This window comes from Heyndrickxia sp. FSL W8-0423, from assembly GCF_038009395.1.
Taxonomy (GTDB): domain Bacteria; phylum Bacillota; class Bacilli; order Bacillales; family Bacillaceae_C; genus Heyndrickxia; species Heyndrickxia sporothermodurans.
Genome location: NZ_JBBPBE010000002.1, coordinates 1 through 42,210 on the forward strand (window position 1 = coordinate 1; position 42,210 = coordinate 42,210).

Genomic DNA, 42,210 nt, shown 5'->3' on the forward strand with positions numbered 1-42,210 from the left:
TGAATAGCCGACAATGAATACCGAAAAAACAATGAAATTAAAAACGCCAATCTATTCTGACGTTATCACCATCAATGTATATTTCATCTATTAGCGTTTGTACTATAGCTTGTTTATCTTTAAAATCAAGTTCTCTTAGATCGCTTTGGATATATTTTAGCATTTCGTCTGAAAGTATCTCATTTGGTTCAACTTGACTTTGCTTTTTGGAAATTAATTTTTCCTTTTCATTATTTAACTCGGACAATTTTTCTTCAAAAATATCTTTACTAAATAAAGTTGAGTTTCCATCATCTTTCAAATAAACATCTAATAATCGTTTAATTTTTTGATCTACTTCTTTAATCAGTTTTTCAAAATTAATTTTTTGCTGTTTTTTATTGGTTCTTGTTAAATTGAATGAAATATTCTCAATTTCATTTATAATAATATCTTCTAGTTTTTTTCGATTCCAAGTTTTATTTTCACATCTTTTTTCATACTCACTTGGGAATCTTCGTGCTCTACAAATATAATAATAATATTTTTTCTTTTTTGTCACCGATATTCCTGTGCTATAAGAAACATATCGCTCCCCACACTCCTTACATCGAATAAGACCTGATAATAGGCTTTCTTTAGCTTTATGAGCATTATTCCCTTTGTGACGCTCTAGGAGCCCTTGTACGCGGTCAAATTGCTTTCGGCTAATGATTGCATCATGTTGTCCTTCGTAAAGCTTTCCGGCAAAACTGACTTGTCCTACGTATAAATGATTTGAAAGTATATCCCTGTATCTTCTAAATCTCCAAACTGGATAGCCTTCTTCTTTTAATCTTTCTTGAACTTTTGTAATAGAATGATATTGTTCGTACAAATCATAAGCTCTTTTGATATGTTTAGCTTCATCATCTTTTATTACTAATTGACCATCAACTCTAGAATAACCGGCAGGATCGTAGTCACCACCCATACCTCTCAAGCCATTTTCTGCACGTTTAATATGACCCATTCTCATTCGTTCAGCAATCGTTTCTCGTTCTAGTTGAGCGAATACAGAAAGGATACCTATCATTGCTTTTCCAAAAGGTGTAGATGTATCTAGAGTTTCAGTAATAGAAACAAAATCAACATTGTTTTTCAAAAAGTGTTCTTCAATTAATTCCAATGTACCTTTTTGAGATCGGGACAATCTATCTAATTTATAGACTACAACAGTATTTATATTTTTTAATTCTTTAAGCATTCTTTGTAAATCAGGTCGATCGAGAGTTGCACCTGAATAACCACCATCAATATATATATTGTATATGTCCCAGTTTTTAGCTTTACAATAAGCTTCTAATCGTTCTTTTTGTACTTCAATACTATAATTTTCAATCTGATCTTGTGTACTTACTCGAATATACAAAGCTGCCTTTGTCATTAAAAAGACACCTGCCTTAAAATCTAATATCTAAAGGAGCCATGAACCACACGAACTTACCTTTAATTGATATAGGATTAAATTCTTGATCATTTTTACTATAAAATTGTGTTTTGTGTTCAGGATTATAACTTTCAGGTTCAAGAGTAATTCCATCTTGAAACTTATAAAATCTTTTTAGGGTAGCATCATATCCATTGACTGCAACAGCAGCAATATCTCCATTTTTTACTTCTTCTTCCGGATCTATTAAGGCTAAAGCATTTGGAGGAACTATCTTATTCATGCTGTCTCCTGAAACTTTTACTAAGAATGCATTAGGAAACCTTTCAGCTACTTCTCTTGGTACATTTACCATTTCTAAAACAGGAACCATTTCTAAAGGTATTCCAGCTGCAATTGTCCCTAACAACGGAACTGGACGTGAATCACCATTAACTGTTACGCCCGGTTTAATTGGTTGTACTTTTTGATCTTCAATAATATCACTTTTTAAAATTCCAAAATGATCAGCAATTTTTTGTATGGATCCCATTCGAGGAGTTTTTAAATCATTTTCCCAAGTTGATACTGCTTTGTCAGAAACTCCTGCAATTTCTGCTAGTTCTTCTTGCGATAAATTATGTTGTTCTCTCAACCTCTTAATGTTTTTCCCTATACTCACTTTTATTTACCTCCGGTCTGTTTATAAGGTCATCATAAACTAAAAGTAGATATATTTCAACATAAAAGCGAAAAAAATCTACTTTTATTTAAGGTAGGTCAATTTAAAGTAGTTAATTTTATTATTTAAGTAGTTGACATTCTACTTTAAGTAGATTATTATGTGTTTAAGCGATAAGGAAAGCGAGGTGATAACGGTGGTTTTCACTCTTAAGCAAGCAAGATTAATCAAAGGGTTAACTCAACGAGAAATGGCCTTAAAGCTTGGTGTTCATGTGCAAACTTACAGGAAAATGGAAAGGGAGCCTGATGAAGTAACTGTTAAGGAAGCAAAAAAAATTAGTGAAATACTTGGAATTGATTACGATCATATTTTTTTTAATGTTAACTCTACTTTAAGTAGAGATTCGAAAATAATTGTTTCTTCTTAAAGTAGAGGAGTTTTGGTATGAAAGTATCAGAAGACCTTATTATTACTTCCATGACTTTAGATGGTAATGATGTGAGGGTTCCTCAAGGATTATCACAATTACTAAATGATGCTGGAGCATGGAAGTATGTTGGTAAGGAAAATAAAAATGAAAACAAAAATTTAGAAAAGTACGACCGTAAAGTTTCATTTGAAGATGGGAAGTTAAGAACATATCTTACTTGCAAAGTGACTTCCCAAAAGGGAAAGGCATCTTAAATTAATTGAAAGGTGATGACCAAATGGACTTTTTTCCACTGTATCTAATAACTTTGTTCATCGTGTTTTTCGCCATCATGATTTACGGAGTGATTAAGGATAAGGGGTGAGTAGTAGACCCAAAATGCGTAATAAGGAGGAAAAAGTATGAAAGCGAATATTAGCCTTGAAATCGGTAAAGAAGATTTGGAATATGAGTTGCAGAACCTAGTTTCTCAAATTGCATCAGAAGAAATAGAGAGAATGGTCAAACAACAAGCACAAGAAATGGTCAAAGAAGAAGTAAAGAAAATTATATCTCCAATCGTTGATGACTATTTAAAAACAGTAATTGTCGGTGAAGAATATCAATCTTATCACAGTAGCAAACCACCAAGGTTAGAAGTTGATAAGTACATCAAAAGGGTATTGCAAGATTATTTGGATGAACCTTGCTATAAATTCTCTAGGGATTCAAGTAAGTTGTCTGAGAAATACAGACCTTCTTCAAGTGGTGGAGATAGGACTACAAGAGCTGAACACTGGATTAACGATAAAGTGAAGCAATACGTCGACAAAGAGTTATTTCAGAAAATAGAAAATCGAATTGAAGAAACCGTAAAGGCAGTAACTCCGAACGAAGAGGAAATTCAGGAAATCATCAAAAGAGAAATCCAAGCAAAATTTAATGCGTAGTTCGAAGATTATCTTCAACAAGCCTAACCAGGCTTTCTTTTTAGACACTTGGCGAAATTTGAGGAACGTTTTTAAGAATACTTGAAGGGAGGTGAGCATAGTGGAATTCGAACCTAAAAAAAGAAATGATCTAATCGGTCAAACAGGAGTAATTACAAGAAGTTTTAAAATTATTGAAGCACTTGAGTATCCAGCAGGTGTATCTGTCCGTGTAGCAGATAGCATGGGTGAAGAATACTGGACAGATTTAGAAGATCTAGAGTTACAAAAATAAGACCCGTTGCTGCAACAACGAGTCCAAATCTCAAATAGTTATCTTCAGTTTATGAGAAATACAATAAAAAATCAACTGGAGGATTAAAAATGCCATATTTCGATACAAAAGATAGAACAGTCTATAGTCCTGTTAATCCAAAATTGGAGCCACTATATAGTTTTCTAGAACAATATCAAAAAACTTTTAGTGGAAGTAATTTTTTTGAAGAGTTACTCGATACTTATGAATACTTAGATCAAGTTTTTAAGGAGGAAAAGCAATGAAAGTTTATGTCGTAATGGCTGATAAAGAATTAATGTCGGTATGCAAAGATCAACAAACTGCCGAATGGGAAAGAAATTTATGCGAAAAGGAAGGTCATAAGAATGTTGAAATAAAGGAATGTGGTGTAGTTTCTTACGATAAAGAATTTTATGAAAGAAACATGGATGCGATAATCCATAATAAATTTCCGTTAATAAGAGAATTTGCCAAAGCATTTTTAAAGGAGGAAAAATAAATGAACGCATTACAACAGTATGAACTAATGGAAGTTGAGGATATTCAATCACTGGATACTACGGAACATCGTTTTGAAATTACAGATTTAGATAGTCTTAACTGGGCATTTCGTAAACTATCTGCTTTGAAGTCTAAAGAAAAGGAAATCAAGCAATTAGCAAATGTGGAACGTGATCGTATCAACCAATGGGAAAAAGGAGAGCTATCCACAATTGAAAATAGTACAAGCTTTTTTGAAAGTTTGATTCAACAATACCATGCTAAAAAACTTGCAGAGGATCCAAAGGCAAAAACGATTTCTACTCCATATGGGAAATCGAAAACTCGTAAAAGCAAAGAAGCACCTGAAAAGGAAAATGAAGAACAGCTTTTAGATTATGTTCTTCAAAATGAAATGGTTGATTATATCAAAAATAGCGTGAAATGGTCTGATTTAAAGAAGACCCTCAAAATTGTAGAAATCAGTGGTGAAAAAGTAGTTGTGGATGAAAACGGTCAATTAGTAAAAGGTGTGACTGTTAAGCCTGAATCAATCTCTTACAGTGTGGAGGTATAAAAGTGGATGTAGATCAATTTAAAGAATTATTTAAAGAAATGTTAGAAAGTGGTGATGTGGAATAGGTTTGGGAATAGAATTTTCATCACAATATCAGTGGATATAGATGGGGAAAATGTATATACAACCACTTATTAACTGTTCTGATTAAGAAGGGGTGTACTAATGAGTTTTCAAATCAAATTGGCTCAACGTGAAAAATTGAAAGCCTGTATTGCCTTATTTGGTGCGAGTGGTGGAGGTAAAACGTTAACTTCCCTAATTCTTGCATACGGAATGATGAAAGAAGCTTATCCAGATATTCCAGAAGAAGAATTGTGGAAGAAGATTGGTGTTATTGATACCGAGCATAAAAGGGCACTACTTTATGCTAACAATACAGTTAAGGGTTATAAGATTGGCCGTTTTAAACATATAGAGTTCGATGCTCCGTACTCAACTGTGAGATACCACGAAGCTATTGAACTATTAAAAAAAGATGGTTGTGAAGTAGTGATTGTGGATAGCCTTTCACATGCTTGGGAAGGTATTGGAGGAATCCTAGATCAGCAGCAAGACTTAGGAGGTCGTTTTCAAGATTGGAAAACGATGAAGCCAATTATTAAGGATTTTATTAAATCCCTTACAGAAAATGATGTTCATATTATTTCTACACTTCGAACTAAACAAGAATATCAAGCTGAAAGGGATGATAATGATAAGCTTCAAATTCGTAAATTAGGACTTAAACCAATCCAAAAAGATGATCTAGAATATGAATTTATGATTGTTCTAAGGATGGAGCAAAACCATACAGCTACACCTACAAAAGATAACTCCAATCTAATAAATGAAAATGGCGAACTTATTAAGCCAGAACATGGGGCAACTATTTACAAATGGCTTGAACTTGGTATTGATGTTAAAGCTGAACAAGCCAAGGAAAAGAACAAGCTTATTCATCAAATTAAAGAAATTGTTAAATCTAGTGATGATGCAGCTAAATTACTATCTGAAATTGAATTTAAATCAAATCAAAAATTAGATGAATTTAATCTGAAATATTTAAATGCTGCATTAGATAGATTACAAATTTTCAAAACTAAGGAGGAAAAATAATGTTTACAGTAGATCATGAACAAGCAAAAGGATTTGAGGAAATTAAACCAGGAGAATATGAGGTAACAGTTGTTAATTATGAACAAACGACTTCATCAAACGGTAATCCCCGTATTGTTGTAGATTATGAAATTCGTAGTGATGTAGATCAACCATGCCAAGGTCAAAAAATCTTATATGACAACTTTGTAGTAACTGAAAAATCAATGTGGAGATTTCATGCAGCATCTAAAGCAGCTGGTTTCCCAAGTGGAATGCAATTCAAAAATTATAAAGAGTGGGCAGATGCATTTTTAAATAAACCTCTAAGAGTTGTTGTGGGAGAACGTGAATACAACGGAAAGAAATATGCTCAAGTAAATGGTTTTAAAGTTTCTGAGGTATCAGCACCAGCTCCAATTAATATTTCAGATGATGACGTTCCATTTTGATTTAAAAATAAATAGATTCATTGAATAGGAGGGGGCAATTATTGCTCCCTTTCAACAAAGGGAGTAAATCAAAATGACATATAAATTCAATCAAATACCAACGGAACTTAAAAATACTCCTCATTGGATCTTATGGCGGCAAGAAGAACGAAATGGAAAAATGACTAAGGTTCCGTATCAGTTTAATGGAGAAATGGCCTTATCAAATGAAAAAAGAACATGGTCAACGTTTCCTACAATTATTAAATATTTCAATGAAGGTGATTATGACGGAATTGGATTCATGTTTTCAAAGGATGATCCATTCATAGGGATAGACATTGATCATTGTGTCAGTGAAGGAGCATTAAGTCAACTAGCAGAGGATGTCATTGAAACAATTCAAAGCTATACAGAATACAGTCCAAGTGGTGAAGGAATCCACATTATTGCTAAAGGTAAACTTCCACTTAAAGGACCAGGAACTGGTCGGAAAAATTCAACTCTAGGGTTAGAAGTTTATAGGCATGGACGTTACTTCACTTTTACTGGGAATTGCTTAGATCAAATACCAGTAGAAGAAAGAACGGAAGAATTCAAGGTTTTATTTAGTAAGTATCTTGAAGAGAAAACTAAACCAATATCAAATAACAATCCTAGAAAAGATCGTTATGATATTAGCGGTCTTTCAACTTCAGAATTGTGGAAGAAAATGTTTGATAGCAAAAACGGACCAAGTATTGAATCACTTTTCCGAGGTGAATTAATCAATGGTGATCATTCTTCAACTGATATGGCTTTATGTAATCATCTAGCCTTCTGGACTGATAAAGACGCAGCTAAAATGGACTCGATGTTTCGTGAGTCAGCATTAATTCGCGATAAATGGGATAAGCCACATTCTAGTGATGGCCGAACCTATGGACAAATGACAATTGACACAGCTATCATGTCTACTCCTTCAACAATATCTGATTTTGAACCGCCACAAGAAAAACATTATGAAATCTATATATCAGATGAATCACATGAGATAGAGGATACAGATGAAATAGTCGATAAACCTCCAGCTTTTCATTTAACCGAGTTAGGAAACGCTGAAAGGATTGTCTACTATCACGGGGATAATATTCGGTATTGTAATGAACTTGAATGGCTTATATGGAACGGAAAACAGTGGCAGGAAGATAGCAAAAGAAAAATAGAAGCTATGGCAGCACAAACGCTTAGGGGACTATATGCTGAATCAAAGGAAGAAGAAGACAAATATAGATCAAAGCAATTGTATGAATGGGCAAAGAAATGTGAAAGAAGATCCATCCGAATTAATAGCATATTGGATGTAAGACCGATGGTTTCAGTTAGAAAAAAGGACTTTGATTCTCATAAATATTTGTTTAATTGCGATAACGGTGTAATTGATTTAAAAACAGGTGAATTACTTCCACATAATCGTGAATTATTACTTACAAAAATATCACCAATTCCATATATAAAAGGTGCTGAATGTCCTAACTGGATTGCATTTCTTGAAAGTATTTTTATATGTTCAGATGGTAAACCAGATTATGAATTAATTGAATTTCTTCAAAAAGCAATTGGCTATTCATTGACTGGGATAACAAAGGAACAAGTTATGTTTTTCTTATTTGGGAATGGCCGTAATGGTAAATCAACTTTTATTAATACTATTCAGGATCTACTTGGTGAATATGGAAGGCAAACAAACAGTGATACTTTCCTAAAAAAGAAAAATGATTCAGGGATCAATAACGATGTGGCCAGATTAGATGGTGCGAGGTTTGTGTCAGCCGTTGAGAGTGAGGAAGGGCAGCAATTATCAGAAGCATTGGTAAAACAAATCACTGGTGGAGAAAAAATGTCAGCTAGATTCCTTCGTCAAGAATACTTTGAGTTTACACCGGAGTTTAAAATCTTCTTTACAACGAACCATAAGCCAATTGTAAAAGGTGGGGACAACGGGATTTGGCGCAGAATTAAATTGATTCCTTTTACTGTAACTATTCCAGAAGAAAAAGTGGATGCTGATCTACCGGAGAAATTAAAAAATGAAATGCCTGGTATTTTAAATTGGGCGGTGGAAGGTTGCTTGAAGTGGCAGAGAGAGGGATTAAAAGATCCTAAAACAGTTAAAGAAGCAACAGATGATTATCGTGAGGATATGGATATCCTTGGACCATTTATTGCAGAAAATTGTGTTGTTAATCCTAACGGAAAAATTGAAGCCAAATCTTTATATGAAAACTACACGAAATGGTGTTATTCAAATCATGAAATCGAATTAAAAAGCAGACAATTTTATCGTCAGCTAGAAGTAAGAGGTTTTAAGAAAGAAAACGGAGCTAAGAATAAGGTTTTCTTTCATGGAATAACCCTTAATGAATATGCAGGTAGTAATTTATTCTCTTCTCAAAATGCAGAAGAAGATAAAAGTAAAATTACTCCAATTAATAGAAAGAAAATATAAAAGGGTTAACGAGGGTTAATAAGGAGATTTCGTCATTAACCCATTCAAACCATTGGTATATCAATATTAATTGATGGTGGGTTAATGAGGGTTAATGTTTTTTCTATAACACCCTTTGTGAAAAATAAATAAAAAAATAAATATATATATAGTATATAGGGCTTTAATACAAAATCCGTTAACCTCGTTAACCCATTAACCTAAAAATGTATAAAAAACCTTGGTATATCAACGTTTATAGGGGGTTAACGAGAAAAAATGTCATTAACCCGTTATTAACCCTTTTGATCGAGGTGATAGAATTTGCACCCAAAACAAATTGTAAGTGATTTCCAATCAATGGGCTCTTCTTTAGTTCTTGATAGTGACGATTTATACATAGAACATCCTGAGAATATCTATCCAGAACTTGAGGAAATAGCGAAACAATATAAAACAAGAATAGTAGCTTATTTGAAAAATGATTATTCGGATCAGGAACATAACATTTTTCAAACGATGGACAAGATATTAAATTTCTATGTTGGTATCGAACAGGATATGAATAAAAAAATTAATGATTGGTTGAATCATGATGATACGGCAACCAAATTAATCATGAAATTATGTGTAGAACTATCAAATAACGGTTGGAAGAATCCAAAGGAACCAACTTGTAATTATGAAGATATAAATACATTCAAATTTTCAAAAGAGATTTATGAAAGGGCAATGGCTTATTTTAAGAAAGGAGCATGAGAATGAAGTTTCGTGTTTGGGATAAAACAAAAAAATGTTGGCTTGATTATGATGAAATATTTATTGATCAAGAAGGAGAAGTTTTTCTAATCGAAGAACGAAATTGGGCTTATCAATCACTTATGCATAAAGAAAATATAACCGATAAGGTTGAAGTCGTTCAATACACAGGTCTTAAAGATAAAAACGATAAAGAGATTTATGAAGGGGATGTATTGCTATTTAATAACGATTATCCGAATGCTCAAAAGATGGATTGGAAGTGTGTAGTTAAATATCGAAAAGGTAGCTTTGTGTGCGAGTATCCAAAAGATGGGGTATACAACCATTTCGATTCGTGGAATGTACCAAAAGTAACATGGGAAGTCATCGGAAACATTTACGAAAACCCTTCTCTATTGGAGGTCTAACATGAACGCTTTACAATATCGTTTCACGGATAAAGAATTAAAAACTATTTTAGATAGTTTAATAATCACAGTAGATACTAGAGAACAGAAAAATCAGCATGTACTTGATTATTTTCGTAAGAAAGATGTTCAATTTCGAATTAGGACAATGAAAACTGGTGATTATTCAGCAATGATTCCAGCTAATCCAGAGTTAGGGATTACACGTGATCTTTATCTTAATGCTTTACTGGAAAGAAAAAATGGAGTGGACGAGCTTGTGGAATCTATCAAGGATAGGACACGTTTTGAAAATGAATTGATAAGAGCATCTAAACATCCATTTGTGTTGATTGTGGAAGACCTAGAAGGATATCAGAAAATCCTTAAAGGTGAGTATAGGAGTAAATATAAGCCTGAATCCTTGCTGGGCAGCTTGAAAACATTTGAAGCAAGATACAATTTTTCAACAGTGTTTGTGGCACCTGCTACAACTGGAAATTACATTTACCATCATTTTTTATATAGAGCAAGAGAACAATTGAAAGGTTGATTTTATGGAACAAACATTATTGGATTTATCAAAGCATGCTGTTTCAGATAAAACACTGGAACAACTTAAAGAGGTAATGTACAAACAAGATGAGTTCGGAATAAGTAAATACGGTACTGCTTTAGATCATTCACTTAATTATGATTGGGATGCTATGGCTGATGAAGAAATTGCTGATTTCTTAAAATACCGCCAATGTGCGAAAGAACGGAAAGAATATATTATCAATCTATTAAAAGCTGGATTACGTTCAGATGAACCTAAAACCTTCATAGAGGTAGCCCTTGAATTATTAACGATTAGAGGTACTGGAAAATGAATTTTACTAAGGAGGAGAAGCTTGAATGACACTTTTTCTATATGATCCTCGAACCAATATTTTATCTGAAACATCCTATCAGTATCTCACTGAATTAAGCGGCCATTCATATGAATCATTAGCATCGATGAAATCGAGAAAAAGGAAAATCAGAAGTATTAACTGTTATTTGGCTGATGATAAAACAACTATTGCCCAGCGCAAAGAATGGTATGAAAAAGAGATTTATCATAACGAATTGTGGAAACAAGTACATGGATCAGATGGGGCTTTTTTAATCTCAAATTACGGTCGATTTAAAAGAGTCTATCTAAAACATACTGGATTTTTACTACCATTTCTACACAAGAAATCAGGACATTTGCACATTAAAGTGATGTTTAACGGAATATACAAAGCTTATAAAGTTAGTCAATTAGTCGCTTTTCATTATGTAGGAATGCCAAAGCCTGGACAAGTTTTACATCATAAAAATGAGATTATTACAGATGATTATTTCGCAAATCTTGAATATATCGATAAATCAAAACTCGGTAAAAAAACAGGGTATAAATCGAAAAGTAAGCCCGTTGTCCAATTGGATTTAAAAACATTAGAAGTAATTGATGAATTCCGTTCAGCCCGTGAAGCTGGGCGGAAATGCTTCCTATCTTATCAAGCCATTTTAGATAATTGCAATCACAAAACTAAAACTAGTGGTGGGTATATCTTTATGTTTTTAGATGAATACGAGGAAATAGACATTGTGGAGGGCATATTGGCATGAATATCTCGAACGCAACAAATGCACAATTATGGACCATTATTTCTTATGACCAAGATTGCCCAAAACATTTATTAGAACAAGTCGTATCGGAGGGTTTTAATCGAAATCTTTTCGACCATCTTATTAAACACTTAATCAATAAAATGTTTGATCGATGGCATCCAGAAAGAAGATATAGCTTTTATGATTTGTATCAAATCGGTTATATCGGCATTATGGTAGCCATTAAGAATTACCAGCCGGGCAAAGGATCATTTAAGACTTTTGCATATATGAACATTAAAAGTGAATTTTCCCATCATATTGAGAAAATAAATAGTGAAAAAAGAAAAATCTATAATGATATTTCTTCACTTGATGCACAGCGACAAACTGACAATGAAGAAACATTTAAGGATTCGGTTATTGATGAAACGGAAAATGTTGAGAAAAAGGTTATTAAAAAATTGTACTGGGAAGAACAATTTGAAAAGTTGTCTCAACGAGAAAAAGAAGTATTGATGTATTTTGCAGAAGGTTACTCGTTACATGAAATGGCGAAGATATACGGACTAAAATCGGTTGTATCATTACATCGGCAATTGCACAGAGCCTTTTATAAAATCAATCCAAATAGAGAGAAAATTAATCTCAAACACAGTGGAATGATGACAAGAACTAAAGGAGCCTAAAAATGGAATGGAAACACTAAAATTAGTTGGCGATGATTTTGTTGAAAAGTATAGGGGGATTGTCCTTAGTATTGCTAAACGGTACTTTGCCTATAGAGAAAGTATTGAAGCTAATGGAGGTCATACAACGGAGGATTTAATACAATATGGCATGTTAGGTCTAGTAAAAGCAAAGGCAAGCTATGATCCAACAAAAGGTACTAGTTTTTCAACATATTTGTATCCGAAAGTAAAATGGGAAATACAATCAGCAGTAACGGAAAATACGCTAGTAAAAATGCCAAGAGCCATTGCATTAAAGAATCCAGCAACCTATGTCTCTATAAACTTAAAACTAAAAGATGAACCTGACCAGGAAACGGAAATTCAAGATACTTTGCATAATCACTTTAACCTTGAAAGAACCGTGATAAATAACATGATTTTACGTCAATTTTTAAGCACATTGAACGAACTGGAAAAGTTACTTTGGTTTAAGGTATATGATGAAAAAATTGAACAATCTGTTCTTGCTGATCAATTAGGGTTGTCTCGTGTGAAAGTAAATAGAATTCTATCCGGAATAAAAAAGAAAGCGAAAGTTTTCGGAGAAAGTATTTACGCAACAAACTAGATTTAGTGTTTAGTTGACTAAAATTATGACGAAAGGAGTGAAATTACATGGGGCAAGAAATCATTATTAAAAGAAGTGATTACCGAACTGTTACAGAAGATGAAGATATTTCAAAACTAGAAATAGATTATATCAATACACATTTTAGCACATACGATACTTTTAGAAACTATCTGCATATCCAAGTTGGTGATTATGACAATTTTAATTTTTATCTTGAAATGTCACCAAGAGAAGCAGAGGAATTTTTCTTAAAATGTGCGGAAAAAGCAAGGAAAAAGTATTTAGGTTTTTAAATCAAATTCCGAAGATATAACGTAACAAAATTTCAAATAAAAGGAGCTAATACAATGACAAAAGTACAATTAAATCAAAAGGAACAACATTACGCAGATACACGTGAAGAAGCAGAGGAAATTGTTTCAGCAGCTAAAGAAAATGATAATCTTCAAATGCACAAAATTACAGAGAAACATAATAAGTACGGTCAGTATTACTTAATTGATTTAACTTACTCTTCTGTGGATGGAAAAGGGAATGTGGAAGTTTCAGATGGTCAACTAGAATTAGTAAAATAATTTTCTCTTCGCTTAAGCTTAGAGTATTCCTGAGAAATGGGGGAATAAAATGGGGTTTGAATTACCAGAATTAGATAGAACAGCAACCCAAGCAGCTGTAGAAGCACATTTAGAAACATATCGTTTATATAAATACTTATTATTTGACGAAAGAGAAGCATCTATTACAAGTAGTAGTGAAATAAGATATCACGGTCCAACAAATGAAACTAGTGATCAAACTGGTAATATTGCAATCTATAATGTAGATCAGCAAAGATATCGTAAAGAATTTTGCGAAAGAACTGAATGGGCTGTGAAGAAACTTCCTAGCATGGAACGCTTCCTTATAGAAGAAAGATATATGTCAAAAGATAGTGAATATATTAATGATATGAATGTTTATTGCTTTAAATTTCAACCACCAATTAGCCATGTAAAGTATGCAAAGATTCGCTGGAAAGCTTTCTACAGATTGGCATTAACATTAAATCTTGCTATCACAGTGAAAAATTAGTTTAAAAAAACTTTCAAAAAATATTAAAAAGAATTTAGAAAAATTTTCATATTAACTTAAACCATTTGGTTTTTAACATGATAAATTTGTATCATAGGAAAATTGATAAGGCGGCATTCATTACTTTAAGTGGTGGGTGTCGTTTTTTGTGTCATTATCTTTAAATCTAAAGGCTAATAAAGTTTGTTAATGTAAATGTCTATGAAACTATTTAAAACATTATACAAGCAAATCTGAAAAGAATTAGAACCATGTACGAGGTGAACTCATGAAATTTGCTGATCATTTAAGTAAAGATTCTATTCGTAAGTTCAACCAACTAAGACGTGCAGCTAGGAATAAAAAAGAAAAGCCTAAACAAAAGAAAGAGAAATTAAGTTTCAGAGATGTTACTAATCTTATGGGAACAAATCGAGACACATTTAAACGTGTAGGAGGAAGGGTGAGGAGGAAATGAAACCATCATTAACAATAGATGTTAATTCAAAGATAATGTCTGCTAAATTGAAAGCTATCGCTAAGCATACTCAAGCTTTAGCTGATGAGTTAGAACAGATAGATAAATCTATTTGTCCATCTTGTGGTGAATTATTAGATACAAATGATTTCTATGCAGATAGTAAACTCATTCATACTATGAAAGATTGTCCGTCATGTGGTTACTCGTTGAGGCGATAGGTAATGGCTGAATATAAAACCCGTGAACAGAAACGAAAGTTCTATGACGGCAAAGCATGGAAACAATTACGTGAAGAAGTAAAGCAGCGTGATCACTATGAATGCCAGGAATGTAAACGGCAAGGAAGAGTAACCATTGATACCAATGAGTACAGTGAGAGTGCTAAGCGTAAGAAGATTCAGCTGGTTGTCGACCATATCAAAGAGCTTGAAGATCATCCTGAATTAGCATTAGACATGGAGAACCTTGAGACTCTTTGCGTTAACTGTCATAACAAAAAGCATGGACGATATGTTGATTATTCGTTGTGGAGAAAGAAAAATAAGTGGGCTGATGATGAAAGGTGGTAAGTAAATGATTACAGTAACGATGCCAATCAGTGAGTATGAACAAATGAAAAAGCGTATTGATAGGTTACAACGGGAAAGTATTTATAATTACATCAAGAGGGAATACAGCGATTTAGAAAGAAATGAATATGAAATAAAGGTGGATTTCAGACCAATAATAAAAACTCTTGAAAAAGAAAACAAACCTATTGAAATTAAAAGAATATAGATACCCCCCCGGGTCAAAAACTTTAGTCGAATAAAGGATTGGGGCACCGGTAAGGGGGGACTCAACTCTCTAAAAATATTTAAAAATAAGACCTTCACATTAGGGGTGATAGGGGGGAGGGGTAATATGAAAAAAGTAAATTTCGATGAATTAAAAAAACAATTATTAGCACGTATTGATACCGAAGATTTGCTAGAAGTAAAAAAAGTAAATGATTTAATTCGCCTGCATGAATTAGATGCGGAATGTGATAAAGTGATTGATCGTGACGGTGTCAGCATTACTATTGAAAATGGTTCACAAAAATTTATTAAGAGTCATCCTAGTATGAATGAAAAAATGAAAATCAATGCTCAAAAAATTGCGCTAGAAAAATCGATCAAGTTTAAATTAAATGCAACCCCTGCCCCTGCATCAGAAACTGTGGAAGGCAAACCGAAGCGTGGTAGTTTAATTTGATTAGTTATAGCTATATCGATGAATATATTCGTCAGTGGCGGGATGGCGAAATCATTTTAAATAAAGAGCGGATTATGCTCATCGAATGGTTAGAGCAAGATATATTGACGATGCAGGATATTTATTTTGAAAGTGAACAGATTGAAAACTTCATTCAGTTTGCTGACAAATGGTACTTCCCTTTACAGCCATTCCAGAAGTTTTTAACGTGTTTTATTTTTTTGCGTTACAAAGATTCGGATGATTTAGTGTTTGATGAATTTCTTATTTACATGGCCCGTGGTGCAGGTAAAAATGGTTTTATTTCAGCACTAGTAAATTATTTAATTAGTGAACTTCATGGAATTGATTTTTATAATGTATCAATCGTAGCCAACAGTGAAAAACAAGCTAAAACGTCATTTACAGAAGTTTATAATGCGATTGATATGAATGATGATTTGAAAGCATACTTCAAACATCAGAAGGCTATTATCGAATCAATAGATACCAAATCAATTTTTCAGTTTCATACTTCAAATGCCAGTACAAAAGATGGTTTGCGTGATGGTTGTGTTATTTACGATGAAGTGCATGAATATGAAAATAATGAAGTAGTAGACGTATTCTCGGGAGGTCTTGGTAAGGTCAAAGACAGCCGGGAATTTTTTATTGGTACAGATGGATTTGTGCGTGACGGATTCATTGACCGATTGAAAGATAGGGCAATGAGTATTTTAAAACGTGAAGTATCAGTAAAAGAAGATTCATTATTTCCGTTTATGTGCTGCATCGATGATGAAAATGAAATGCACGATATGAAGATGTGGCAAAAAGCCAATCCGATGTTTCACCTACCGTTATCTGATTATGCAAAAACATTGTACAAAAAGGTTTTAAAACAGTATCGCAAACTTCAAAACGATTCATCGGGTTATGAAAATTTCATTACAAAGCGAATGAATTTACCAAAAGTCGATTTAGAAAAGTCGGTAACGTCCTGGGAGAAAATCGAAGCGACAAATCAAGAGTACGATTTGGATAAATTGAGAAAACGTGAATGTATAGGTTGTGTTGATTACGCTTCTATCCGGGACTTTGTAGCGAATGGGTTGTTGTTTGTGGAAGGTGATAAGTTTATCTTACCGGTTGAATTAACACATTCTTTTGTGTGTAAACCATTTGCTGATAAGCACTATGCTTATAGTGGCAATAAAGCGGAAGGGAACAATAAAAAGGACCATCGTAAATTCGCACCAATCAAGGAATGGGAACAGCAAGGATTTTTAACCGTCCTCCACAAGGATACGATGGATCCTCATTTAATTGTTAAATGGTTTGTTGATAAGAGGAAAGAGGGTTGGAACATTAAAAAAATTGTAGGAGATAATTTCCGAATGGAGATTTTAAGGCCGTTATTTGAAACAGAAGGCTTTGAGGTTGAAGACATACGAAATCCAGATGCAGCAAGTGCGTTGTTAGCACCAAAGATTGAATTAGCATTTGATAACCATAATGTTATTTTCGGAAACAATCCAGTAATGCGATGGTACACAAATAATGTATTGGTTGTTATCGATAGTAAAGGCAATAAGTTATATCGTAAAAAAGAGCCAGTCAAACGTAAAACGGATGGTTTTATGATGTTTTTATATGGAGTATGGGCATCGCGGGATTTAGATGACTACGATCCTTCAGACACTTTAGATGTATTAGATGCCTTGAACTTTTAGGGAGGGGGTGATCATGTAAATGGGATTTTTGGATAACGTTTTAAGACGTAATAAGGAACTCGAATCGCTGTTTGATCTTGACTTGTTTTCTGAAAAGGTTCCGCATCGAGCATACTTAAAAAAGATGGCATTGGAAACGTGTATAAATTTTATCGGCCGCACGATTAGTCAATCAGATTTTAGACTCATGAAGAATGGGAAACGTCAACTTGATGATTGGCATTATCTATTAAACGTCCGACCGAATACAGATCAATCGGCAGCAGATTTTTGGCAAAAATTTATTTATGAATTGATAAACGAAAATGAAGTATTAGTGATTTTAACTGATACAAATGATCTCCTAATTGCTGATAGTTTCACTAGGGATGAATATGCAGTTTATCCGGACGTTTTTCGCGATGTAACTGTAAAAGATTATACCTTTCAACGTACATTTAAAATGGACGAGGTTATTTATATAACCTACAACAATGAGAAACTCTCAAAGTTTATGGAAGGAATGTTTGATGATTTTGGCGATTTATTTAGTAGGATGATTGAAGTTGGCCATATAGAAAATCAAATCCGCGGAACTGTTGGGGTAGAGACTACACAACCACTTACGGAAGAAAATCAGAAGAAGTTACAGGATTTTATCAACAGGCTATTTAACTCTTTTAGAAAAAATTTGATTGCCTTAGTTCCAAAGTTAAAAGGATATGAATACAACGAGGTTTCTAGCGGAGAAAATAAAAATAATGGGCAGACCATAGAAAAATTAACAAAACTTAAAAAATCTTTAATTGATGATGTGGCAAATATACTAGGGATTCCTAATGCATTAATACATGGAGAATTGGCGGATTATGAAACTAGTATTAAAGCCTATATAAAATTCTGTATTGGCCCGTTGATGAAAAAAATCAGTGATGAATTAAATGCGAAATTGATAGACAAAAAAGATTACTTAAATGGCCAAAAAATCGAAATACGTGGAATAGCAGAAATGAACCCACTGGAAGTAGCTGCTGCTGTCGATAAACTTATCTCCAGTATGGCATATACACCAAATGAAGTTCGCGTAAAACTTGGGGACGAGCCATCACCGGACCCACGACTAGACAAGCATTACTTTACAAAAAACTATCAATCTGCTGAAGAAGTTGAAGGAGGTGAGATAGAGTGAGAATGTTGACGAAAGAAGATTTTTTTAAACAATTCAAGAATCAGTCATATGTTGAACAACTTAAGCAAATTCCTCAAAAATTTAATGTTGTACACGATGAAGAAACAAAGACTACCAATATCACTATTTACGGAGTAATCGGAGATGCATGGTTTTCCGATTCTTTTTCAGCCAGCGATATTGATCAGGCGTTGAATGCTGCGGGAACAAATGATATTGTCATTAACTTGAACAGCCCAGGGGGCGATGCATTTGATGGAATATCTATTTTTAATCGACTAAAGCGACATAATGGCAAAGTAACTATACACGTTGATGGATATGCTTGTTCGGCAGCGTCGGTCATTGCTATGGCTGCAGATGAATTGGTAATGGAACTTGGATCAATGCTCATGATCCATGAGGCAGGAAGTTTGGTCTGGGGAAGTAAGCGCGATATGAGAAAAGAAGCGGACGTGCTTGAGGAACTAGAAGAAGGTATTATTGATATTTACATGACGAAGGCTAAAGTAAGTCGCGAGGAGATTCGCGAAAAGGTAGATAGCGAAACTTGGTTCAGCGCTAAAAAGGCTGTAGAAATTGGATTTGCTAATAAAGCGGAAGGTTCAGAAGATGACGAATTAGAAGAACCTAACAACATAGTTAATTCCGTATTAGACCTTGAACAGAAAAAGAACATTATCAATGAATTGAAAAACACTTTAAAACCAAATAATCAAAAACAAGAACCATCCCCTACTTCCACAACAACTGTGGAAAACAAAGGAAATGGTTCTTTTAATTTACTTAAAAAATGGAGGTAACAAATTATGCCAATGAAACTAAAAGGTAAAATGGAAAATTTCGAAGCGAAAAAGCAAGCTTATATGAATGTGATGAAAGCGGAGGATTCAACTCCCGAGCAGTTAGAAAATGCATTTAGTGAAATGTTTACTGCCCTACAAACTGATTTAACAGAACAAATCACAAATGAAGCACGTAATGAGGTTCACGATGCACAAATTTTAGCTGCACGCGGTCAAAATGTATTAACTTCCACAGAGAGAAAATTCTTTAATGAGGTCATTGAGTTCGGGGGTTTTAACGAAGACTCTATCCTTCCTGTTACAACTCAAGAACGTATTTTTGAGGATTTAACAACTGAACATCCTTTACTTAGTGCTATTGGATTACAAGATTTAGGTGCCGTCACTCGTTTTATTAAATCAGACCCTACTAAAGCATATGCTTGGGGTGCACTATTTGGGGAAATTAAAGGTCAAATCGGTGCAGCATTTAGCGAAGAACAAATTGGCCAATTGAAACTAACTGCTTTTGCAGTAATTCCAAAAGATATGCTAGACCTCGGACCAGAATGGGTTGAACGCTATGTTCGTACTCTATTAGTTGAGTCTTATTCTGTTGGTTTAGAATATGGACTTGTAAACGGTCGAGGACCATCTAAAAATGAACCAATCGGATTAATGAAAAATGTTGCTGAAAATGGTGCGGTAACAGATAAAACATCTAGCGGTACTTTAACATTTGCTCCTTCCCAATTTGGCGAAGTGGTTGCTGGTGAATTACATGATGTTATTAAGGCTTTATCAACAGACTCCAAAAATAAAGCTCGTAAAGTGCTAAACAAAGTGGCCATGGTGGTAAACCCTATAGACGCTATTAGTGTACAGGCCCGCAATACTATTCAAACAAGCACAGGCCAGTGGGTGACTTCTCTACCTTATAATATTCAAGTGATTGAGTCGGAAGAAATCCCTGAAAAGAAAGCATTATTCTTTGTAAAAGGGAAATATCTTGCAGCAGTAGCTGGAGGTTACAAGACTAATAAGTTTGACCAAACTCTTGCAATTGAAGATGCTATGCTTTATACAATTAAGCAATTTGCTAATGGTAAGCCAGAAGATAATAAAACGGCTCTACTATACGATTTGGATATTAAATTCAGCACATCCGTTTCCGAACCAGAAGGAGCCTAAGAGAGGTGATCTAATTGATCACAGATGAATTGTTAAAAGAATTTAAAGACCGTATGCATATTTCTCACAATGAGGACAGCAATTTAAAACAATTGTTGTCCTTTTCTATTACTGCCATTAAAGCTAGTTGTGGTAATTTTGATATTTACGGTGAAAAGGATACGGATATACGAGCAAAAGAGTTAGTATTCGAACGTACTCGGTACGCTTATAATGATGCCCTTGAATACTTCGAGGACAATTTCCTTAGTGATATTACAAGTTTAGGATTATCGCTAATGCCGGAGGTTAAAGACGATGGATCCATTTAAATATAAACCACCGCGGGTTAATTCGGGTGATTTACGTACTCCTGTCACTTTTTATGAATTTGCGCCTAATGAAGGACCGGAACCGGGGGAAGTTGAAAAGAAAGTTTTGTATGAAGCCTGGGCGAAGATTGATAGTGTGTGGATGAAGGATTTGGAGACTGCCAAAGCAAATGGAACCTTAACTGATTTAACCATAACGATTAGGGATCCACAAATGGATTATATTCCTACAAACAAACACTATTTATCTATCGATCATCCGTTGTATAAAAATCATAGATATAATGTCAAAGGTGTTCAACCTGATTTACAAAATAAAGATTTTATAAGAATCATAGCGGAGTTAAAAGAATGAGTGTCAAGATAACTGGGCAAGAAAAACTTTTGAAAGAACTCGAAAAACGCTTTGATAAAGCTAAAATACAACGAATTAGTGATAAAGCTTTATTATCTGGTGCGAAGGTTTTTGTTAAAGAACTGAGAAGTCAATTCGAATCGTTTAAAGACACAGGAGCATCAATTGAGGAAATTACCATATCAGAACCAATGTGGATTGCTGGAGTACGAACAATTAAAGTACATTGGCGCGGCCCTAAAGGAAGGTATCGCATTATTCACTTGAACGAATGGGGAACAATAAATAATCCAAATCCACCAGGTAAGGGTGCGGTGGCAAGAGCATTGAAAAATGCAGAAAAGGCTTATCGTAGCGCCATTAAAAATGCAATTAAGGAGGGATTATAATGGATATTTTAAGTCTTATTTATAATGCCTTAATTGCTGATCAATATATTAAAGACCAAGCATATGGCAGGATTAAATATTACGAGTATCCCGAAACAGGAGACGTTAAGGCACCGTTTATTATTATTGATCTATTAGATGCTCCATCCCCTTCGGATTTTGCAGATGATACATGGTTGTCATACGATTGTCTTTTTCAAATCGAAGTTTGGTCTCCTAATAGAGTAGTGACTAATACCATCGCGGACAAGATTCGTAACGTCATGTGGAACCAATTTGGTTTTAAACAGCAGAGTGGACCACAAGAGTATAAAGAAGGTGTCTTTCGTGACGCCAGGCGTTACCGAGGAACAATATATAGAAACGATTTAGACGGCTTATAAGCTGTCTTTTTTTATTATTTTAAAGGAGTGATTAATTTGGCAGAAGAGAAAGTATATCGTGCTTCAACAGGTGTGGATGAATTTTTCTACGGTGAAATAGGAGAAGGAACCACTGCAGCTTATATTGAACGTGTGAAGTTTTTACAAAATATTAATGTTGAAATGCCCCAAGAAATTGTTCGTGCGTTTGGTGATAATAAGACGGCTGAATTAGCTGTATCAAGTGGTAACATATCGGTGTCATCACAATTTCACAAAATACCAATCCAGGATAAAGAAAAATTGTTAGGGTGGGAAACGGTTGATGGACTTACTGCTGCAGGTAGTGAGGATAACCCTCCATATGTTGCCGTAGTATTTGCAAAAACTTATGAAGATGGATCCCGAGAATACGTCGGCTTACCAAAGGGAATGTTTACTCGCCCGAATGTCACTGGACAGACAAAAGGAGAAAACACTGAATTTAGTTCAGAAGAAATTGCAGCACAATTCATGGATCGTAAGGTCGATGGTTTTTCTAAAGATAAATCAGTGATCTTTGGTTATGATCCAGCTGGACAAACGAAAAATAGAGACGCTTTATTTATGAAGGTTTTTGGAAAAGCTTATCCAACTGATACAGTTCCGGAGGGGGCATAAAATATGAGTAAAGAAAATAAGCAAACTCCTAAAAAAGAAAAAAAGTATGTAGTCGTTCATGATTTCAAAGATTTACAGGATAATAACAGGATTTATATAAAGGACGACGTTTATCCAGCAGAAGGAGCACCGAAACCTACTGCAGCACGAATCAAAGAGTTGTCGTCCACAAAAAATAAGCAGAATCAAGTACTAATTAAAGAGCAGGCATAACGCTTGCTCTTTTTTAGTTATCTAAATTAGAAAGGATGTTTATAAATGGCTAATTTAAAACGAAATATGATTGAGCTTGTAAAAGAAGTAAAAGAAGGGGAAGTAGTTACAGAAAAATATCTCACCCCTGTATTTATCCCACTTTCTGTTGTTTATGAAGCACTTGATTTAGTAGAGACAATTGATAAGAGCCTATCAGGTGAAATAGATGCTAATGAGGAAATAGATTTAATGGACCAATTATTGAATTTCGTTTCTTCGAAATTATATGGTAATCAATTTACAAAAGATGAGTTGTTTAATGGTTTACATGGACCCGATGCAATCGAAACCCTCCAAGAACAAATACTATTTATTGCGCGAGGACGGCAATCGGATGAAACAAAAAAGTATTTAGCGGAGAAGAATCGCTAACAGATGCGGATTTTACTCCGCAAAAACAAAAGGAATATTTAGATAAACTTATTCTCGACTTTATGGAACAAGGTAAGGATATCAATGAAATTTTAGCCATGCCCTATCATTTTCTAATTGAGATATTACTTGAACGGAATAAACCTAAACAGACAAAATCTTTAATCTCTGCATTCGGGGGTTAAGGATTTTTTATTTTTTTGAAGAAAGGAGGGTGAATGTGTGGAAAAAATCGAAGGGCTTTCGATAGGCTTAGATTTAAATACATTAAAAATAGACAGCGGTCTAAAAGACTTAAAATCCAAGCTAAGTTTGGTTAACAGTGAAATGAAGGCCAATCTATCTGTCTTTGATCGTGCTGATAAATCTATTAATAAATACGAATCCCGTATAAGTGGATTAAATAAAAAGATTGAAGTGCAAAAAGCAATCGTTGACAAAGCTCAAAAAAGCTATGAAAAGATGGTAAAAGAGCATGGAGAAGGCTCGACAGAAGCAGAAAAAGCGGCTCGTGCATACAACAATGAAGCAGCAAAGCTAAACAGCCTAGAACGCTATATTAAAAATGTCACAGAAGAAATGAAGGAATTTCAGCGGCAACAAAAAATACAAAACTCCACTCTTTTTAAAGCTGGCGACTCTCTCATTAAATTTGGCAACGGTTTGAAATCTATTTCCGACAAAACAAAAGAACTTGGACAAAATTTAACCAATAAAATCACTAAGCCCGCCGTTGGGGCAGCGTCCGCATTAGCGGGTATAGCGTTGGTCAAAGGGTTTGGTCGTCTAGTTGGTATAGATACAGCTAGAGCAAAGTTAAAAGGTCTTGGCCATGATGCTAAAAGTGTTGATCTGATTATGACTTCAGCGCTTGATTCGGTGAAAGGTACATCTTATGGAATGGACGAGGCGGCAACGACAGCGGCGAGCGCAGTAGCTGCTGGCATTAAACCAGGTAAAGAGTTAACTAGATACTTATCGCTTACTGGTGATGCGGCTGCCATTGCAGGAGCATCCATGAGTGAAATGGGAAGTATTATCAACCAAGTACAAACATCACAGGTAGCCTATACGGACAACCTAAACCAATTGGCTGATAGAGGTATACCAATTTATCAATGGTTAGGTGAAGAAGCTGGTGTGGCTGCAGCTGACGTTAAAAAAATGGCATCCGATGGGAAAATTTCATCCCAAATGTTCTTAAAAGCCATCGAAAAAAATATTGGTGGCGCGGCTAAGAAAATGGGTAAGGAATCATTTACTGCTAGCATATCAAACATGTGGGCGGCTGTCGGTCGTTTAGGCGCTTCTTTTCTAGATGCAGGTGGTAAAGGCGGTGGCTTCTTTTCACAATTAAAACCGATGATTAACGACTTTACAGGTCGCCTCGATGACATGGGTGATATTGCTCAAGAAGCTGGTGTTAAATTTGGAAAAATGTTCGTTGGTTTTGTTGAGAAAATAAAATCTATAAAAGCAAGTTATGATAACTTATCCCCAACAATGAAAGATTTTATAAAAAATTCTGCAATAGCAGGAACGGCATTAGCTGTTGGAATCGGACCGTCTCTTAAAGTATTAGGAACGTTTGGCGGATTTATAGCCACAATTTCTGTTAATGTTGGTAAGTTTTCAAAAACTATCGCCGAAGCTGGCGGATTTTTAAAATGGCTAAGGTTAGGCTTGACCGCATTAACAGGTCCAGTAGGATTGACTACACTAGGTATCGCGGGTCTAGCAGCAGGATTTGTTGTGCTTGATAAGAAAATGGACAAACCTATTATTAAGAGTGATATTTTTAAAGGTAAAATATCCGATGCAACTAAAGCGGCAGTCGGATCATACATGAAATTGGATGAGGATGCAACTGCTGAATTAAATAGTTTAGCGTATTCTTCTCAAACGATTACTGATGGAATGGCAAAACGTATGGTTTCTAAATATCAAGAAATGGGCGATAAAATTCTTCAGGCGATGAAGGAGAATCATGCTAAACAATTGCAAGAACAACAAAGTTTATTTGATCAAAGTTCTGTTTTAACTGAACAGGAGGAAGCTAAAAGGCTTGCTAAACTAAAGGCTGATCAATTGAAAGAAGAAGAAGCTCATACCAAAAGTCAAGCAAGGATAAAGGAAATTTGGACAACTGCAGCTAATCAAAAACGCGGTATAACTGACGCTGAAGCAAAAGAGATTGCAAGATTGCAAGAACAAATGAGAACCAAAGCTGTACAAGAAATGTCTGCAAGTCAAAAAGAGCAAGAAACCATTTTAACAAATTTAAAAAATAATAAAAGTATTATTGAAGCCGAGACAGCAGCAAATACGGTGAAAAAGTCTTTAGAGACGAAAAATAAGGTAGTTAAAGAAGCGAATAAACAATATAACGATACTGTCGCTTATGCTACATCCGCACGTGATGAATTAGGTATTATTTCAGCCGAAGAAGCCAAGAAAATAATCCAAGAAGCTAAAAATAAGAGGAACAAGGTTGTATCAAAAGCAGAGGACATGCATATCAAAGTTATCAAATCAGCAAAATCCCAAGCCGGTGAACATGTGGATCAAGTAAACTGGGAAACCGGAGAAGTATTATCAAAGTGGGATAATTTGTACAATGGCGTTCTTAGTGCAGCTAACTGGATTCGCGGTTTATTTGGAAAAGAACCAATAGCTAAAAAAGGAAGCATCAAAGAAAACGGTAGACAAAAAATAAAACGGCAAAACGCAGTTTTAAAACCTGCCACAAAATCTTATGATGAATATGCAAAAGGAACACCTTCCACAGGTCACCCCGGCGGTCCTGCTATTGTGGGAGAAGAAGGTAGAGAGTTGGCTCATATTCCGGGGCAAGGGTTAACATTATTAGGAGCAAGCGGTCCAGAATTATTTAGTAATTTACCTCGAGGTACATCTGTATTACCAAACAAGCAAACTGAAAAATTATTAAAATCTTATGGGTTCCCTGGTTATGCTGATGGTATTGGAGATTTTTTCGATTTGTTTTTAAAAGGTGCTGACTCTGTTTGGAATTTTGCAACAGATAAATTTGGTTTAAATAAAATTGCTTTACCATCAATAATGAATAATCTTACTGGTAACCCTTTAAAATCAATTGGAGAAATGGCTACAAGTTGGATTAAGGATTTATGGGGTAATTGGTTTGGTGGTATTGGCGGCTCAGCTGGTGCAGGAGTGCAAAGATGGGCAGGTATAGCATCCAAAGCATTAGCGATGACAGGACAATTTACTAAGGCTAACTTAGATAGATTACTCTATCAAATGCAAACTGAGTCGGGAGGGAATCCGAAGGCTATTAACCTATGGGATATTAATGCCTTAAGAGGAACTCCTTCGAAAGGTCTTATGCAGGTTATTGATCCCACATTTAAGGCTTATGCAATGCCGGGTTATAATACAAATATTTGGGATCCATTATCAAACATTTTGGCATCTATTAGATACGCTTTAGCACGTTATGGCTCCCTTTCAAAAGCATATAGAGGTGTTGGATATAAGACAGGTGGATTAATCAATGATGAGGGGCTGTATCGCCTTGCTGAAGGTGGTTGGCCAGAATTTGTTATACCTACTGATCCAAGCAGGAGAACCGATGCTATGAAGTTATTGGCATTGGCTGGAAAACAAATTCAAGGAAATAAACGACCTAATCAATTACCAAATGTCAGTACCAACTCTAATAGTGATTATAAAGAATTTGTTAGTCGACAAGATCAACAAATCTCTTTAATGCAAAAGCAAATCGAATTATTAACTCAAATGGTATTAAAAGATTCTAATGTATATATTGGAACAAAAGATATTTATGAAGCCAATAAGAAAGAAAAAGATAGGCGAGAACAAACAAGAAATATTTTTAAGGGGGTAGCACCAATTTAATGAGTACAACATTTAATTTTTGTGGTGTGGATTCAAAACAGGATTTGGATATCATTGTAAATGAAATAAAAAAACCGGTTACCCCCGAAATAACCGAAAATGTCCAAGATGTACCGGGTATGGTCGGAAAGATTTTTATGGGTAACAGTTATGGTCAAAAGATCTGGGAAATTTTAATAACAATAACGGCAAAATCTGAACAAGAAAGAGTACAAAAAATTGATCAACTTACCGAATTAGTTATGACATTTGATGCTGGGGAATACCCAATGATTTTTAGTACAGAATCTGATTATACCTATTATGGTCATTTTAGTGGAATAACAACTCCGGAACGTGTAGAAAAAACACATTGGGCTACATGCACCCTTACTTTTTCGTGTTCGGATCCTAAAGGGTATGGGGAATACCAAAACAAGGATATTACTAAAAATCCAATAACAATTTTACCAGATGGCTCTGCAGAGTGTTATCCAATTTTTACTTGTATTCCTAAGAAAGACTTAACGAGTCTATCTGTTACAGATCAAGATGGGAATTATGTATTTATCGGTGAAAATGTAGACCCTGATACAGGTAATTTACCCATAGATAAGGAACCCCTTGTATTTCACGATACTTGCGGAACGCTTGCGACATGGACGACAATCACTAAAGATACCTTAACCTTTACCCCTGAAAATGGTGTGGTCGGTGGAGCAATGCGAAGTTCTGGTGATGCGTTAAGAGTAGGAGTAGATGGTACTGGATATTCTAACTTTGGTCCCTTTGTTAAAAACAAGTGGCATGGTCCAATCGTGCAGCAGTGGTTAAATGGTCAATATAAAGACTATCGTGTACGTTGTTGGCTCTGGAACAATCAATATTATGCACGTGCTCATGGTAAAGTTGAACTCTATCTTTTAGACAATAACGGAAATGCAATCGGTAAAATTAGCTTAAAAGACAATGGTCAAAGTAAGAAAGCAATTGTTCAAGTGCAAGTAATGAATTCAAGTAAATTTTATAATATCCATTATGGTCAAGGTAACATTTACTCTAAAAAGAAGGATACTGTCACGATAAAGGTAAAAAACGGTACAAAGAAAGTAAAGGTCAAAGGAAAGACGAAAACCGAGCAATTATGGAAAACAGTTACTCTTCCGGAGGACCCAACGACGAATACTTATTCTAACTTTTACGGCTATATCGAATTACAAAAGATTGGTAATAAATTTCGTGTGGAGATTATGAAATGTAACAGCAAACACAATCCCGTTTGGGATAAACCCGTTGTTACAAAATGGACAGATAGTAAGAATATATATAATCAATCCTTGGCAGGTGTAGCTGTTTATGTAGCAAAATGGGATATCGAAGAAGATACGGCAAATCCGCAAGTGAAATATACGAATAACGGAATGGCTTTAAGTGATGTGAAAGTATGGAATATTATCGATGGTGGTAATGGTTCTCCATCTGTACCGACCGTCATTATACGTAAAGGTGATGAAGTGAAAATTAATTGTGAAGATCGCACCGTTTACAAGAATGGTGCTATTTTTATGAAGAATTTTTATATAGGCAGTCAATTTCCTACATTAAAAGGCGGGGTTCCAAAAACATTTGCCTACGACCCAGATCTAAAAGACGCCGAATGGTATTACGAATACAGACCAACTAAGAATTAGAGGTGATAGCTTGTATACGATTTTGGATCCTAATTTGGATGTCTGCGGTGTTCTTGATTTACAAGGAAAAGGATGTAAGTTTTACAACGATTTACGCAGTACAAAAATCGCAGATGATCAGGGCAAGATATGGTCTGACACTTTAGAAATAAGTGTTCCATATGGGTATCGAGAAACAGCATTTATGACACAAGGCTATCACCTTCTTAAGAAAGGGAATGATGGTCTTTTTTACTGTTATCGGATTTATGATTGGGTTGATGACACAGTTGGTCCTACCCATGTAAAAAAAGCACAAGCATTAAATTTATTGGCATGGGATTTAACGCATAAAATTGTTCCAGCGAAGGCGATGCCTAACGCTAATAGTGAAGATGCTTTCGGTTATATCCTTCAAAGATCTGGTTGGGAAATTGGTAATAATGATTTTTTTGGCGGTGTTAAATCACTAGAATTTAGTGCAGGGAGCAACGCTCAATATTGGCTAGATCAATTAACACAACAATTTTCCGTAGAAATTAAAGCTTATGTAGAAGTTTACAACGGGAAGATCATTCGTAAATTAGTAGATATTGTGGAGAAATTAGGAGAGTCAGAGGGAAAAAGGTTAGACTACTCCCATGATTTATTAGGGATTACTAGAACCGGTAACGATTCACAGCTTTATACAAAACTATATGTTTATGGTGGAACGGATTCAAAAGGAAATATAGTATCAATCGCTAGTGTGAATGGCGGCAGGGATTACATTGTCGATGATGATGCCAACGATTTATATAACAATAGTGGCGATTATTTAGAAGGTTATGTTGTAAATGATTCCATCTTAAACAAAAATGGTTTACTCAGTTGGGGAAAAGAACAATTGGAAAAATTGAATCATCCAAAATACAATTACAATGTAGATGTAGCTTATCTTGGATATAAGCCAAATCTAGGTGATCACTACCAAGTTACAGACTTTTCTATGCAGCCAGAACTTACTATATCAGCTAGGGTCATTCAATTGGATGAATCCGAAGCAAATCCATTCAATAATAAAGTAATTATAGGTGAATTCGTCGAAATTAAGGTTGTTACACCCGAAATTATTCAAGAATTACAGGCTAAGGCGAAGGCAGCACAAGAAGCCGCAGAACAAGCTAAAAACTATAACATCCAATACTTTGCCCCGGACGGGTTAGACTTTTCAGAGGGAACTGCACAAAAAAGAATTATCATTCGGGTTTATCTAGGAAAGGATGAAGTCACATCCACTCTCGACATATCTCAATTTGTATGGCAGAAAATCAATGCGGATGGTACTTACGATGATGCTTGGTCAGATGCTCATAAAAATATTGGAAATGTGATTACAGTCGGAAGTGAAGTAGTAGGATGTGTGATTCGTTGTAAAATAGATGACGGTAATTTACCAAGTGTAGCTATATACTTTAAAAATGGAATCGATTTTGTTTTGGATGAATTGTCTCAAGTACAAACTGATAATACTTTATCCGTTATTTTTATCACAGACACACATTATGCAACTAACAGCACAAACGGAAATAACCTTAAAAGCAGAAGTACCTTGCATATGCAGAATGTAGCATATTTAACCAACCAAGCAAAAATTGATTTAGTTGTCCATGGTGGTGACTTAATCGATGGTCATGAGCAAAAGAAATTAATGATGACAGATCTACAAGATGCAGCTGACTCACTAGCATCTTTTATTAATGCCCCATTATTATTTTTGTTTGGCAATCATGATGATAATAGTTGGTATGCTCACGACAAGGATAATAATTTGATGAGGTCGGTTATTCAGCCATCGGAACGTTATAATGTATTAAAAAAATATCTTGATTCTGGGGTTGTTCAAAATGTAAGTGATAAGGAAAGTCTCTATTATTATAAGGATTTTCCTACTCAAAAAATTAGGGCTATCTGCCTAAATAGTTTTGACAATCCGTACATTACACAGGCAGATGGCACAAATAAATACCCAGCCATGTGGCAGTCGGCATTTCGTAATGCGCAATTAAATTGGCTCGCTAATACGGCACTTAAACTTCCTGATAATTCTTGGGGAGTTTTAATTTTTACTCATGCGCCATTACAAGGTTCATTCAATTCTGATCCACAGATTAATAGCGACATAATGTATGGTATTTTGAACGCTTTTAAAAATGGTACTTCCTATACTGGAAACGGAACTACAACAGGCTATACATGTAATGTTTCTTGTAATTTTACAAGTCAAGGAAAAGGGGAAGTTATTGCTGTCATAAGTGGACATATTCATTACGATAGCAGCATGACGAAAAATGGAATGCTCCTTATTCAGACATTGGATTCTTTAGCAAGAAATGATTTTGCAGGAAAAATGCCTGATCGTCCACTTATATCACTAGAAGAAGATGCGTGGGATGTTTTTACGATTGATAGATCAAAGAGAAAAATATATGCTACACGTTTTGGTGCGGGCAACAGTCGAGAATTCAGCTATTAAAGGAGGTGAGGAAAATGGCGGTCCGCGGAAGTGTAGATATTCCTTTTACTAATTCAACTCAAATTGCAAATCATGCAGTTGATATCGCAAACAGTAAACCAGATATATTCTACGGTCAAGATGAGCCAATTAATCCGAAAGAAGGTGATCTATGGAATCAAACAAATAATATTGATGATTCTGTATCTGTTCACCAATATATCGATGGTGCTTGGGTACCTGTTCAGGGACTACAAGGACCAAAGGGAGATCAAGGAATACCAGGAAAAACAGGAACAGACGGGAAAACTCCGTATCTTCACATTGCCTATGCTGATGACTCAAATGGTTCAGGATTCTCTCAGTTTCCAAAAGGTAAGGCTTATATGGGCACATATACTGACTACACTGCAGCTGATAGTACAGACCCATCTAAGTATAATTGGGTGCTCATTAAAGGGGAAAAAGGTGATACAGGAGCAACAGGACCCCAAGGACCTCAAGGGCCTGCCGGAAAAGATGGCATTGCGTATATGGGCACAACAGCACCAAGCAATCCAGCAACCAATTCTACGTGGTTTCAGACTGATTCCACAGGGAAGGTAATTGCTATCAAAAAATGGACAGGTAGTGCATGGATTATTGCTAAGATTGATGCTGATACCTTAAACGTTGGACAATTAAGCGCACTATCAGCTGATTTAGGTAATGTAACGGCTGGTAGTTTATCAGGTGTTAGTTTGAATATCGGAAATGGTAATTTCACTGTAGATACTGCCGGAAATTTAGTAGCTAAGAGAGGTACTTTCAGCGGGACCATAATTTCAAATAACGCTACCATAACTGGTGGGTCCCTAAAAGTAGGAAGTAATTTTAATGTTGATTCGTATGGAAATTTAACTGCTAATAGCGCTACGTTTGGTGGAAATATGTCATTAAACGGTGTATTAAATATCGCTACTACTCTCACAGGAAATGATACATCCGGTTTATCCGGTCGATATAATTATAGTGAAGAAACAGCAGCGTACAACTCAAAAAAATTGAATGGTATATATAATCTGAACAGTGCTTACTTGAGTTTCAAAACAATTGTAAACATTCCAGACAGCAATACAAACTATTTCGCTGAAACATACTACGGACCATCTGCAATGAAATTTCGTGCTTATAATACAAGCAGTAATGGTAGCTATGATGGCTCATTTTCCGGGATTAGAGATAGAATTGATGTCTCTCCACACCAAATAACAATGGGGCAGACCGCTTCTACGACTAGTCCGAACTGGAAAAATGAAATTGAAATTTTTGCAGACGGACAAATAAATGCATCACAGCTCATCCATTCCGACAAGTGGCTAGAAGCGAACAACATGCGAATCGGATATCATACCATAGCTAGTTTAGACAGTGGTAAAGTATATTTTATGAATAACACAACAAACGGCTCCCGTATCGATATTGGTATTGCCACTTTGGATTATACAGGATCGCTTAGTAAATCATCATCGGAAACATTAAAAGCAAATATCAAACTGATTGATTTTAGTGCCCTCGACGAAATAATGAACACAGATTTTTATTCATATAATTATCTTTCAGATTTGGATAGAGGGATTGTGAAGCCAACCTTCGGACCTGTCATTGGTGATAATTATCGTCTGTCTGATAAGTTTTTAACTCAAAGCGAAAAGTCTATTTCGATTGACAATATGACAGCCATTAATTCACAGGCGATCAAGGAACTTTTTGAAACAATGCAAGAACAAAACAAAAATCTAATTATAAAAGTAGCTGATTTGGATAGACGATTAGCGTTATTGGAGGCGGCTTAAAAATGGAAGTTCCAACACAAGAATTTTATCTGGTTATAATAAATGATTTGAAAAATCAAATCGCAACACTTGCTGATCAAAAGGCAACACAAGTCAGTTTAAATTCAATTAATACTACAAGAATTCAAAATTTGGAACAGCAATTAAGGGAGGTGAATGAGAAAAAGGAAGAATTGGAAAAGGAACTGTTAGCAGAAAAGGAAAAGAACGCTGGAACAAGTGAAGATAACAAAAAAGTTTAATATTTTTGGTAATAAATACCCTGATTTATGGTAAATTAATAGTATGAAAAAATTAATTATATTTTTAATCATTTGTTTATTTTCAATAAGTAGTGTGGGTTGTTCCTATAGTGTTTATGCAAAAAAAGAGAAAAAAGAGAAAAAAGTAAAAACGGAAATAATTGCACATCGGGGTGCTGATGATCGAGCGCCAGAAGAAACCATGTCTGCATTTAAACTAGCTGTAAAAGACAAAGCTGACTTTTTGGAAATGGATCTACGAGAAACCAAAGATAAAAAGTTAGTATTGATGCATGATCCAACGTTAAACAGAACTACAAATGGAAAGGGGGATGTAAGCCGTTTTACCTTAAAGCAGCTTAAAAAGTTGGATGCCGGTAGCTGGTTTAATAGAAAGTATAAGAACGAAAGAATCATAACTTTAGAGGAACTTATCAATCGATATGGATCCAATACCAAGTATTTCATCGAAACAAGACGGGTAAATAACAAACTCAAAATGGAAGAACCTCTAGTTAAATTGCTAAACAAAAAAGGACTTATCAAGAAAAAGAAGGTTGTGATTCAATCTTACTCCGCAATGAGTCTACAAAAAATACACAAGTTGAACAAATCTGTTCCATTGGTACAGCTTACCCTCTTTAAAAGCAAGAAAGAATTTACAGATAAGAAGCTAAAAGAGTGGAAAAAATATGCCATGGGTATCGGAGTAGATTCGAAATTAGTTGATAAAAAATTAATTGATAAAATGCACAAAAACAATCTAAAACTTTATGTTTTCTTCTTGAACGATAAAAAAGAAAAATCAGAGCAAAAGCGTGTCATCAACGCTGGGGCAGATGGTGTTTTTACAAATTATATAACTTATACAAAATCTTTAACTAAATCGTCTAAATGAATTAGGCGATTTTTTATTTTGGTTAAAAGAGGGCTTTCGCTGTCCTCTTTTTCTATTTGAGAGGAGAAAAATCATGACTTTAGAATTAATCAGAGTGTATTTATTTGGAACGGTAAAATTTTTAGATTTATTAGCTATTGCAATGTTAGTTGATATTTTAACTGGAATTGCAAAAGCATGGAAAGAAAAGACTTTACGAAGCCGAAATGCATTGTTTGGGTATGCCCGTAAAATCGGCATATTTGGGATTATCATTGCTGCTAATATTATTGACCAAATACTATCGTTAAGTGGGGCTGTGGCTTATGCTACGGTCATTTTTTATATCGCTAATGAGATTCTATCCATCTTAGAAAACTGTGCGCAACTAGGCTTGAAAGTGCCTAATGTGCTAGTTGATAAATTGCATGTAATCCAGGAAAAAGACGAAAAGGAGGAAAATGAATAATGGGAATTATCATGGACATTTCACATCATCAACCGTCAAGTGCAATTAATTGGGCTAAGGCCGCAAAAGAAGTTGATCTAGTAATTATTCGTGTCCAGTATGGGTCTAATCTGATTGATCGTGAGTATAAAAACCATGTTGCAAACTGTAAAAAATATAAAATCCCATTTGGCCATTATGCTTATGGCATGTTCGTATCCGTTAATGACGCAATTGTGGAAGCAAAGGATTTCATGAAACGCGCTGATAAAGATGCTCTATTTTTAGCTTTGGATGTGGAAGGCGATACAGTAAAATCTTGTGGAACAAAAGACCTCGCAAAAGCATCACAAGCTTTTATCGACGTATTAAAAGATGTAGGTTATAAAACGGGCTTTTATGTGTCCCACGAATTGTATAAAAAATATGATTTAGATAAAGTAAAAGCTGATTTCTTGTGGTTACCACGATACGGAAAAGACAACGGTAAACCTGATAAAAAGCCAGATTATCCATGTTGCTTATGGCAGTATTCGCAGTATTGTAAAGTAGACTGGTACAATGGTGGTCTTGACTTTAACTTGTTAAATGGCGATAAAAATCTTGAGTGGTTTACTGGAAAAAAGAAAACTACCCCAGTGAATAAGCCGGAAAAAAAGCACGAATCAAAGCCAGTAAGTAAACCAAAGGATGAAAAATACACTGTTGTAAAAACCATAAATGCTTATATTAATGCTGCTGACGCTAAAGGAAAGAAAAATGCAAAAGGTACTGTTAAAGCGGGTACGTATTATGTATTTAATCGTTCTAATGGCATGCTTAACGTTACATCTAAAAAAAGTGTTCCTGGCTCATGGATCAATCCAGCAGATAATAAAAAGTCTGCTACTTCCACAACAAAAGCTAAGTATCATGTTGTAGGTAAAGGAGAGGTATTATCCAAGATTGCAGCAAAATATAATACGTCCGTTAGTGCGATTCTAAAATTAAACAAAAACATTAAAGATAAAAATTTAATTTATGCAAATCAAAAAATACGTGTTAAGTAGTATATTTTAATTGTCAATTGCTAAAATTAATATTCCATCACGATTCCACATTAAAAGCCCCTCTCGATTGAGAAGGGCTTGTTAATTTTAAAACTATATGCTAAGATATTTTTAATTATCTGAATGCAGTAGGATATAAAGAATATTTATTTTTATTATCATCTGAACGTAGTGGGAAGGAGCGCCTAAATAGCGCTCTTTTTAATTTTCCTTAGTATATAAATCGTGTACCATTTCATTGCTTAGTCTGACAAAAACACTCAATATAAATCCTGTTTTACCTTCTTGTATTCCAAATTCTATAAAGCTATCTTCGTTCCATGCACAAGCTTCATTCTTTACTTTCTCTTGAATAAAATCAACATCAATGTAATCTAAGCAATCCTCCAATGTATCAAAATACACTTCACGTCCCCAAGATTTAGGATAAACTCTAACTTCAATTCCTTTTTCAACTGTTTTCATTTTTATTTTCCTCCTTTATTTGTGGTAGGAGGGCGAACCCTCCCAATACTTAGTAAACTAATTTAAAATCGTTATAGTCGATATCGTCAAATCCGTTTTCTTCAATAAACTTTTCTTCGTTAAAGCCGATCAACTCAAGGGCCTCATCCACTGTTAAACTTCTGTTTGTTACCACTTCACCTACTAAAATGTCTTCGTAAAATACCTTTGCCATTTTCCATTCCTCCAATTATTTTTATTTTTTATGTTATCCCCTTGCTGTATCTATAATATACCATGTATAAAAGTACATGTAAAGTGTTTTTTGTAAAGTTTTAATTATTTTTTTTTAAGATTTTTCCGACGCTCTGCAACTTGCTTAGCATATGCTTCTACGTCACTTTTAAGATATAATCTTACACGACTACGATCTACACCGTGATCATAAAAAGGGACCAAACGTCCAGCCTCAATCGATTGATTAAATGAGGTTAAGCTTTGTTGGGTAACCTCCATCGCTTCCTGCTTAGTGAGCAGATTTTCATCTACCCACTTTTTTATTTGTTCACTGTTCAATATTTTTTCTCCTTTCGTATTCCTTAATTATTTCATCCCAGATCGCATTGATTTTCATTTTTGGAAATTTCTTTTTCATCGTGTTATAGCTAAAAGTAAGTAATTGATTTAGTTCTTTTGTAGTTACTTTTCCGTGCTTTTCATAGATACTTATCATTTCGTTTATGCATTGTTCTTTAGAAATTATTGGTGATAAACACCCACAACTTTTCGTATTTCCACTTATCAAGTTCGAACTATCGACAACGGTTGTATTTCCACAATCACATTGGCATTCCCAAAAAGTGTGATTATTATTCGTTTTTTCTAAATTTCTCCTTAGTACCTTTAGTTTAGAAAAACGCTTTCCTGTTAAGTCAGGAGAATTCTTTTCAGATATCCACTCGTTTTTATTACATCCACAAGATTTTGTGTTTCCGTTTCTTAAACTGTCAGTGATTACAGGGAGTTGGTTTCCACAGTCGCATTGACAGAGCCATCTACGTTTATTTACTTCTTTTTTTCCTGATTTGACTCTTATGCCTTCAATTTCTTTTATTACCTTTAACATCCCGTATGTTTGTCCAGTAAGATCTAATTTACGGGGCATTACTGGATCACTCCAATCAAACGAGTTAATGTGTTGTTTGCTTTAACTGTCGTATTAACGATTCGAAAAAATACATTAGTGCGTATACCAGCTGCAAGATTATCTGTTTCTGTCACATAAGTGATTTCATGTAATTTCCCTTTAATAATTACTTCATAGCCGTTTTCAATTTCTCTTACAACTTCCATATTCTTACCTTGAGAGAAAATATCCATAAACATTGCTCTTGCTTTATCAGCAGGTGTATTTTTAATTTCCGCCCATGCCATAGTAAGAGCTTGAGCAAAATATTCTTTTACTTTACCACCGAATTTTTTAACTCCTTCTTTTGCTATTTCCCAAGCTCTTACCATAACGTTTTTCATTTTCATTTCCTCCTCTTTGTTTTACTGTATATGTAATATAACATGTATTTTTGTACATGTAAAGTGAAATAGGAAAAGTTTTTAATTTATTTTTTTTGCACATAAAAAACCTTTTAATGAGAGTCAATATACACGGCTCTCGGCTCATTATCATCCATATATTCAATTGTCTTAATCAAATCTCTTACAGCATCTTCTTTCTTGTATTTATCGTCTCCTTCAAGTTGATTAGCAACGTGTAATATCCTTTCTTTTATGTGTGTCCAATCTTGCTTTAAATTTAAGTAATCGATAGTATTCACAAATATCCCTCCATAGACTAAAACCGCCCATTAGGACGGTTATTTTTTATTATTATCTTTTTCAAAACTAACAGTTAACAAGTACATTGACATGTCTTGCGAAAAAATCACTTTATAACCTTTTTCAGAAATTGACATATGTTTCTCATCACTTTCTAGAAAATCATTTAAGTAATTTGAGTCTATATCCAATATAGAAAATATGTTTAATAATGCACTAGTTGTATCAGTGTCAGGCTTTGACATTTGAACGAAAGTAACTCTTTTGAACTGTTTATCGTTAGTAAAAACCGCATTTATATTAAAAGTATCATTTGTATATAATACTTTGTGCAATGGTCCGTCTTTTTCGTTCATAGGTTTAAATTCCAATTTGCTTGGATTTTGCAGTAAAATAATTTTATTAAATACATCCTTGTTACTTTTTGCATTATCATTAAACTCTTTAACAAAAGTATTTAAAGGCATAGGGAAATTAGGTAATTTATCAATAACCGAAATCTTTTTTTCTTCGTTATCTTTTCCTTTGTTTTTTTCTTCATTTGTATCTGTTTTCGCACTACACCCAACCATCAATATTAAGATCATTGTGGCCACAAATATTTTCTTCAATTTTCTTCCTCCCTCAATTTATACAAATCCTCTACTTTTACGTTTAAGAGCTTACAAAGTTTCAATAATTGCGGAATTGTTGGATAGGACCTCCCTGTACACCAATTGGATAGAGTGTTCCTTGATACTCCAATGTACTTTTCAATGTATGGCCTATTAAAAGGAGAGTTTTTAATGATTTTTCCTAAGTTATTGATAACCATCTTCATCACCTATTATATTCATTCTACATAGCCGTGAGAATAACCTTTCACAAATAACTACGCAAAAAATCGTATTTTTTTGTGAAAGACAGGCAAGTTTTATGTCATTCGCCCATACAATGAACTATACAAAGAAGGGAGAGTGATAGTATATGGACCCTTTTACATTTGGAATAGTGTCGGTAGGGGCAGTTGGTGGAAGTTTAGTAGGTGTTGCGTTACTTGATAAATCGGGGATTGCAATTAATGATTCGGTTCTTACTATTGTGATGGAGGTGATGAAATACGGAGGAATTTTCTATCTGATGAAGGAACTTAGTAAACTATTTATTTAGGTATATGTATATATGTCGGACTTAAAATGAACAAAAAGAAACATGATTTTAATCTATTATCATATAACTTTGCATACTTCAATGAACAATACATCTTATGAATAATTCAATGAAGACTTCAAGGAATAGGAGGATGAATATGTCTGTGAATGGTATGTTACGGTCAATGTTTCAAAATGTAGCTGATAGCAAATGGAATAAAGACAGATTAAGAAGAAATCAATTTGAGGAACTAAACGAACCATTCTTATTTTCATCAAGCCATTTAAATAATTTATTTGATGAATGTAAGAATAAAGAGGAATATGAATCTATCCTTGATCACATGTATAAATTCGATGCTTGCGAGGTTGATAGTTATAAAGAAATCGAAAATAAAATTATTGAAAAATTATGGTGAGGTGGTTTAAATGTTAGAATGGTTAGCACTTCCTGCAATTATTACTGGAGCTGCACTCATACCAAAGAAAGCAATGAGTGATGAAAAGAAAATCCAAACAATATTTGAAAATAGAAGAGTGGGAATTAAAAAGGATGATGCATTTTTATATCCAAAGTTACACAAGAAATACGAGAATGAGCAGTATTCAACCTATTTATACACCTTACCCTTAGGAATACCTTCAGAAGCATTTGAAAGCATAAAATCAGCTATTATAGACGGATTAAATAAGGATATAGAGTTTGAATACGATGGACTGCTAAAGATTAAAGTTTATAAGAATCAGCTGCCTGAAAAATGGTCGTTTACAGATGATCTCCTTACACAAGATAAATGGGAGGTTCCGATCGGAAAAAATCATGAAGGAATCCTTTATCATGACTTCGATAAATATCCTCATATGCTTGTAGGTGGTGTTACAAGGTTTGGTAAAACGGTTTTAATTAAAGAAATGTTTTATTCTCTGCTTATGAATCAAATGGAAAATGTAGATTTTTATATTCTTGATCTAAAAGGCGGTATGGAATTTGGTCATTACATGGGCATTCCACAAGTTAAAGAAGTTGCCAGTGATATTTATGAGTCTACAGAATTGCTTTCCAATATTATTGAGGACCTAAAAAAACGTCAACAATATATGCGATCAAAACAATATACAAATATCGTCGACACACCTATCCAGAAACGCACTTTTATTATTGTGGACGAAGGGGCAGAACTTTCCCCGGATATTGTTTCTGGCGAAGCTAAAAAGTATGCAAAGTATTGTCAATCGGCGTTATCCGAAATTGCTCGTATTGGTGGAGCATTAGGATATAGACTAATTTTTTGTACTCAATATCCAACTCGCGAAGCTGTGCCTATGCAAGTGAAAATGAATATCGTGGCACGGTTATCATTTATAGCTGCAGCACAAATTGCAAGCAGAGTTATTCTTGATGATATTGGAGCAGAGGACCTTCCATCTATTCCAGGAAGAGCAATATATAAAATTGAAAAAAATCGTACTATACAGGTCCCATACATTGATGATAAGTATATGTTTAAACGATTGGAGGAAGAGCAAGATGCTGTTATCAACTCAAACCAAGATAGAGAGTCTATTAATGACTATAGATCAACTAGGTATGGTAACAATTAAGCAATTAAGACGAAAGCATGATTTAAAAAGTTATCGCAATGCTTGTAGGATTGTTAAGCAACTTGAACCATTCATTCACACAACATTTTTCAATAAAGAAAAGGTACTTTACTTGAATAAAGATGGACGCGAATTTATTGGGTCTACAAAAGAAGTGAAACGGAATGCTCTTATAGAACACACATTGCTATCCAATGAAGTATATTTTCACTTCAATTGTCCATTGGATTGGCGAAGAGAACACGTCATTGAATTAAAATCTGATATGAAAAAGCACGAAATAATTGTAAATGGTGGCTTAAAAATAGCCAATAAAAAAATTATTGCTGATGCTTCATTCACCAGAAATGGATATACTCACTTTGTTGAAATTGATAATACCCGAGATATGTCAGACAACAAGAAAAAAATAGAAAGTTATATCGATGCATTTAAACAAGACCGATTATCAATTCTTTATATTTTTACAAAAAGTAAAAACAGAAAACGAAAATTTGAGTCCTGGATCAACCAATACAATTTAAGAGCTCACGTCCACACTTTTGAAGAAATCAATTAGACATAAACTCATCATCAAAATAAAGCTTGTCCATGATTTTATTAACGATTCCGTTAAAATACCCAAAAATATTCTTTACACTTTTCCCGGCTTTAATCTTCATTACAAGTTCTTTAAATGCCTTGACTCCAATATGTAGTTCTTGCTGTTCTGTAAATGCTCTTTTGCCTTCCACATGATTGATGATTCGATTATTTTGTCTAACTACCTTCCACAATTCATTTATGGTTTTTGATTCTTGGTAAAAATAACTCGTTAATTTAGCAAATTGATCTGGAACCCATGAAGCTACAAAATTAGCTTGTGAAAATGACACGACCTTACGTGTATTATTAATAATCTTTTGTTTTAAGGAAGAAGAAGTTGTTTTATTGGTCGGACACTTCTCGGACTTTTTACTAGGTGTCTTGTCGGACACATCATTTTTTACCGGAATGATTTGCACAGCATTAGCTGTTTGAAGCATATCTTTTTTACGCTTCATAGCAATCTGACGGATCATTCCTAAGTCTTCTAATTTCTTCATTAGTCTTTGTACAGTTTTGTACGATAACTCCAACTTATCAGCAATCGTATTTTTAGACATGTAGCTAACACCTATTTGCTTACAACTGTGGCGCTTTAATACTTCAAGTAATGCAATTAGTCTAGCTTGCACGTCAGAACGTGCTACGGTCGTTTTAACGACGTCTCTGTATGCGCGAATAGTTTTATTCATATCCTCGATATCGTCAAATGTAGAAAGATTGTGGAAGGAATCCACGCTTGCTATTACATCAATTTTCTTTTTCATACTAAATCTGCCCCTTAATAAGAAAAAGCAACGGCCACATTTAAGCAAACCGTTGCTTTAATCATCTGCAAGTAATAAAATACTTGTAGAGGGTACAGCAAAGTGTTTGCCTAGTGTAGATAGGCGGACGTTTTAATGAGTGTTACCAGCACTTCATTAAAACGCTGTGCTCTTCTTTTTTTATTTTGCATTTTTAGTATTCATTACCTGCTATT

Annotated in this window: 59 protein-coding genes and 1 pseudogene; 49 read left to right on the plus strand and 11 right to left on the minus strand. The window is 34.5% G+C overall.

Annotated features, from left to right (window positions below; translation table 11 throughout):
- Nucleotides 1-37: 37 nt before the first annotated feature.
- Together MKY81_RS20695 and MKY81_RS20700 are read right to left on the minus strand one after the other, a co-directional pair.
- Nucleotides 38-1,405, minus strand: coding sequence for a recombinase family protein (locus MKY81_RS20695; RefSeq protein ID WP_327990897.1), 1,368 nt, complete (start codon nucleotides 1,403-1,405; stop codon nucleotides 38-40).
- A gap of 16 nt (nucleotides 1,406-1,421) precedes the next feature.
- Nucleotides 1,422-2,069 carry a LexA family protein gene (locus MKY81_RS20700; RefSeq protein WP_327990896.1) on the minus strand — a complete coding sequence of 216 codons (648 nt, stop codon included), beginning with the start codon at nucleotides 2,067-2,069 and terminating at the stop codon, nucleotides 1,422-1,424.
- Nucleotides 2,070-2,265: 196 nt separating this feature from the next.
- On the opposite strand from MKY81_RS20700, the gene MKY81_RS20705 reads away from it, so the two are divergent.
- The 45 genes and pseudogenes from MKY81_RS20705 to MKY81_RS20925 all read left to right on the plus strand — a co-directional run bounded on the left by MKY81_RS20705 (nucleotide 2,266) and on the right by MKY81_RS20925 (nucleotide 35,634).
- The gene (locus tag MKY81_RS20705) at nucleotides 2,266-2,499 is read left to right on the plus strand and encodes a helix-turn-helix transcriptional regulator (protein ID WP_327990895.1); all 234 of its coding nucleotides are present in this window, start codon (nucleotides 2,266-2,268) and stop codon (nucleotides 2,497-2,499) included.
- A 17-nt stretch (nucleotides 2,500-2,516) separates the two neighbouring features.
- Nucleotides 2,517-2,756: a hypothetical protein gene (locus tag MKY81_RS20710; protein ID WP_341118831.1), complete on the plus strand. Its 240-nt coding sequence runs from the start codon at nucleotides 2,517-2,519 to the stop codon at nucleotides 2,754-2,756.
- 147 nt (nucleotides 2,757-2,903) lie between these two features.
- Nucleotides 2,904-3,431, plus strand: coding sequence for a hypothetical protein (locus MKY81_RS20715; RefSeq protein ID WP_341118832.1), 528 nt, complete (start codon nucleotides 2,904-2,906; stop codon nucleotides 3,429-3,431).
- A gap of 100 nt (nucleotides 3,432-3,531) precedes the next feature.
- Nucleotides 3,532-3,705 (plus strand): hypothetical protein, encoded by a 174-nt coding sequence (locus tag MKY81_RS20720; protein WP_341118833.1) that lies wholly within the window; start codon nucleotides 3,532-3,534, stop codon nucleotides 3,703-3,705.
- Between the two features lie 89 nt (nucleotides 3,706-3,794).
- Nucleotides 3,795-3,971, plus strand: a complete 177-nt coding sequence (locus tag MKY81_RS20725) for a hypothetical protein (RefSeq protein ID WP_341118834.1) — start codon at nucleotides 3,795-3,797, stop codon at nucleotides 3,969-3,971.
- Nucleotides 3,968-4,207 (plus strand): hypothetical protein, encoded by a 240-nt coding sequence (locus MKY81_RS20730; RefSeq protein WP_341118835.1) that lies wholly within the window; start codon nucleotides 3,968-3,970, stop codon nucleotides 4,205-4,207. Before MKY81_RS20725 ends, MKY81_RS20730 begins: the two co-directional genes overlap by 4 nt.
- Entirely contained in the window at nucleotides 4,208-4,765 is a 558-nt protein-coding gene (locus MKY81_RS20735; protein ID WP_341118836.1) for a host-nuclease inhibitor Gam family protein, read from the plus strand.
- Between the two features lie 165 nt (nucleotides 4,766-4,930).
- Nucleotides 4,931-5,863, plus strand: a complete 933-nt coding sequence (locus MKY81_RS20740) for an AAA family ATPase (protein WP_251345432.1) — start codon at nucleotides 4,931-4,933, stop codon at nucleotides 5,861-5,863.
- A complete protein-coding gene (locus MKY81_RS20745; protein ID WP_251345431.1) occupies nucleotides 5,863-6,294 on the plus strand; it encodes a DUF669 domain-containing protein in 432 nt (143 codons plus the stop codon). Before MKY81_RS20740 ends, MKY81_RS20745 begins: the two co-directional genes overlap by 1 nt.
- A 73-nt stretch (nucleotides 6,295-6,367) precedes the next feature.
- Entirely contained in the window at nucleotides 6,368-8,761 is a 2,394-nt protein-coding gene (locus tag MKY81_RS20750) for a phage/plasmid primase, P4 family (protein ID WP_341118837.1), read from the plus strand.
- Between the two features lie 303 nt (nucleotides 8,762-9,064).
- On the plus strand, nucleotides 9,065-9,499 hold the full coding sequence (locus MKY81_RS20755; RefSeq protein ID WP_341118838.1) for a hypothetical protein: 435 nt from the start codon (nucleotides 9,065-9,067) through the stop codon (nucleotides 9,497-9,499).
- A gap of 2 nt (nucleotides 9,500-9,501) precedes the next feature.
- A complete protein-coding gene (locus tag MKY81_RS20760; RefSeq protein WP_341118839.1) occupies nucleotides 9,502-9,909 on the plus strand; it encodes a YopX family protein in 408 nt (135 codons plus the stop codon).
- Between the two features lies 1 nt (nucleotide 9,910).
- Complete coding sequence (locus MKY81_RS20765; RefSeq protein ID WP_251345427.1) at nucleotides 9,911-10,441, plus strand: ERCC4 domain-containing protein; 531 nt, start codon at nucleotides 9,911-9,913, stop codon at nucleotides 10,439-10,441.
- Between the two features lie 4 nt (nucleotides 10,442-10,445).
- On the plus strand, nucleotides 10,446-10,760 hold the full coding sequence (locus tag MKY81_RS20770; protein ID WP_341118840.1) for a hypothetical protein: 315 nt from the start codon (nucleotides 10,446-10,448) through the stop codon (nucleotides 10,758-10,760).
- A 25-nt stretch (nucleotides 10,761-10,785) separates the two neighbouring features.
- The gene (locus MKY81_RS20775; RefSeq protein ID WP_341118841.1) at nucleotides 10,786-11,526 is read left to right on the plus strand and encodes an NUMOD4 domain-containing protein; all 741 of its coding nucleotides are present in this window, start codon (nucleotides 10,786-10,788) and stop codon (nucleotides 11,524-11,526) included.
- Nucleotides 11,523-12,197, plus strand: a complete 675-nt coding sequence (locus MKY81_RS20780; RefSeq protein WP_341118842.1) for a sigma-70 family RNA polymerase sigma factor — start codon at nucleotides 11,523-11,525, stop codon at nucleotides 12,195-12,197. The genes MKY81_RS20775 and MKY81_RS20780 overlap by 4 nt, the downstream gene beginning before the upstream one ends.
- 7 nt (nucleotides 12,198-12,204) lie before the next feature.
- Nucleotides 12,205-12,810 carry a sigma-70 family RNA polymerase sigma factor gene (locus MKY81_RS20785; RefSeq protein WP_341118843.1) on the plus strand — a complete coding sequence of 202 codons (606 nt, stop codon included), beginning with the start codon at nucleotides 12,205-12,207 and terminating at the stop codon, nucleotides 12,808-12,810.
- Between the two features lie 47 nt (nucleotides 12,811-12,857).
- Nucleotides 12,858-13,106, plus strand: a complete 249-nt coding sequence (locus MKY81_RS20790; RefSeq protein WP_341118844.1) for a hypothetical protein — start codon at nucleotides 12,858-12,860, stop codon at nucleotides 13,104-13,106.
- A gap of 54 nt (nucleotides 13,107-13,160) precedes the next feature.
- A pseudogene (locus MKY81_RS20795) lies at nucleotides 13,161-13,325 on the plus strand (organic solvent tolerance protein OstA); the annotation flags it as partial.
- 112 nt (nucleotides 13,326-13,437) lie between these two features.
- Nucleotides 13,438-13,884: an ArpU family phage packaging/lysis transcriptional regulator gene (locus MKY81_RS20800; protein WP_341118845.1), complete on the plus strand. Its 447-nt coding sequence runs from the start codon at nucleotides 13,438-13,440 to the stop codon at nucleotides 13,882-13,884.
- Between the two features lie 268 nt (nucleotides 13,885-14,152).
- Nucleotides 14,153-14,341, plus strand: a complete 189-nt coding sequence (locus MKY81_RS20805) for a hypothetical protein (protein WP_341118846.1) — start codon at nucleotides 14,153-14,155, stop codon at nucleotides 14,339-14,341.
- Complete coding sequence (locus MKY81_RS20810; RefSeq protein ID WP_341118847.1) at nucleotides 14,338-14,562, plus strand: hypothetical protein; 225 nt, start codon at nucleotides 14,338-14,340, stop codon at nucleotides 14,560-14,562. The genes MKY81_RS20805 and MKY81_RS20810 overlap by 4 nt, the downstream gene beginning before the upstream one ends.
- Before the next feature lie 3 nt (nucleotides 14,563-14,565).
- Nucleotides 14,566-14,913 (plus strand): HNH endonuclease, encoded by a 348-nt coding sequence (locus MKY81_RS20815; RefSeq protein WP_341118848.1) that lies wholly within the window; start codon nucleotides 14,566-14,568, stop codon nucleotides 14,911-14,913.
- A 4-nt stretch (nucleotides 14,914-14,917) separates the two neighbouring features.
- On the plus strand, nucleotides 14,918-15,121 hold the full coding sequence (locus MKY81_RS20820; RefSeq protein WP_341118849.1) for a hypothetical protein: 204 nt from the start codon (nucleotides 14,918-14,920) through the stop codon (nucleotides 15,119-15,121).
- A 126-nt stretch (nucleotides 15,122-15,247) separates the two neighbouring features.
- A complete protein-coding gene (locus tag MKY81_RS20825; RefSeq protein WP_341118850.1) occupies nucleotides 15,248-15,580 on the plus strand; it encodes a terminase in 333 nt (110 codons plus the stop codon).
- Nucleotides 15,577-17,292, plus strand: coding sequence for a terminase large subunit domain-containing protein (locus MKY81_RS20830; RefSeq protein WP_341118851.1), 1,716 nt, complete (start codon nucleotides 15,577-15,579; stop codon nucleotides 17,290-17,292). Before MKY81_RS20825 ends, MKY81_RS20830 begins: the two co-directional genes overlap by 4 nt.
- Before the next feature lie 19 nt (nucleotides 17,293-17,311).
- Nucleotides 17,312-18,460 (plus strand): phage portal protein, encoded by a 1,149-nt coding sequence (locus MKY81_RS20835; protein ID WP_341118852.1) that lies wholly within the window; start codon nucleotides 17,312-17,314, stop codon nucleotides 18,458-18,460.
- Nucleotides 18,461-18,462: 2 nt separating this feature from the next.
- On the plus strand, nucleotides 18,463-19,263 hold the full coding sequence (locus tag MKY81_RS20840; protein ID WP_341118882.1) for a head maturation protease, ClpP-related: 801 nt from the start codon (nucleotides 18,463-18,465) through the stop codon (nucleotides 19,261-19,263).
- Nucleotides 19,264-19,269: 6 nt separating this feature from the next.
- A complete protein-coding gene (locus tag MKY81_RS20845; protein WP_341118853.1) occupies nucleotides 19,270-20,436 on the plus strand; it encodes a phage major capsid protein in 1,167 nt (388 codons plus the stop codon).
- Nucleotides 20,437-20,489: 53 nt separating this feature from the next.
- A complete protein-coding gene (locus MKY81_RS20850) occupies nucleotides 20,490-20,747 on the plus strand; it encodes a phage gp6-like head-tail connector protein (protein ID WP_341118883.1) in 258 nt (85 codons plus the stop codon).
- On the plus strand, nucleotides 20,734-21,102 hold the full coding sequence (locus MKY81_RS20855; RefSeq protein ID WP_341118854.1) for a phage head completion protein: 369 nt from the start codon (nucleotides 20,734-20,736) through the stop codon (nucleotides 21,100-21,102). The genes MKY81_RS20850 and MKY81_RS20855 overlap by 14 nt, the downstream gene beginning before the upstream one ends.
- A complete protein-coding gene (locus tag MKY81_RS20860) occupies nucleotides 21,099-21,491 on the plus strand; it encodes a hypothetical protein (RefSeq protein WP_341118855.1) in 393 nt (130 codons plus the stop codon). The genes MKY81_RS20855 and MKY81_RS20860 overlap by 4 nt, the downstream gene beginning before the upstream one ends.
- Nucleotides 21,491-21,874 carry a hypothetical protein gene (locus tag MKY81_RS20865; protein ID WP_341118856.1) on the plus strand — a complete coding sequence of 128 codons (384 nt, stop codon included), beginning with the start codon at nucleotides 21,491-21,493 and terminating at the stop codon, nucleotides 21,872-21,874. The genes MKY81_RS20860 and MKY81_RS20865 overlap by 1 nt, the downstream gene beginning before the upstream one ends.
- Before the next feature lie 36 nt (nucleotides 21,875-21,910).
- Entirely contained in the window at nucleotides 21,911-22,513 is a 603-nt protein-coding gene (locus MKY81_RS20870) for a major tail protein (RefSeq protein ID WP_341118857.1), read from the plus strand.
- A 3-nt stretch (nucleotides 22,514-22,516) separates the two neighbouring features.
- A complete protein-coding gene (locus MKY81_RS20875; RefSeq protein WP_341118858.1) occupies nucleotides 22,517-22,726 on the plus strand; it encodes a hypothetical protein in 210 nt (69 codons plus the stop codon).
- 45 nt (nucleotides 22,727-22,771) lie between these two features.
- A complete protein-coding gene (gene gpG / locus MKY81_RS20880; protein ID WP_341118859.1) occupies nucleotides 22,772-23,140 on the plus strand; it encodes a phage tail assembly chaperone G in 369 nt (122 codons plus the stop codon).
- Nucleotides 23,141-23,202: 62 nt separating this feature from the next.
- On the plus strand, nucleotides 23,203-23,325 hold the full coding sequence (gene gpGT / locus MKY81_RS20885) for a phage tail assembly chaperone GT (protein WP_341118860.1): 123 nt from the start codon (nucleotides 23,203-23,205) through the stop codon (nucleotides 23,323-23,325).
- Between the two features lie 37 nt (nucleotides 23,326-23,362).
- On the plus strand, nucleotides 23,363-27,040 hold the full coding sequence (locus tag MKY81_RS20890) for a tape measure protein (protein WP_341118861.1): 3,678 nt from the start codon (nucleotides 23,363-23,365) through the stop codon (nucleotides 27,038-27,040).
- The gene (locus MKY81_RS20895) at nucleotides 27,040-28,710 is read left to right on the plus strand and encodes a distal tail protein Dit (RefSeq protein WP_341118862.1); all 1,671 of its coding nucleotides are present in this window, start codon (nucleotides 27,040-27,042) and stop codon (nucleotides 28,708-28,710) included. Before MKY81_RS20890 ends, MKY81_RS20895 begins: the two co-directional genes overlap by 1 nt.
- A 10-nt stretch (nucleotides 28,711-28,720) precedes the next feature.
- Nucleotides 28,721-31,204 (plus strand): phage tail spike protein, encoded by a 2,484-nt coding sequence (locus MKY81_RS20900; RefSeq protein WP_341118865.1) that lies wholly within the window; start codon nucleotides 28,721-28,723, stop codon nucleotides 31,202-31,204.
- 14 nt (nucleotides 31,205-31,218) lie between these two features.
- Nucleotides 31,219-33,018 carry a tail fiber domain-containing protein gene (locus tag MKY81_RS20905; RefSeq protein WP_341118866.1) on the plus strand — a complete coding sequence of 600 codons (1,800 nt, stop codon included), beginning with the start codon at nucleotides 31,219-31,221 and terminating at the stop codon, nucleotides 33,016-33,018.
- Nucleotides 33,019-33,020: 2 nt separating this feature from the next.
- On the plus strand, nucleotides 33,021-33,260 hold the full coding sequence (locus MKY81_RS20910) for a hypothetical protein (RefSeq protein WP_341118867.1): 240 nt from the start codon (nucleotides 33,021-33,023) through the stop codon (nucleotides 33,258-33,260).
- A 43-nt stretch (nucleotides 33,261-33,303) separates the two neighbouring features.
- Nucleotides 33,304-34,158: a glycerophosphodiester phosphodiesterase family protein gene (locus MKY81_RS20915; protein WP_341118868.1), complete on the plus strand. Its 855-nt coding sequence runs from the start codon at nucleotides 33,304-33,306 to the stop codon at nucleotides 34,156-34,158.
- A gap of 73 nt (nucleotides 34,159-34,231) precedes the next feature.
- Complete coding sequence (locus MKY81_RS20920; RefSeq protein WP_341118869.1) at nucleotides 34,232-34,606, plus strand: phage holin family protein; 375 nt, start codon at nucleotides 34,232-34,234, stop codon at nucleotides 34,604-34,606.
- Complete coding sequence (locus MKY81_RS20925) at nucleotides 34,606-35,634, plus strand: GH25 family lysozyme (RefSeq protein WP_341118870.1); 1,029 nt, start codon at nucleotides 34,606-34,608, stop codon at nucleotides 35,632-35,634. The genes MKY81_RS20920 and MKY81_RS20925 overlap by 1 nt, the downstream gene beginning before the upstream one ends.
- 201 nt (nucleotides 35,635-35,835) lie before the next feature.
- On the opposite strand, the gene MKY81_RS20930 is transcribed toward MKY81_RS20925, so the two are convergent.
- From MKY81_RS20930 to MKY81_RS20965, 8 genes are all read right to left on the minus strand, one after another.
- Nucleotides 35,836-36,099: a hypothetical protein gene (locus MKY81_RS20930; RefSeq protein ID WP_341118871.1), complete on the minus strand. Its 264-nt coding sequence runs from the start codon at nucleotides 36,097-36,099 to the stop codon at nucleotides 35,836-35,838.
- A gap of 49 nt (nucleotides 36,100-36,148) precedes the next feature.
- Complete coding sequence (locus MKY81_RS20935; RefSeq protein WP_341118872.1) at nucleotides 36,149-36,313, minus strand: hypothetical protein; 165 nt, start codon at nucleotides 36,311-36,313, stop codon at nucleotides 36,149-36,151.
- A gap of 104 nt (nucleotides 36,314-36,417) precedes the next feature.
- Nucleotides 36,418-36,654 (minus strand): hypothetical protein, encoded by a 237-nt coding sequence (locus MKY81_RS20940; protein ID WP_341118873.1) that lies wholly within the window; start codon nucleotides 36,652-36,654, stop codon nucleotides 36,418-36,420.
- Nucleotides 36,644-37,243, minus strand: coding sequence for a hypothetical protein (locus tag MKY81_RS20945; RefSeq protein ID WP_107958001.1), 600 nt, complete (start codon nucleotides 37,241-37,243; stop codon nucleotides 36,644-36,646). Before MKY81_RS20945 ends, MKY81_RS20940 begins: the two co-directional genes overlap by 11 nt.
- Nucleotides 37,243-37,608 (minus strand): hypothetical protein, encoded by a 366-nt coding sequence (locus MKY81_RS20950; RefSeq protein WP_341118874.1) that lies wholly within the window; start codon nucleotides 37,606-37,608, stop codon nucleotides 37,243-37,245. Before MKY81_RS20950 ends, MKY81_RS20945 begins: the two co-directional genes overlap by 1 nt.
- Nucleotides 37,609-37,721: 113 nt before the next feature.
- Entirely contained in the window at nucleotides 37,722-37,910 is a 189-nt protein-coding gene (locus tag MKY81_RS20955; protein WP_341118875.1) for a hypothetical protein, read from the minus strand.
- A 39-nt stretch (nucleotides 37,911-37,949) separates the two neighbouring features.
- Nucleotides 37,950-38,522, minus strand: a complete 573-nt coding sequence (locus tag MKY81_RS20960; protein ID WP_341118877.1) for a hypothetical protein — start codon at nucleotides 38,520-38,522, stop codon at nucleotides 37,950-37,952.
- A complete protein-coding gene (locus MKY81_RS20965; RefSeq protein ID WP_341118878.1) occupies nucleotides 38,519-38,731 on the minus strand; it encodes a helix-turn-helix transcriptional regulator in 213 nt (70 codons plus the stop codon). The genes MKY81_RS20960 and MKY81_RS20965 overlap by 4 nt, the downstream gene beginning before the upstream one ends.
- 146 nt (nucleotides 38,732-38,877) lie before the next feature.
- Between MKY81_RS20965 and MKY81_RS20970 the strand changes: the two genes are divergently transcribed.
- The 4 genes from MKY81_RS20970 (at nucleotide 38,878) to MKY81_RS20985 (ending at nucleotide 41,202) form a co-directional block, all read left to right on the plus strand.
- Nucleotides 38,878-39,060 (plus strand): hypothetical protein, encoded by a 183-nt coding sequence (locus tag MKY81_RS20970; protein WP_108073029.1) that lies wholly within the window; start codon nucleotides 38,878-38,880, stop codon nucleotides 39,058-39,060.
- Nucleotides 39,061-39,199: 139 nt separating this feature from the next.
- The gene (locus tag MKY81_RS20975) at nucleotides 39,200-39,460 is read left to right on the plus strand and encodes a hypothetical protein (protein WP_108073030.1); all 261 of its coding nucleotides are present in this window, start codon (nucleotides 39,200-39,202) and stop codon (nucleotides 39,458-39,460) included.
- Nucleotides 39,461-39,470: 10 nt separating this feature from the next.
- Nucleotides 39,471-40,643, plus strand: a complete 1,173-nt coding sequence (locus tag MKY81_RS20980; RefSeq protein ID WP_341118879.1) for an FtsK/SpoIIIE domain-containing protein — start codon at nucleotides 39,471-39,473, stop codon at nucleotides 40,641-40,643.
- Nucleotides 40,630-41,202 carry a hypothetical protein gene (locus MKY81_RS20985; RefSeq protein ID WP_341118880.1) on the plus strand — a complete coding sequence of 191 codons (573 nt, stop codon included), beginning with the start codon at nucleotides 40,630-40,632 and terminating at the stop codon, nucleotides 41,200-41,202. The genes MKY81_RS20980 and MKY81_RS20985 overlap by 14 nt, the downstream gene beginning before the upstream one ends.
- On the opposite strand, the gene MKY81_RS20990 is transcribed toward MKY81_RS20985, so the two are convergent.
- The gene (locus MKY81_RS20990) at nucleotides 41,195-41,995 is read right to left on the minus strand and encodes a helix-turn-helix domain-containing protein (protein WP_341118881.1); all 801 of its coding nucleotides are present in this window, start codon (nucleotides 41,993-41,995) and stop codon (nucleotides 41,195-41,197) included. The two genes, MKY81_RS20985 and MKY81_RS20990, sit on opposite strands and share 8 nt — an antisense overlap.
- Nucleotides 41,996-42,210 lie beyond the last annotated feature (215 nt).

Excerpts from the sequence above, each read along its gene's own strand:
- MKY81_RS20695 (WP_327990897.1), bottom strand. The coding sequence starts at position 1,405 with ATGACAAAGGCAGCTTTGTATATTCGAGTAAGTACACAAGATCAGATT.
- MKY81_RS20710 (WP_341118831.1), top strand. The coding sequence starts at position 2,517 with ATGAAAGTATCAGAAGACCTTATTATTACTTCCATGACTTTAGATGGT.
- MKY81_RS20715 (WP_341118832.1), top strand. The coding sequence starts at position 2,904 with ATGAAAGCGAATATTAGCCTTGAAATCGGTAAAGAAGATTTGGAATAT.
- MKY81_RS20725 (WP_341118834.1), top strand. The coding sequence starts at position 3,795 with ATGCCATATTTCGATACAAAAGATAGAACAGTCTATAGTCCTGTTAAT.
- MKY81_RS20730 (WP_341118835.1), top strand. The coding sequence starts at position 3,968 with ATGAAAGTTTATGTCGTAATGGCTGATAAAGAATTAATGTCGGTATGC.
- MKY81_RS20735 (WP_341118836.1), top strand. The coding sequence starts at position 4,208 with ATGAACGCATTACAACAGTATGAACTAATGGAAGTTGAGGATATTCAA.
- MKY81_RS20740 (WP_251345432.1), top strand. The coding sequence starts at position 4,931 with ATGAGTTTTCAAATCAAATTGGCTCAACGTGAAAAATTGAAAGCCTGT.
- MKY81_RS20745 (WP_251345431.1), top strand. The coding sequence starts at position 5,863 with ATGTTTACAGTAGATCATGAACAAGCAAAAGGATTTGAGGAAATTAAA.
- MKY81_RS20750 (WP_341118837.1), top strand. The coding sequence starts at position 6,368 with ATGACATATAAATTCAATCAAATACCAACGGAACTTAAAAATACTCCT.
- MKY81_RS20760 (WP_341118839.1), top strand. The coding sequence starts at position 9,502 with ATGAAGTTTCGTGTTTGGGATAAAACAAAAAAATGTTGGCTTGATTAT.
- MKY81_RS20765 (WP_251345427.1), top strand. The coding sequence starts at position 9,911 with ATGAACGCTTTACAATATCGTTTCACGGATAAAGAATTAAAAACTATT.
- MKY81_RS20770 (WP_341118840.1), top strand. The coding sequence starts at position 10,446 with ATGGAACAAACATTATTGGATTTATCAAAGCATGCTGTTTCAGATAAA.
- MKY81_RS20775 (WP_341118841.1), top strand. The coding sequence starts at position 10,786 with ATGACACTTTTTCTATATGATCCTCGAACCAATATTTTATCTGAAACA.
- MKY81_RS20780 (WP_341118842.1), top strand. The coding sequence starts at position 11,523 with ATGAATATCTCGAACGCAACAAATGCACAATTATGGACCATTATTTCT.
- MKY81_RS20785 (WP_341118843.1), top strand. The coding sequence starts at position 12,205 with ATGGAAACACTAAAATTAGTTGGCGATGATTTTGTTGAAAAGTATAGG.
- MKY81_RS20790 (WP_341118844.1), top strand. The coding sequence starts at position 12,858 with ATGGGGCAAGAAATCATTATTAAAAGAAGTGATTACCGAACTGTTACA.
- MKY81_RS20800 (WP_341118845.1), top strand. The coding sequence starts at position 13,438 with ATGGGGTTTGAATTACCAGAATTAGATAGAACAGCAACCCAAGCAGCT.
- MKY81_RS20805 (WP_341118846.1), top strand. The coding sequence starts at position 14,153 with ATGAAATTTGCTGATCATTTAAGTAAAGATTCTATTCGTAAGTTCAAC.
- MKY81_RS20810 (WP_341118847.1), top strand. The coding sequence starts at position 14,338 with ATGAAACCATCATTAACAATAGATGTTAATTCAAAGATAATGTCTGCT.
- MKY81_RS20815 (WP_341118848.1), top strand. The coding sequence starts at position 14,566 with ATGGCTGAATATAAAACCCGTGAACAGAAACGAAAGTTCTATGACGGC.
- MKY81_RS20820 (WP_341118849.1), top strand. The coding sequence starts at position 14,918 with ATGATTACAGTAACGATGCCAATCAGTGAGTATGAACAAATGAAAAAG.
- MKY81_RS20825 (WP_341118850.1), top strand. The coding sequence starts at position 15,248 with ATGAAAAAAGTAAATTTCGATGAATTAAAAAAACAATTATTAGCACGT.
- MKY81_RS20835 (WP_341118852.1), top strand. The coding sequence starts at position 17,312 with ATGGGATTTTTGGATAACGTTTTAAGACGTAATAAGGAACTCGAATCG.
- MKY81_RS20840 (WP_341118882.1), top strand. The coding sequence starts at position 18,463 with ATGTTGACGAAAGAAGATTTTTTTAAACAATTCAAGAATCAGTCATAT.
- MKY81_RS20845 (WP_341118853.1), top strand. The coding sequence starts at position 19,270 with ATGCCAATGAAACTAAAAGGTAAAATGGAAAATTTCGAAGCGAAAAAG.
- MKY81_RS20850 (WP_341118883.1), top strand. The coding sequence starts at position 20,490 with ATGCATATTTCTCACAATGAGGACAGCAATTTAAAACAATTGTTGTCC.
- MKY81_RS20855 (WP_341118854.1), top strand. The coding sequence starts at position 20,734 with ATGGATCCATTTAAATATAAACCACCGCGGGTTAATTCGGGTGATTTA.
- MKY81_RS20860 (WP_341118855.1), top strand. The coding sequence starts at position 21,099 with ATGAGTGTCAAGATAACTGGGCAAGAAAAACTTTTGAAAGAACTCGAA.
- MKY81_RS20865 (WP_341118856.1), top strand. The coding sequence starts at position 21,491 with ATGGATATTTTAAGTCTTATTTATAATGCCTTAATTGCTGATCAATAT.
- MKY81_RS20875 (WP_341118858.1), top strand. The coding sequence starts at position 22,517 with ATGAGTAAAGAAAATAAGCAAACTCCTAAAAAAGAAAAAAAGTATGTA.
- gpG (WP_341118859.1), top strand. The coding sequence starts at position 22,772 with ATGGCTAATTTAAAACGAAATATGATTGAGCTTGTAAAAGAAGTAAAA.
- gpGT (WP_341118860.1), top strand. The coding sequence starts at position 23,203 with ATGGAACAAGGTAAGGATATCAATGAAATTTTAGCCATGCCCTATCAT.
- MKY81_RS20895 (WP_341118862.1), top strand. The coding sequence starts at position 27,040 with ATGAGTACAACATTTAATTTTTGTGGTGTGGATTCAAAACAGGATTTG.
- MKY81_RS20905 (WP_341118866.1), top strand. The coding sequence starts at position 31,219 with ATGGCGGTCCGCGGAAGTGTAGATATTCCTTTTACTAATTCAACTCAA.
- MKY81_RS20910 (WP_341118867.1), top strand. The coding sequence starts at position 33,021 with ATGGAAGTTCCAACACAAGAATTTTATCTGGTTATAATAAATGATTTG.
- MKY81_RS20915 (WP_341118868.1), top strand. The coding sequence starts at position 33,304 with ATGAAAAAATTAATTATATTTTTAATCATTTGTTTATTTTCAATAAGT.
- MKY81_RS20920 (WP_341118869.1), top strand. The coding sequence starts at position 34,232 with ATGACTTTAGAATTAATCAGAGTGTATTTATTTGGAACGGTAAAATTT.
- MKY81_RS20925 (WP_341118870.1), top strand. The coding sequence starts at position 34,606 with ATGGGAATTATCATGGACATTTCACATCATCAACCGTCAAGTGCAATT.
- MKY81_RS20930 (WP_341118871.1), bottom strand. The coding sequence starts at position 36,099 with ATGAAAACAGTTGAAAAAGGAATTGAAGTTAGAGTTTATCCTAAATCT.
- MKY81_RS20935 (WP_341118872.1), bottom strand. The coding sequence starts at position 36,313 with ATGGCAAAGGTATTTTACGAAGACATTTTAGTAGGTGAAGTGGTAACA.
- MKY81_RS20945 (WP_107958001.1), bottom strand. The coding sequence starts at position 37,243 with ATGCCCCGTAAATTAGATCTTACTGGACAAACATACGGGATGTTAAAG.
- MKY81_RS20950 (WP_341118874.1), bottom strand. The coding sequence starts at position 37,608 with ATGAAAAACGTTATGGTAAGAGCTTGGGAAATAGCAAAAGAAGGAGTT.
- MKY81_RS20965 (WP_341118878.1), bottom strand. The coding sequence starts at position 38,731 with ATGAAGATGGTTATCAATAACTTAGGAAAAATCATTAAAAACTCTCCT.
- MKY81_RS20970 (WP_108073029.1), top strand. The coding sequence starts at position 38,878 with ATGGACCCTTTTACATTTGGAATAGTGTCGGTAGGGGCAGTTGGTGGA.
- MKY81_RS20975 (WP_108073030.1), top strand. The coding sequence starts at position 39,200 with ATGTCTGTGAATGGTATGTTACGGTCAATGTTTCAAAATGTAGCTGAT.
- MKY81_RS20980 (WP_341118879.1), top strand. The coding sequence starts at position 39,471 with ATGTTAGAATGGTTAGCACTTCCTGCAATTATTACTGGAGCTGCACTC.
- MKY81_RS20985 (WP_341118880.1), top strand. The coding sequence starts at position 40,630 with ATGGTAACAATTAAGCAATTAAGACGAAAGCATGATTTAAAAAGTTAT.
- MKY81_RS20990 (WP_341118881.1), bottom strand. The coding sequence starts at position 41,995 with ATGAAAAAGAAAATTGATGTAATAGCAAGCGTGGATTCCTTCCACAAT.